The 44,517-nt window shown below is 68.9% G+C and carries 32 protein-coding genes; 16 read left to right on the top strand and 16 right to left on the bottom strand.

What is annotated here, in order from left to right; genetic code table 11:
• The 5 genes from E8A74_RS46035 to E8A74_RS46015 all read right to left on the bottom strand — a co-directional run.
• On the bottom strand, positions 1-890 hold an 890-nt coding region (locus tag E8A74_RS46035), incomplete at its 3' end, for a PAAR domain-containing protein (protein ID WP_211365613.1).
• A 16-nt stretch (positions 891-906) separates the two neighbouring features.
• Positions 907-1,338: a DcrB-related protein gene (locus E8A74_RS46030; RefSeq protein WP_136935533.1), complete on the bottom strand. Its 432-nt coding sequence runs from the start codon at positions 1,336-1,338 to the stop codon at positions 907-909.
• Positions 1,339-1,356: 18 nt separating this feature from the next.
• Positions 1,357-1,785, bottom strand: coding sequence for a DcrB-related protein (locus E8A74_RS46025; protein ID WP_136935532.1), 429 nt, complete (start codon positions 1,783-1,785; stop codon positions 1,357-1,359).
• Positions 1,786-1,789: 4 nt separating this feature from the next.
• Complete coding sequence (locus tag E8A74_RS46020) at positions 1,790-2,746, bottom strand: OLD family protein (protein WP_136935531.1); 957 nt, start codon at positions 2,744-2,746, stop codon at positions 1,790-1,792.
• A complete protein-coding gene (locus E8A74_RS46015; protein WP_136935530.1) occupies positions 2,743-4,713 on the bottom strand; it encodes a type VI secretion system Vgr family protein in 1,971 nt (656 codons plus the stop codon). The genes E8A74_RS46020 and E8A74_RS46015 overlap by 4 nt, the downstream gene beginning before the upstream one ends.
• Positions 4,714-4,837: 124 nt before the next feature.
• Between E8A74_RS46015 and E8A74_RS46010 the strand changes: the two genes are divergently transcribed.
• Positions 4,838-6,187: an NAD-dependent malic enzyme gene (locus E8A74_RS46010; protein ID WP_136935529.1), complete on the top strand. Its 1,350-nt coding sequence runs from the start codon at positions 4,838-4,840 to the stop codon at positions 6,185-6,187.
• A gap of 1 nt (position 6,188) precedes the next feature.
• Here E8A74_RS46010 and E8A74_RS46005 read toward each other — a convergent pair whose 3' ends face one another.
• On the bottom strand, positions 6,189-6,680 hold the full coding sequence (locus E8A74_RS46005) for a type II toxin-antitoxin system RelE family toxin (protein ID WP_136935528.1): 492 nt from the start codon (positions 6,678-6,680) through the stop codon (positions 6,189-6,191).
• A gap of 56 nt (positions 6,681-6,736) precedes the next feature.
• Here E8A74_RS46005 and E8A74_RS46000 point away from each other — a divergent pair, with 56 nt between their 5' ends.
• The 3 genes from E8A74_RS46000 to E8A74_RS45990 all read left to right on the top strand — a co-directional run bounded on the left by E8A74_RS46000 (position 6,737) and on the right by E8A74_RS45990 (position 10,275).
• Positions 6,737-7,507, top strand: coding sequence for an alpha/beta hydrolase (locus E8A74_RS46000; RefSeq protein ID WP_136935527.1), 771 nt, complete (start codon positions 6,737-6,739; stop codon positions 7,505-7,507).
• A 76-nt stretch (positions 7,508-7,583) separates the two neighbouring features.
• On the top strand, positions 7,584-8,870 hold the full coding sequence (locus E8A74_RS45995; protein WP_136935526.1) for a monooxygenase: 1,287 nt from the start codon (positions 7,584-7,586) through the stop codon (positions 8,868-8,870).
• A 112-nt stretch (positions 8,871-8,982) separates the two neighbouring features.
• Positions 8,983-10,275 carry a hypothetical protein gene (locus E8A74_RS45990; protein ID WP_136935525.1) on the top strand — a complete coding sequence of 431 codons (1,293 nt, stop codon included), beginning with the start codon at positions 8,983-8,985 and terminating at the stop codon, positions 10,273-10,275.
• Positions 10,276-10,332: 57 nt separating this feature from the next.
• On the opposite strand, the gene E8A74_RS45985 is transcribed toward E8A74_RS45990, so the two are convergent.
• Genes E8A74_RS45985 through E8A74_RS45975 form a run of 3 tightly spaced genes read right to left on the bottom strand, consistent with a single transcriptional unit; the run spans position 10,333 to position 13,387 of the window.
• Positions 10,333-11,928: a hypothetical protein gene (locus E8A74_RS45985; RefSeq protein WP_136935524.1), complete on the bottom strand. Its 1,596-nt coding sequence runs from the start codon at positions 11,926-11,928 to the stop codon at positions 10,333-10,335.
• Entirely contained in the window at positions 11,928-12,575 is a 648-nt protein-coding gene (locus E8A74_RS45980) for a hypothetical protein (RefSeq protein WP_136935523.1), read from the bottom strand. Before E8A74_RS45980 ends, E8A74_RS45985 begins: the two co-directional genes overlap by 1 nt.
• Positions 12,572-13,387, bottom strand: coding sequence for a metal-dependent hydrolase (locus E8A74_RS45975; RefSeq protein WP_136935522.1), 816 nt, complete (start codon positions 13,385-13,387; stop codon positions 12,572-12,574). The genes E8A74_RS45980 and E8A74_RS45975 overlap by 4 nt, the downstream gene beginning before the upstream one ends.
• Positions 13,388-13,550: 163 nt before the next feature.
• Between E8A74_RS45975 and E8A74_RS45970 the strand changes: the two genes are divergently transcribed.
• From E8A74_RS45970 to E8A74_RS45960, 3 genes are all read left to right on the top strand, one after another.
• Positions 13,551-15,068, top strand: a complete 1,518-nt coding sequence (locus E8A74_RS45970; protein ID WP_136935521.1) for a M20/M25/M40 family metallo-hydrolase — start codon at positions 13,551-13,553, stop codon at positions 15,066-15,068.
• A gap of 45 nt (positions 15,069-15,113) precedes the next feature.
• Positions 15,114-15,731, top strand: coding sequence for a hypothetical protein (locus E8A74_RS45965; protein WP_136935520.1), 618 nt, complete (start codon positions 15,114-15,116; stop codon positions 15,729-15,731).
• Positions 15,732-15,973: 242 nt separating this feature from the next.
• Positions 15,974-16,975: a hypothetical protein gene (locus E8A74_RS45960; RefSeq protein WP_136935519.1), complete on the top strand. Its 1,002-nt coding sequence runs from the start codon at positions 15,974-15,976 to the stop codon at positions 16,973-16,975.
• Positions 16,976-17,034: 59 nt separating this feature from the next.
• Here E8A74_RS45960 and E8A74_RS45955 read toward each other — a convergent pair whose 3' ends face one another.
• Positions 17,035-18,963: a hypothetical protein gene (locus tag E8A74_RS45955; RefSeq protein ID WP_136935518.1), complete on the bottom strand. Its 1,929-nt coding sequence runs from the start codon at positions 18,961-18,963 to the stop codon at positions 17,035-17,037.
• Positions 18,964-18,968: 5 nt separating this feature from the next.
• Entirely contained in the window at positions 18,969-19,721 is a 753-nt protein-coding gene (locus E8A74_RS53480) for a hypothetical protein (protein WP_170229885.1), read from the bottom strand.
• Positions 19,722-20,030: 309 nt separating this feature from the next.
• On the opposite strand from E8A74_RS53480, the gene E8A74_RS45945 reads away from it, so the two are divergent.
• Entirely contained in the window at positions 20,031-21,080 is a 1,050-nt protein-coding gene (locus tag E8A74_RS45945; RefSeq protein ID WP_136935517.1) for a tetratricopeptide repeat protein, read from the top strand.
• On the top strand, positions 21,074-27,523 hold the full coding sequence (locus E8A74_RS45940; RefSeq protein ID WP_136935516.1) for a MopE-related protein: 6,450 nt from the start codon (positions 21,074-21,076) through the stop codon (positions 27,521-27,523). Before E8A74_RS45945 ends, E8A74_RS45940 begins: the two co-directional genes overlap by 7 nt.
• 70 nt (positions 27,524-27,593) lie before the next feature.
• On the opposite strand, the gene E8A74_RS53475 is transcribed toward E8A74_RS45940, so the two are convergent.
• Complete coding sequence (locus tag E8A74_RS53475; RefSeq protein ID WP_170229884.1) at positions 27,594-28,700, bottom strand: hypothetical protein; 1,107 nt, start codon at positions 28,698-28,700, stop codon at positions 27,594-27,596.
• 108 nt (positions 28,701-28,808) lie between these two features.
• Here E8A74_RS53475 and E8A74_RS45925 point away from each other — a divergent pair, with 108 nt between their 5' ends.
• From E8A74_RS45925 to E8A74_RS45915, 3 genes are read left to right on the top strand one after another with little or no spacing between them, the layout of a single operon-like run.
• Entirely contained in the window at positions 28,809-30,350 is a 1,542-nt protein-coding gene (locus E8A74_RS45925) for a methyltransferase regulatory domain-containing protein (protein WP_170229883.1), read from the top strand.
• A 41-nt stretch (positions 30,351-30,391) separates the two neighbouring features.
• Positions 30,392-35,542, top strand: a complete 5,151-nt coding sequence (locus E8A74_RS45920; protein ID WP_136935512.1) for a pesticin C-terminus-like muramidase — start codon at positions 30,392-30,394, stop codon at positions 35,540-35,542.
• A gap of 4 nt (positions 35,543-35,546) precedes the next feature.
• Positions 35,547-36,329, top strand: a complete 783-nt coding sequence (locus E8A74_RS45915; protein WP_136935511.1) for a hypothetical protein — start codon at positions 35,547-35,549, stop codon at positions 36,327-36,329.
• Between the two features lie 14 nt (positions 36,330-36,343).
• Here the strand turns inward: E8A74_RS45915 and E8A74_RS45910 are convergent, their stop codons facing one another.
• Entirely contained in the window at positions 36,344-37,192 is an 849-nt protein-coding gene (locus E8A74_RS45910; RefSeq protein ID WP_136935510.1) for a hypothetical protein, read from the bottom strand.
• Positions 37,189-38,055 (bottom strand): hypothetical protein, encoded by an 867-nt coding sequence (locus E8A74_RS45905; RefSeq protein WP_136935509.1) that lies wholly within the window; start codon positions 38,053-38,055, stop codon positions 37,189-37,191. The genes E8A74_RS45910 and E8A74_RS45905 overlap by 4 nt, the downstream gene beginning before the upstream one ends.
• 115 nt (positions 38,056-38,170) lie before the next feature.
• On the opposite strand from E8A74_RS45905, the gene E8A74_RS45900 reads away from it, so the two are divergent.
• Genes E8A74_RS45900 through E8A74_RS45890 form a run of 3 tightly spaced genes read left to right on the top strand, consistent with a single transcriptional unit; the run spans position 38,171 to position 41,327 of the window.
• Complete coding sequence (locus tag E8A74_RS45900) at positions 38,171-40,171, top strand: type VI secretion system Vgr family protein (protein WP_136935508.1); 2,001 nt, start codon at positions 38,171-38,173, stop codon at positions 40,169-40,171.
• A gap of 11 nt (positions 40,172-40,182) precedes the next feature.
• A complete protein-coding gene (locus tag E8A74_RS45895; protein WP_136935507.1) occupies positions 40,183-40,935 on the top strand; it encodes a toxin-antitoxin system YwqK family antitoxin in 753 nt (250 codons plus the stop codon).
• A 2-nt stretch (positions 40,936-40,937) separates the two neighbouring features.
• Positions 40,938-41,327 (top strand): DUF4280 domain-containing protein, encoded by a 390-nt coding sequence (locus E8A74_RS45890; protein ID WP_136935506.1) that lies wholly within the window; start codon positions 40,938-40,940, stop codon positions 41,325-41,327.
• 163 nt (positions 41,328-41,490) lie between these two features.
• Here E8A74_RS45890 and E8A74_RS45885 read toward each other — a convergent pair whose 3' ends face one another.
• The gene (locus E8A74_RS45885) at positions 41,491-42,399 is read right to left on the bottom strand and encodes an AraC family transcriptional regulator (RefSeq protein WP_136935505.1); all 909 of its coding nucleotides are present in this window, start codon (positions 42,397-42,399) and stop codon (positions 41,491-41,493) included.
• Positions 42,400-42,509: 110 nt separating this feature from the next.
• Between E8A74_RS45885 and E8A74_RS45880 the strand changes: the two genes are divergently transcribed.
• Entirely contained in the window at positions 42,510-43,397 is an 888-nt protein-coding gene (locus E8A74_RS45880) for an SDR family oxidoreductase (protein WP_136935504.1), read from the top strand.
• A 46-nt stretch (positions 43,398-43,443) separates the two neighbouring features.
• Here the strand turns inward: E8A74_RS45880 and E8A74_RS45875 are convergent, their stop codons facing one another.
• Positions 43,444-43,851, bottom strand: coding sequence for a hypothetical protein (locus tag E8A74_RS45875; RefSeq protein WP_136935503.1), 408 nt, complete (start codon positions 43,849-43,851; stop codon positions 43,444-43,446).
• Between the last annotated feature and the right edge of the window lie 666 nt (positions 43,852-44,517).

Below are 44,517 nucleotides of genomic sequence, written 5' to 3'. Positions count from 1 at the left end.
GGCCCCGGAGGAGGAGGCGGCGGCGGCCCCGGAGGAGGAGGCGGCGGTGGCCCCGGAGGAGGCGGCGGCGGCCCCGGAGGAGGCGGTGGCGGCGGCCCCGGAGGAGGAGGTCCCGGAGGAGGAGGAGGTCCCCCCCGCGCCCTTCGGAGATCCCGCGCCACGCCGACGCCGCCGAACGCGGTCGTACCCCAGACGTACGCCGGGTGATCGGTAACGCGCGTGATCACGTCCGCGACCTCTTGGTACCCGAGCCCCTGAGCAATCGCTGCCGTGTACCCGGCCGCCTTGTCGGCGAACGTGAGCCCGCGCGAGACGCGATCGTACAGCCTCCACCATTTCGAGGGGTCCGCCGCGCCCGTCGGCGCGAGGATCGTGACCCAATCGACGACCTCGCGGCCAACGTAGAACCACTCCGGCAGCTCGCCCGAAAACCGCTTGGCCAAGACCCGCGCGGACGGGCCGCCATAAAACACCGTCTCGCAGCCCGTCTTCAGCTTGCCGTCACAGACGGTCTCCTCCTTCACCCGCGCCGCGAGCTCCTGGTTGATGGAGATCGTCGCGCACCCGGTGGCGATCTGGAGGTCGTGACAACGCACCTTGTCGCGCGCACGCGCTGCGTTTCTTCCTGGCTCCCCGACGAATACGTTCGGGGACCCCTCCGCCACGTCCCCCGCTTCGTGCTTCAGGTTCTTGAACGCCTTCTCACCAGCGTTCGAGAAGTAGACGGCGACCCCCGCGGCGGCGAGCCACCCGAGCGGGCCCGTACCAAACACGAGCAGGCCAAGCGCGAGCCCGCCGAGGGCGCCCAGGACCGCGCCGAGGAACGCGAGCGAATGTTCGACCGCGTCGTCGATCCGAACCGCTTGCTCGAGCGGCGTCGCTTCGCTCATGCCCCTACCCCTCCCTTCAGGCCCCGCTCGGCCGCGCCCGCAACGAGAGCGTGGACGCCGCGCGCTCGAAAATGGCGTCCGCCTCCGCCTGCTGCGAAAGCGTCGCCGTGACGCCCAGCGAGACGAATCGCCCCCCGATCACGAACCCCAGCGTCCGCTGGTATATCTTCTGCTTGGAATCCTCGTAGGTCACCTTCACGTCGATCGCCGGAAGGCCCGCGCAAAGGCGCTCCGACCGCCCGAGGAGCTCGAAGAACGGGAGCTTGCGCCGCTGCTCCACGTGCCGCTCCTCCACGCACGCGGCGAGGTCCTTCCCGCCGCGCTCGCTGCGCGACACGCCCACCCGGATCGTGCCCTCGGGGCGCGCATACTCGAGGAGGTTGACGGTCCCATCGACCCAGTTCGCGGGCAACTCGAAGCCCGCCTCGTGCGTGATGTAAAGGCTCAAAGAAAGCTCCTCCTCGCCCTATCGCTTCTTCAATCGCAAGCTCGTGAGCAGCCGCTCGACGACGGCGTCGCACTGCGTGCTCTGCGCCCGCGCCGAGGTCGCGATCACCGAGATGAAGGTGCCATAATGGCCGACGAAATAATACCGCTGGTAGACCGGGTGTCCCTGCTGCGTCGCGTGCGCCCGCGCCTCCCGGCCCGGGAGCGCGCCGAGGGGCCGATCGCGCTGCGCGATGATCTTGAGGCCGGGGACCTTGGTCGAGAATACCTTCAGGAGCTTCGCCGCCTGCTGCACGACCGTCTCCTCCGTGCGCGGCTCCCGCGTGATCACGAGGTTTTGCGTTCTCACCCGCGTCATGGCCTCCCGCGGGAAGAACAGGTTCATGCTGCGATCGACGTACCCGTCGGGCACCTCGAACGAAAACTCGTCCACCTCGTAGATCGCCATGCCCTCACCCGAGCCGGATCACTTGATCCGCCTGCACGCTCGACACGAGCGCCGCCGATTGCGTCGCCACGATGAGCTGGTTGTTCGTGCCGAGCGTCGCGAGCGTCTTCACGAAGTCGCGCGCCTCCGCGTCGCCGAGGTGCTTCTCCGGCGTATCGATGAGCACGATCGATTGCCCGACGCCCGCCCGCACGAACGTCGTCGCGAAGAGCAGCGCGTCGAGCTCGCTGTCCGAGAGCTGCGCCAGGCTGTAGGCCCTGCGCTGGCCGTCGAGGAAGACCGGCAGCATCGCGTCGTTCGCACGATAAAGCCCCCCGAGCTGCTTCGTCGGGCAGAGCGCCTCGAAGGCCTTCTTGATGCGCCCCGGGGGCTTCGGTTTGCCCTCGGCGTCGACGTCGAGCCCGAGCCCCGCCTCCACGATGAAGCGCACGAGCCCGCTGTACTTCATGTCGTCGCGGCCGAGCCGCACCATCCGATCGAGGCTGTCGCCGGCCGACCGCGAGAGATCGATCGCCGACGCGAACGGGAGCCGTCGCGAGGCGTGGAAATACTCGACCTTGCCGAACGCCGGATCCGGGATGTACTCCGCGAGCAGCGCCGCGAGCGCCGGATCCGGCTCCGGCGGCTCGAGCACGAGGTCGCCGAAGATCGACTCGCTCACGAGGGCGCGCGCGCCGGTGCCATACCGATCCCGCTCCCCGTTCGAGAGCTCCCATTCGACGCGCACCTTCGCCGTGGTGACGCCGGGCCGCAGGAAGCTCGACGACGGCGCGGCGGGGCCATAGGGCCCGACTTGCTCCTTCGCCGCGAGGATCGCCTCGAGGAAGCTCGTCTTGCCGCTCGCGCGTGTGCCCGTGACGACCACGAGCTCGTGGGCGCCGTCCGTGCGCGCGTTGATCAGGGAAAACTCCTGATCAGGCAAACCCCGGAATCCGTCGACCCGTACCTTGCGAACTCTCATGGCGCTCCGATGTATCCCGTGACGGCCGTCGCGTCCTCGATCGCCGCGGGCTGCGGCGGATTCGGGACCCGGAGCATGCCCGGGTTGATCTGCACGATCGGCGATTGAATCGTGATCCCGCTTTGCGAGATCACGATGAACGAGTCCGGCGAGGTGGAGAGGATGATCATCTCGCTGAAGAGCCGGATGGCCTGCTTCGACAGGTGCGTCGACACGCCGTTCACCGACTGCACGAGGATGTTCTCGCCGACCTGGTGCTGCTGGTCGAGCTTGACGCGCACGGTGCGTTTCTTCGCGACCTTCACGGTCTGCTCGCCGACGACCGACTCCGCGTCGTTGTTGCCGACGTTGTGCGTGCGGTCGTTCTGGATGTTCATCCGGAGGTCGTGCTTCACGAGGCCCGTGAAGTCTTTCTCGGCCTGGAGCCGCATGAGCTCGCGGCCCGCGGCGTCCTCGAACATCAGCTCGTTGTAGCCGCCCGTCGCGGGCGAGGAGGCCGAGCGGAGCCCGCTCTGCGTCTTGTTCGCCGGCAGCGGGTACGGCACCTTTTGCAGGTTCGTGAAGACACGCCCCACGATGATGGGCCGATCCGGATCCCCGCCGAGGAAATCGACGATCACCTCCTGGCCGATGCGCGGGAGCTGCACGCCGCCGTAGCCCGCGCCGCCCCACGATTGGCTCACGTGGATCCAGCACGAGCTGTCCTGGTTCATCTGGCTCTCGCGATCCCAGTGGAAATGGACGCGCACGCGGCCGAACTCGTCGGTATGGATCTCCTCGCCCGCGGGGCCGACGACGGTCGCGCTCTCGACGCCGCTCACCTTCGGCTTCGGCGTGACGAGCGGCGGACGGTACGGGATCTCGGCGCTGCGCGTCTCCAGCCTGTGGACCCACTCGCCATACGACGTGCCCTCGTAGGTCGAATGCACCACGAGCAGCCGGTTCGAAAGCTCGCGCCGCGGATGATCAACGACGCGCATGACGGTCCCGGGCCGCAGCTCGACGAGGTTCGTGCGGAACGTGGCCTTGCGGGCCTCGGCGCGCTTCGCCTCCAGGCGGATCTTCGCGATTCGCTTGGCCTCGCCCTCGTCGTGCCGCGCCGCGCCCTTGTCGTCGGCGCTCGGCGTGGGCTCGCGCCCGTCGGTGCGGAAGAGGGAGGCGCCGGGCACGTAATGGAAGCGCTCCATCTGCTGCTCGAACGCCTCGCCCTCGGCGTGCGTGCCCATCAGCTTGTAGTTCGCGGGGCGCCGGTAGTCGTGGTCGAAGATCGTGTACTTGCCGGGCCGCGTGCGCTGTCCGACGCGCACCTCGGTGACGAACTCGAGATCCTTGTCCACCATCGGTTTGTCGACGAACCGGACGGAGGGCTCGCGGGTCGGATTGTCCTGCGGGGCGTCGTGGAGGACGAGCACGGTGGTCTCGCCTTGCTGGTCGAAGTAAAACGTGATGCCTGCGTCTTCGAGCAGACGGCAGAGGAACGCGTAATCGCTCTCGCCGTACTGCACGCGATATTTGCGTTTCTTGTAGGTGGCCGCGTCGACCTTCTGCACGGGCTCGATGCCCCACTCGCGGAGGAGCTGGAGCACGACGTCGAGGTCCGAGAGCTGCTGGAACATGCGGTGGTTGCGGCGCTGCGTCAAAAACCAGAGCTTCGGCACGATCACGAGCTCGTACGTGGAGAGCCCCGCCTCCTCCGTCTCGACCTGCTGGATGTGATGGCAGATCCCGCCCCACGTGCGGTACGCGGTGGCGAGGAGCTGGTTGCGGGAGAGCGTGAACGTCGCCTCCCGGCCGAGCACCGCGTCAAAGTCGATCTCGGGGTTCGGCGAGAGCGCCACGAGGCGGACCTCGAAGAGATCCGACACGCGCTCCGTGACCTGGAACTTGCGCACGTCGAGCGTGTCCCCGGACGCGACCTCGAGCTGCAAGTTGGGGCGCGAGGCCTCGGCGGGCGCGAACATCACCATGGTTGTCTCTCTCCTCGGGCGACTCTACGCGCGGATGATAAGGGAAGATCCTACGAGACGGAAATGTCCTCCTTGCCCCAACTTGCTCCCATGCGGCCGGCTTCGTGGTATGGTCCGCGCCCCCATGAGGAAGACCACCCTCGACACCGTACTTCGCGTCAAATGCAAACACCGCGTGGGCCAACTTGCACGCCTCGCGACGGCGATCGCCGAGCAAGGTGGTTTGCTGGGTGACCTCACCACCTTGCGCAGCATGGAGGGCGATACCCTGCGTGAGGTCACGGTCGAGACGCTGGACGAGGAGCAACGCGACCGCGTCATCGAGGCCGTGCGCGCCGTCGACGGCGTCGAGATTCTCGACACGATCGACCGCGTCTTCGACCTGCACAAGGGCGGCAAGCTCCACATGACGAGCCGGATCGAGCTCCGGCATCAGCGCGATTTGCGTTACATCTACACGCCCGGCGTGGCGCGCGTCGCGCGTGCGATCGAGCGGGAGCCCGAGCGCGCGAGGCACCTCACGGGGATCGGCAACTCGGTCGGTATCTTCACGAACGGCACGCGTGTGCTCGGCCTCGGCCACGTCGGGCCGCTCGCCTCGCTGCCGGTCATGGAAGGAAAGGCCGTCCTCTACGACAAGTTCGTCGGGATCAGCGCCTCGCCGATCCTCGTCGACACCCTCGATCCGCGGGAGTTCGTGGACACGGTCATGCGCCTCTCGCTCACGTTCGGAGGCATTCACCTCGAAGACATCCGCATCCCGGATTGTTACAAGATCGAGGAGGAGCTGATTGAGCGCCTCGACAAACCCGTCATGCACGACGACCAGCACGGCACGGCGACGGTCGCGCTCGCCGCGGTGCTCAATGCCTGCAAGATGACGGGGGTGGCGCTGGAGAAGGCGCGCGTCGGGCAGATCGGGCTCGGCGCGGCGGGCAGCGCGATCGCGCGGCTCATGATGGCGCACGGGGCGCGCGACGTGCTCGTGACGGACCGGTCCGAGGAGGCCATGAACTGGCTGAAAGGCATGGGCGCGCACCCGGTCGATCTGCCCACGCTCATGCGCGAGGCCGATATCGTGATCGCGGCGACGGGCAGGCCCGGCCTCATCGATCCGAAATGGATCCGGCCGGGGCAGGTGATTTTCCCGCTCTCGAACCCGGACCCGGAGATCGAGCCGACGGACGCGATCGCGGCGGGCGCGGCGTTTTGCAGCGACGGGCGCAGCATCAACAATGCGCTCGCGTTCCCGGGCCTGTTCCGCGGCGCGCTCGCCGTGGAGAGCCGCGCCATCACGCCGGAGATGCGTATCGCCGCGGCGCGCGCGATCGCGTCGTGCGCCGAAAAGGGCGAGGTCGTGCCCTCGCCGCTCTTGCCGCACGTGCACGAGGCCGTGTGTGAGGCCGTCGTCGAGGCCGCGCGCGCGCAGGGGCTCGAAGGCACTGCGCGCCTGACACCTCGCAAGCGTTCCTGAATCAGCCCGCCTCGCTGGTGATCGCCACGACGGTCACCAGCATCCCCTGCACCTTGTAAAGCAATCGCCGCGCGCCCATGCGGCTTTGCAGGTGTCCGTCTTTCCGACCGTGGAACGCCATCACCCCGCGCGGCACCGGATCAAAGGCGAGCGCGTCGATCTCCAGCGAAATGTCCTCCCGCTCGGCCGGCGCGAGCGCTTCGAGGTCGCGCACCGCGCGCGTGAGCAGCTCGATGTCGCGCACGTCCCTCCCCCGCCCGCGCCGGCTCGAGCGCGCCGCGCTTCCTCGCCACGACACCGGCTCCTCGTGCCCTTGCTCGGCCCAGGCCGCGCCAATCGCCTCGTCGTCGATGCGGAGCGCGAGCTCCTCGGCGAGCTTGGCCACGAACTCCGCGGGGAGCAGCGTGTCCCCCTTCGAAAGCCGCCCCGCGAGCGCCGAAAGCACCTGCGCTTGGGCGGCCCGTACATCTTCGTCACCGCGCATCTCATCCATGGGGAGCACAATACACGAACGTGCCCGGCACGCGCGAGCCGTGGTAGGGTCGGCCCATGCGCCCGGCGGCCTTCGCGTTCGTCTTCGCCCTCCTCGCGGCGGGCCCACGTCCGGCGTCGGCCGAGGCCCCGGCGGCGGAGGTCGACACGCGCCGCTGGTGCGCGGCCGAACTCAAGGCGCTGGCGAACGAGGTGTGCGTGTTCGTCCCCGAGAAGCCCGCGCCCGGGCCTCGGACGCTCATCATCCACCTCCACGGCGTCATCCAGCCCGATACGCACGATCAATGGAACTCGCAGCGCAACGCGGCGCGGGTGGGCGCGACGTACGGGCATACCGTGATCATGCCGCGGGGCCGGCGCGGGATCGGGCCGAAGACGATGGAGAGCTGGTGGGCGTGGCCGACGGGCATGGACGCGCGCCGGATCCACGAGGACGCGCTCATCGCCGAATGGACGGCCGCGCGCAATGCGCTGGAGCAAGCCGCGGGCACACCGTTCGAGCGCGTTTATGTGTTTGGGTTCTCGAACGGCGCGTATTATGCGACCTCGCTCGCGATGCGCGGCCGGCTCGACGTCGCGGGGTATGCGCTCTTCGCGGGCGGCTCGGGCGCGCCGTACCACGAGATGGAGGCCAAGGGGACGAAGAAACGCGCGCCGATCGTGGTCGCGTGGGGCGCGGGCGATCCCACGCACGACAAGCAGCAGGCGCTCGCGAAGATGCTGAAGCGGATGCGCTGGCCGCACCTGGAGATCGGGCGTCCGCGCGCAGGCCACGCGATGACGGACGAGCAGGTCGAAAAAGCGCTCGCCTTCCTCGGCAAGCCCTGATTTCTCCTTTTACGAAGCGCGCCCGGCCGGTGTCTCTGGCGGCATGCGCACATCCATCCTCGCGATTCCTCTTTCCATGGGTCTCTTCGCCGTCCTCGCGGCCGCGTGCGGCGGCGGCGACGGGAGCACCGGCAGCTCGGGGACGACGCCTCCTCCGGACACCCCCGTGACCGTCCTCGACCCCACGTGCGGCGTCGAGGCCACCGTCCCGAAGACGCCCACGTATGCCGAGGATGTCGCGCCGATCCTGATGAAGAACTGCGCGACGTGCCACACGAACGGCGGCATCGCGCCCTTCCCGCTCCTCGATTACGAGCAGACGAAGCCGCTCGCGGGCCTCCTCGCGGAGCGCACGACGGCGCGCGAGATGCCGCCCTTCAATCCGAACAACTGCGGCCATTGCAACACGTTCCAGGACGCCCGGTGGCTCACGTCCGAGGAGATCGCCACGATCTCCGCGTGGGCCGAGGCCGGCGCGCCCGCGGGCGACCTCACGAAGGCCCCCGCAAAACCCGAGCCGCCCGCGGGCCTCGCGGATGCGAACCTCACGATCGACATGGGCGTCGCCTACACGCCCGATGGATCGAAGGTCGACGATTACCGCTGCTTCATCGTCGATCCGGGCATCACGGCCGACAAGTTCCTCACCGCGTACGAGGTCGTCCCGGGGGATCCGCGCGTCGTCCACCACGTGATCGCATTCGCGCTCGACACGGCGGCGGCCGAGGCCGAGGCCGAATCCCTCGACGCTGCCGAGGCGGGCCCGGGATACACGTGTTTCGGCGGTCCGGGCGTCGGGGCCTCGCGGTTCGTCGTGGGCTGGGCCCCGGGCGGCGGGCCCACGCGTTTCCCCGCGGGCACGGGCCTAAGGCTCGAAGGTGGGCGCAAGATGGTCGTGCAGGTCCATTACAACCTCGCGGGCGGCGCGTTCCCCGATCAGACCCGCATCGCGGCCGTCGTGCAGGACTCGGTCGAAAAAGAGGCGACCATTTCGCGGATCGCGGCGCAGGGGATCAACCTGCCGCCGCAGCAGCCGATGACGACCGTGACGAACGACGAGCCCGTCCCGGCGGGAGCGGGCGCCGTGACCTTGTGGGGCGTGGCGCCGCACATGCACGGGACGGGGAAGACGCTGCACGTGGAGGCCGAGCACGAGGGGCAGAAGCAATGCTTGCTCGACGTGGGGAACTGGGATTTCCACTGGCAATCGTTCTCGATGTACGAGACGCCCCCGAAGGTGCAGGGCGGCGATACGATCCGGATCACCTGCGGCTACGACACGACGGGCCGGGACACCGTGACGCAGCAGGGCGAAGGGACCGAAGACGAGATGTGCATCGCGTTTTTCTATGTGACGCGTTGAGGGGCACCACGAATCTTTCCCGCCGCGACGAGCCTCGGCATGGGCGCGCCCGTGACCCGCCCCGTCACGCGCCGAGGTGCAAGCGCGCCGGGGAATGTGCTAGCCTCCGCGCGTGGTGAAGGAACGGGGGCGCGAGCTAGGGGCGGGCGCGATCGCGCTCCTCGCGCACGTGCTTTTCCTGTCCGTCGCCCCGCGCGCACCGGCGCCGGGTGCCGAGCCGTTGCCGCCGCGGGTCGAGCCTTCCGCGGATACGACGGTCGATATCGAGGAGGAAAACCCGCCCGGCGTGGTGACCCGCGCGCCGGCGCCCGAACAAGCGCCCACGCCCGAAGCGGCCCGCGTGGCCGTGCGTGCACCTGCGCCCGTGCCGGCGCCCGCGCCCGAATCCGCTCCCGCGCCCGCGCCCGAATCCGCGCCCGCTCCCGCTCCCGCTCCCGAATCCGCTCCCGCTCCCGCTCCCGAACCCGCTCCCGCGCCCACGCCCGCCGCGCCGAGCCCTCCCGTCGACGAATACGGCGGCGCGCCCGCGCCGGCCCCCGTCGTCGGCGCGCTTCCCGGTCTCGGTTCGCCCGTATGGGCCGTCCCGGGCGTCGTGCCCGGCGCGCCGGCAGCGCGGCCCGCGCCCACGACCATCGAGGCGCCGCGCCCCGTCGATTCCGACATCGCGAGCCGCGTCATTGCGGGCACCCTTCACAACAAGGACAAATCCACCGGCATCGACGTCCCCGCGGCCGGCGTCGTCGCCTCCACCATTGCCTCCGCCGTGCGCGGCTCGGCGGTCAAGGACGCCCGCGCCACGTTCGAGGTCAAGCTCGACGCGCAAGGCAAGGTCGAGGGCGTCCGCCTCGTCAGCACCACGGACGCGAATGCGAACCACTGGACCGGCGTCGTGGAGGCCGTGAAGAGCGGGCTCTCTGCGCGGTCCTTGCAAATGGGCCCGGACAAACAAGGCGTCACGGTCGTCGTCAAGATCGAGTCGAAGGTCCAGTATCCGGCCGGAAGCGTGGTGAAGGGCGAGATCAGGCCCCTCTGCGCGAACGAGGTCATCGAGCAGATCGCGCAGGCGGTCCAGGACGGGATGTCGGCGGGCGGCGGTGGCTACACGCGCGGCGTCCGCGACGATACGGGCCGGTTCATTCCGTACAGCGACCTCGACGAGGAGCGCAAGCGCCGCTTCTGCATTCCGATCGGCATCGTCGGCGGGGGCGACCTCTCGAATTTCGGCGGCGCCCACATGTACAACGTCGTGAGCTCGTCGTTTACGATCAAGCGCGCCGGAGAGCAAGCGTTGCCCGCGGATACGCCCCTGCCCGTGGATCGGAGCGCTCCGTGGACCCCCGCCGCGCCGGGCAAGACGCGGCCGCCGCCGCCGCCGAAAAAAAAGAAGAAAAAGAAGCGGACGTGAGGGCGGGCGGGGGCATGCAGGCGATGCCGTCGTGGCAGCGCCGCATGGGGCCTGTACTCAGGGCGCGGCCGGCGGCGCGGCGCGTTTCTTCGATGCGATCGCTTTTTGCGTTTCGAGCGCCTGGATCTGCACATCGAGCGTTTGCTTCTGCCTGCGCAGCCGCTCGAGCCGCACGAGGGTGTCGACCGTGGAGAGCGTTTCCTCTGTCGCAGCGCTGTCCACGATACTGGCGAACCCGAGCGCGCCGCTCGCGCTGGCGAGGCCGTCCGCGACCGCGCCGGTCGCGCTGGGGAAGGTCGAGGCGCTGCTCTGCTCCAGCCGGACGAGGCGACCTTTCGTGTCGAACCCGAGCGCGAGCCTGCGCTTGGCGAACGCGGCCGGATCAAAGGAGATCGTCGCCGCCGGCTCGCGGGGATCCATCACGTCGATGATCCTGGCGTCGACGATTCGAATCCCCTCATACGACTCCCCGATGCGCGCTTCCTCCGGATCCGCGACTTTCCCTTGCGAGAGCAGCCGCAGCGTGGCCGCGCGCGACGGACGATAAAACACGCGCCCTTCCGCCTCTTCCTCGGCCGGCGCCGCGCCCTTCGGGTTTTTCGGCGGCGCGCCGCGATCGGGGGTCAATGCGATCGCGATCCGGGTCGCGTTCCAGAGCTCCCGCATGGCCGGGTGCTGCGCGAGCTTCGCCGGCACGTCGGCCGATTTCGTGCCCTCGGGCAGCGTGGCCTCCTCGGGGATCTCCGCGACGTCGAAGACGCGCACGACGTCCCGCGTGATCGACGCCGGCGCGAACCGTTGCTCCTCGGCGAAGGCCTGGAGCCGGGCCTCGAACGCGGCGCGCACCTCCTTGTGCTCGTCGAGGGCCGCGCGGAGCGAGGCGTCGAGCATGGCGCGCTTCGATTCGAGCGCGGCGAGCTCTTTCGCGTCCGCGGCGCCGATCCGATCCTCGACCTCCTTCTTCGTTTTCCTGCGCTCGCTCGCGACCGCGTCGAGCTCGTGGCCGCGCAAGAAGAGCTTGCGCCCCTCCGCGCTCGCCGCGAGGAAATACAAGGTCTGCATCGGCAACCCTTCGAGGTCCTCGCAGGGGAATTTCGCCGCGGAGGGATCGGCGCGGAGTTTTCCGCAGACGCTCGTCCGCGCGGCCTCGGTCCCGCGGTCCGCGAGCCCCACGAGAAATCCCGCGATCGTGGCCGCCGCTTCGAGCGTATCGGTGACGACCTGCCCTTCACGCCCCGCGCTCTCCATGTTGATGGACTTGAGCAAGCCATTGCCATACGTCTCGACGGCCAGCGAATCGTCGGACGTGCGGCCCGGTTCGAGGTGGAGCGCATAAAACGCACGCGTGTCCGGCACGTGCAAGACCGTGACCGTCGCCGCGCTCTCTTCGACGTCGAAGGGCAGGCTCTTCACCTTGAACTCGTAGAGCCCCGCGTCGTTTTTCTCGTACGAGACGCTCCGCCGCGACGTGAGCGTGGTCCGGACGCTGACCTCGATCAGCGTCTTCGGCAGGTGATACCGGATGCCCTCGGGCGCGGCGTCCCCGTACGCGTGCGGGCCGCTCCCGATCATCCGCGTGCCCCCGCAGCCGGACAGCGGCAGCACGAGCGCCGCCGCGGCGAGGAACCATCGTGCAGCGTGTTTGATTCGCATCAGAGAATCACCATCGTCCCGAGCGTCTGCCGCATGTCCCGGAGGTCCTGCGCGTACCCCGGCGGCGCCGTCACGAGCCACGCCTCGACGAGGCCGAGCCAGCGCACGCGAATCTCGTCCACCGCCTTCGGATCGAGCGTGTCAATCACCGCGCGCACGGTCTCGGCGTCGAACTCGCGCCACCGCTGCCGGCCCTCCGGCGAATGCCAGCGCGGTTTGCCCTCGAACCCGACGACGAGGCGCGCGCCGAGCCCCGCGAGCCGCGCGAGGAGCGGGCCCGCGCCCGTGTCGCAGCACATGAAATGCAACGCGCGGTTCTCCGCCCAGAGCCGCAGCTCGTCCTCGGGAAAGTCGTCGGCGAGGAGCAGGCCCTTGGGCGAATTCGTGTCGAGGACGCGGCTCGGCTCGCCGTGCGAGGTCACGAGGATCGCCGCATAAGGTCGCGCCTCCTCCGCGGCGACGCGGAGGGCCGCGAGGACAGTGCTGCGCTCGGTGAGCGTGCGCCCGAAGCGCACGACGCGGCCGCCGAGGCCCGCATACAGCGAATCCCGCATCCGCTGGACCTCGACGGTGTCCTCGTCGTACGCGCTGTCGATCGAGAGGACGCGGCGCTCGATCCGCGAGCCGATCTCGACGGGCAACGTCATGCCATGCCCTTCGCTTCGAGCCATTGACGCGCGAGGCCGTCGATCTCGGCCTCGAGCGGATGAAAATCGCGCCGGAGATACGACTTGATGCCCCGCACGAAGACCCGCTGGCCAATCGGATGCTCGCGGAGCTTTCGAAGCTCGGCCCGGAGGTCGACATCCCCGCGGCGGCGGTCCTGATCGAGGAGCACGAGCGTCCCGGCGATCCAGAACGCCGCGAGCGTGGAGGCAGCGAGGGCCATGCCGGCGACGCGCAGGGCATAACTCGGCGCGACCTTCCCGAGCACGTCGAAGGCGACGGCGCGGTGCTCGATCTCCTCGGCGGCGTGCCAGAACAAGAGGTCGCGCAGCGCCGGGTGGGCTCGATCGAGGAACCGCTCGCGGAGCGCATTCTCGGCCATGATGGCAGTGAAATGCTCGGCCGCGGCGGTGACGGAGAGGCGGAAGGCCGGGGGGAACGCAGGTTCGAGGACGCCGTACGCGATCTTCTCGTAGACGCGGAGGAAGGGCTGGATCTCGTAGCCTTGCTCCTCCAGGCGCTCGAAGAAGCGCTCGTGCGTCCGGGCGTGGCGGCCCTCCTGGGCGAAGAAGCCCTTCACCTGGGCGCGGAGCTCGGGGTCGTCGAGTTTGTCGAGGTAATGGTGGACGCTGCGCACGAAGAAACGCTCGCCCGCCGGGAACAGCAGATTGACACCGTTCGCGATGTGCGTGGCGAGCGCGTTGCCCCCGAACCAGTGGCGCGGGACGGTCTCGTCGAAGTCGAGGCCGGGATCACGAGGCTTGAGGGCGGGGCGTTCGTGGGAGGTCTGCATGGCCGACTCCAGGGACGATTCGAGGGTACCCTCACGCCCTTGCCCGGTCAACGCGATGCTCCGGACAATCACGGCAAGCCGGATGCTCCGAGGAAGAGGCTTCCGCCGAGCGTGATCCAGCCATTTTCATCTCCCGCGACTTGCGCCAAACTCGCGCCCCGCGATGTCTGCCCGAAGCGCCCTCCTCCTCGCCACGCTCTCGCTCACGGCCTGCTCGGCCGCGGAAATCCCGACACCCGAGCGCGCCGCTCCACCCGCTGCCGTTCCCGCGCCAGCGACCACGACCGCCTCCGCCGCCGCGCCTGCGACCGCCTCCGCCTCTGCGTCCGCCGCCGCCCCCGCGGTCGTTCCCCGTGATCCGAACGTCGACAAACTCCAGAGCGCCGCGCAGACCGACTCGCGCGCGTACGACATGGTTCGTTCGCTCGTCGACGAGGTCGGGCCGAGGCTCGCGGGGTCGCTCGGGGACAAGGCCGCCGTCGCCTGGGCCCTCCGGACCCTGAAGGACAAGGGGCTCGAGAATGTGCGCGCCGAAAAGGTCATGGTCCCGCATTGGGAGCGTGGCCAGGAGAGCGGCCGGCTCGTCGCGCCGTACGCGCACACGCTCGCGATCACCGCGCTCGGTGGGAGCGTCGGGACGCCGCCGAAAGGGCTCGAAGGCGAGATCGTCATGGTCGAGTCGCTCGACGCGATGGCGGCGATGGACGAGGCCAAGGTCAAAGGCAAGATCGTCTTTTTCTCCGCCCCCATGACCCGCACGAGCGACGGCTCGGGCTACGGCAAGGTCGCCGGCATCCGTCACCGCGGCGCCGTCGCCGCCGCCAAAAAAGGCGCGATCGGCGTGCTCCTCCGCTCGATCGGCACCGATCACGATCGGCTCCCCCACACGGGCGCCATGGGCTACGAGAAAGACGTCCCCAAGATCCCGGCCGCTGCACTCGCCGTACCCGATGCGGAGCTGCTTGCACGGCTGGTCGGTCAGGGCAAACCCGTGCGCGTGAGCTTCTCGCTCGGGGCGAAGCTCCTGCCCGACGCCGAGAGCGCGAACGTGATCGGCGAGGTGAAGGGGCGCGAGAAGCCCGACGAGATCGTCCTCCTCGGCGCGCACCTCGACGCGTGGGACCTCGGGCAAGGCGCGATCGACGACGGCGCCGGGTGCGCGGCGGTCGTCGAGGCCGCGCGGCTCGTGCTCGGCCTCGGCACGCGGCCGCGACGCACGATCCGCGTGGTGCTCTTCGCCAACGAGGAGAACGGCCTGCGCGGCGCGGTCGCGTACGCGAAGGACCACGCGGCCGAGCTCGACAAGCACCAGCTCGCCCTGGAGATCGATCTCGGCTCCGGCCGCGTGCACACGACGCGCTTCCTCGTCGCCGACGCCTCGCGGCCCGTGGCCGAGCGGATCGCGAGCCTGGTTTCGCCGCTCGGGATCCAGTACGACAAGGCCCCGGCGCGCGGCGGCGCCGACCTCATCCCGCTGCACGCCGCGGCCGTGCCGATCGTGGATCTGCACCAGGACGCGACGAACTACTTCGACGTCCACCACACGGCGAACGACACGCTCGACAAGGTCACGAAGGAGGACCTCGATCAGGTCGTCGGGGCTGTGGCCACGGTCGCATGGGCGGCTGCCGAAGCCCCCGAGACGTTTGCCCGCGTGCCAGAAGAGCTCCGGAAGCGCTGAGCAACACGCTTTTCCGGGAAGCCCGCGCCGGCCTATAGTCGCTCGATGCGGATCGGAATTGTCTGGACAATCCTCGTCTTCGGGACCTCGCTGGGGCTTTTCGCGTGCGGCGCGGAGGAGCCCCCTCCCTCTTCGACGACGACGAGCGGCTCGGGCGGCAGCGGCGGCGGCGAGCCGAAGTTGCCCCCGGCGAGGTGCGGCGAGCTTTGCGACCACGTCTCGCAGATCAAATGCTTCGTGTGGCCGAGCTGCGCGAAAGATTGCGCGGACTACCTCCGCGCGGACGAGGCGTGCGAAAGCGCGTTCGAAACGCTGCTCGGCTGCTGGGCCGATCAGAAAGCCGATTTCACGTGTCTGCCGACGCAGGTCGTGCCGCCGGCCGGCTGCAAGGCCGAGGAGGACGCGTTCCGGGCCTGCGCGCAGGGACAAACGCGGAGTGATACGGCCGCGTGCACGGGGCAAAGTGGCACGAACGCGTCCGACGCGTGTACGAGCTCGACGTTCTGCGCAGGGGTCGGCGAGCTGCGCACGTCGTGCACGCGCCTCGGCGACGGGACGTGGCAGTGCACCTGCCGCTCGGATGTGTCGCTGCTCGGGACGTGCACGGAGCCGACGGGCAAATGCGACAATCTCGAGGGATGCTGCTCGGCATTTTTCTTCTGACGGTCGGGACCACGCCCGGGAAAACCTCCTCGGCGCGGCGCGCGTTTCGGGGCCATCGATGGCGGGTACGTCATGGCCGCCCTCGGAGCAACGCGTCCCCCGCGCCCCGCAGCGAGGCCTCGGGGATTTCCGTAGACGCGCGGGACACGCGTGACAGCGCCCGCTGAACGGAGGGCACGGGGGACGAAAAACCCGTCATCGACCCTCGACGCGGGCCCGCCTCCGCGTTAGAGGGGCGAGCCATGAAAACCACGGTATCGTTTGTCGGGATGCTCTCCCTCGTCGTGAGCGCTTTCGCGTGCGGCGGCGCGGAGACCGAGGTGAAGGAACCGTCGCAGGACGAGGCGAAGCCGGCGGAGACGACGGCCACGAAGACGCCCGAGCCCGCGGCCACGACGGCCGCGACGACGACGGCCACGACCACGACGACCGAGGCGAAGCCCGCGCCGCCGCCGCCCGTCGTCGAGGACATGAAGCCGAGCGAGGACCCGAACCCGCTGCCGAGCGTGAAGATCACGGCGCCGAAGAACGACGCGTCGGTCGGGGACCTGGCCAAGGCGAAGGACTTCGAGATCAAGCTCGACGTGAAGGACTGGGCCACGGTCGAGAAGGGGCCGCACGTCCACCTGATCCTCGACGACCTCCCGTACAAGGCGATTTACGACACGAAGAAGCCCGTGAAGGTCTCCGAGCTGCTGCCCGCGGGCACCGAGCTCAAGGAGGGCGAGCACACGCTCGTCGCGTTCGCGAGCCGCGCGACGCACGAGTCGGTCAAGGGCAAGGGCGCGCAGCAGCTCGTGACGTTCTGGGTCGGCAAGAAGGGCAAGAGCACGTTCGACCCGAAGAAGCCCCACGTCGTCTACAGCCGACCCAAGGGCGAAAACAAGGGCGCGATGGGCAAGGAGCTGCTCCTCGATTTCTATCTCTTCGGCACGGCGCTCGACAAAGGCGAGAAGGTCAAATACACGATCGCCGGTGCAGGCCTCGCCACGCCGCTCACGGGCGAGTTCACCACGTGGGCCCCGAAGGTCGCGAAGAACCTGCCGAAGGGCGACTACGAGGTGACGGTCGAGCTCGTCGACAAGGACGGCAAGCCCCTCGAAGGCCCGCTGACGAAGACGACCCGCAAGGGCATCTCGGTCGATCCCGAGGCCGCCGCGAGCGACCCGCACGCCGGCCACGGCGCCGAGCCCGCTGCGCCCGCCGCCGCGCCCGCGCCCGCCCCCGCGCCCGCCAAGAAGTAACGCGCCCAGCGATTCGTTGGACGACCAACCGTTCGTGAAGAAGCGCGGGGGGCCGTCGCTCAAGGATCAAGCGCGAGCCGACCCATCCACAAAGCACCGTCGTTGCGAGGAAGGAGCCCGTCCTTCCCCTCGGAATACCCGAGGACCGCACTCACGAGCGACACCTCGCCCGCCCCCACATCGAGGGCGGCGAACCGCCCCCCGTTGCACGAGAGCACCCGATGGCCAAGCGGCGCGCCCGCGGGGTCGAGGACCAACGCAAACAGCGCGCTCCCGAGGCCCCCACCAAACGTCGAGGTGCCGCCCGGGAGCGGCTGCCCGCCGACGCTGAAGCTCGACGTCGCGCGGCCCGCGAGCACGACACGCCCGTCCTCGGCGACAGCCACGTCGGCGAGCGTGAACGCCTCCACGACCGAGTTCGGCGGGTGATCGAAGTGCTGCCCCCAGATCGGGCTGCCGGTCGCGTCGAGCGCCACGACGAACCCATCGTTGCCCGGGCCCGTGCTCACGAGCGGCTCCATTCCGACGTCGATCACGCCGGTAAAAGCCCCCGCCACCACGACCCCGCCCCCGGGCCGCACGGCGAGCCGCACCTGGTCGTCCGTACGGAGCAGGACCTGCCCGAGGTCCCGCGCGAGGATCGGCGTGCCTTGGGGATCAAACGCCGCGACGAAGAGCCTTGTCTCCGGCGGCGAGACGATCCACGGCCCCACGATCGGCGGCAGGCCATGGCCAAAATCGAGCACGCCCACGGAGCCCCCCACGAGCCAGGTGGTGCCCTCGTCGTCGACCGCGACGTCGAGGGCTTGTTGCGCGTACCCGTCGCCGAAGCGGCTCGCATAGAGCAGCGCGCCCTCGGCATCGTACGCACCGACGAGCAGGTCCGGGCCGCAGTCGCCCACGGGCGGCGTCACCTCGATCGGGCCGCTGGCGAACGAGATCGTTCCGTGGAGGCTCTTCACGAAGCTCACGCCGCCGTCCGGGCGGGCCGCGATGCGCGGGTAGGGCAAGGTGCAAATGGCGAGCGGAGGAGCCACGTCCTCGATGAACCCGGTGCTCCACACGGTCGTGCCCGCCTCCGACATGCGCGCGACGAACGAGCCGTATCCGCTGGTCGGGTTCTGGAGCACGCCGGCCCCGAGATCGATCGTGTAGTCGTAATGCCCTCCCACGAAGAGATCCGCACCGTCGCGCTGCGAAAGGGAGGAGATCCCTTCCATGCCAATGTTGCTGAACTTGTGATCCCACAGGACGTTTCCCTGCGCGTCGAAACGGACGAGCACGGCGTCGCCCGCGCCGTCTGCGGAGATCTGCCGATCCCCGAGGTTCAGGCTCGAGAAGAGCGAGCCGCCGAGGACGAACCCGCCCCACGCGTGCTCGACGTCGAGCTCGGTGAGGTCGCCCAAGCCCTGCGGGAAGCTCGACGCGAAGCGCGGCGGGAGCGGCCGGGAGGCGGAGTCCTTGCGAGAGAACATGATCTCGTGCATCGGCCCCTGGAGCTGCGACGCCGCGTCGTAAAACGACTGGAAGGCGCCGGTCTCGGCGTCGTACACGGTGCCCTGGAGCTCCATGGGCCGGCCGATCGAGCAGAGCCATGCGAGTTCGTCGCCCGGCATCTCCAGGCTCGTGCCCGTGAAGGGGACGCGGACTGTGCTGTAGCTGTACTCCCCGACCGCGAGCGGGAACAAAGACGCGCCCTCGGGCACGCGGATCTCTCCCACGACCGGCGCGTGCGTCGCGTCCGGCGTCGTCACGTCGAGTTTGTCGAGCCAGATCTCGGCCTCGGTCTCGTCGCTCCACGTGGAGAGGGTGGCCGTGAAGTCGAACGCGCCGTCGAGGTGAACACGGCCGTCCACACCCGTGGAAAGCTCGACTTCGGGGTGCAGGAAGTCGACGTGCACGCTGTCTCCGTCGCCGCGGCAAGCGATGAGCACGAGCGCGGAAAGGGACGCGGCGAGGAGGGGCGCGGCGGACGAGCGGGGGGCCATGGCAGTCAGTAGCGTACCGTGAACTGCGCCGAGGTCGGCCCCACGCGCAAAGAAGCGGCGGTGGGGCTCGACGCGTCACGCCCGCCGTAAATCCAGAAGCCGAGCCCCGCAGCGGTGCTCGCGAGCGCGAACGCGAGGGCCCGGGGGATGAACGGGGCCGCGAGGCCGTCGACATTCTCGTTATGGGCCGTGGCGGCCGCGAGGCTCACGCCGGCGAGGCCCGCGCCGAGGGCCGTCGCGAAGATGCCGAGCTCCGTGAAATGGTCGCTCCGGCGGGGGACGGGCTTTCGGTCGGACGCGAGCCCCACCGCTGCCGCCGTGCCGGCGGCGAGGCTCATGCCGATGCCGCCGGCGAGCACGAGCTGGCCGACGAACTCGAGCTTCGGATCGAGCACGCCATAACAACCCGCGACCCCGCAGCGCTCGACGTGCGTGTCGGCGACCCCCATGAGGACGCCGCCGGTCACGACGAGCGCCGCGCCGAGGCCGAGCAGGCCGAGGCTATACGGCACCGTGGGCGTGCGCGCCGGTGGCAGCTCCTTCGGCGCGGGCGCGGGCGTAGGCGGCGTCGGCCGCAGGGCCGGGCGCGGCGGCGCGGAGGGTTTGTCCTCAATGCTGATTGTCGTGTCCTCGCGCGCGGGCGTGGACGACGGCGCGGGCGGCGCGGGTTCGTCCGGGCGCGCCGCGGCCGGCGTGGTCAGGACCAAGAGCGCGCCCGCGAGCGCGGTGGAGAGGAGACGGTGGCCGGTCCGCAGCACGGGAGCCTCAGGAGGACGCCGCGGCTGCGCAGCCCACGGACGCGTGCTCCGCGCAGCGGAAGCCGGTGATGTGACGGACCCTCTCCATACCTTCGTGCTCCCCTTTCGGACGCGCGGATGGCGTGTTCGTTCGCGCCCTTGGCGCGCATCCACGTTCTCAAAGTTTCGCGCCGCGGACAAGCCGGCGACACGTTCGCCTCGGGCTGGATCGCGTACGAAGCCACACGAAAAAGACAACCACCTCGAACAGCCTTCGATCGCCGCAATGTTCTTGATCCGCTGCAGGATCGCCCTGTAACATCCCACACGATGCGGTGTGTATTGTGGTTTCTCGCGGGCCTCGCGGTGTTTCACGCCGGAACCGAACGAGCGTGGGCGCAGGATGCGAGCGGGGATGCGCCTGCACAGGCGAAAAACGCGCTCGACAAGGCGCAGGAAGATCTCGACGCGGGTCGTTACGCCGAGGCGTGCAAAGCGCTCAGGCAGATGTACCGCGAGGATCCGCGCCCCGCGACCCTCTACCGCATCGCGCAGTGTTACGACAAGTGGGGGCGCATCGCCACGGCGGCGGTGCACTACGACGACTACCTCGCCACGTTCGGCCAGCTCTCCGACACCGAGCAGAAGGCAGAACGCGACAACGAGGAGGCGGCCTCGGCGCGCCGCGAGGCGCTCGAAAAACGTATCCCCAAGGTCGTGCTCCGGGTCCCGCGCGAGGCGCCCGGCACGACACGCGTCCTGCGCAAACCCCTCGACGAGGGTCCGCTCGTGCAGGTCGCGATCGGCGTGCCGCTGCTCATCGATCCGGGCGAGCACGTGCTCATGACCGAGGTCCCCGGCCGCGCCACGACGTTCACCAAGTTCACGCTGCGGGAGGGGGAAAACCGCATCGTCGACGTGACGATTCCCACCGAGGGGACCACGACGGGCTCGCCCACGAAGACGGCCAAACCCCTCCAGCCCGTGCCTTCCCTCATGCCCGCGCTCGATCCCGGGATCTCGGGGCGGCGGGTCGCGGCCTACACGCTCGGCGGCATCGGCGCCGTGGCGATCCTCGGCGGCGCGGTGACGGGCGCCATCACCTGGGCGCAAATGGAGCCCGCCGAGACGAATTGCCGCGAAACGACAGACGGCACCGTCTGCAACACGACGGGCCGGGGAGCGAAGGACACCGGCGCCGCCACGGGGCTCATCAGCACCGTGCTTTTCCCGGTCGGTTTCGCGGCGCTCGGAGCGGGCGCCCTCCTTTATTTCACCGAGCCCCCGCCATCCAAGTTCGAGAGCGGGGCGCCGAAGGTTCGTGTCGGAGCGACCATGGGCCCGAACGCGGGTGCCGTGGAGGTTGATGTAAAATGGTGAGCACCAAGCACTTCGCTTCCTGGCTCGTGCTGCTTTTTGGCCTCGGCGTGGTCACGAGCTGTACGAACCTCCTCAACTTCGATACCGACTACGTCTCGAACCCGTGCGACGAGGAGAACCTCCCGCCGCTGAGCTGCGGCGACGGCGCCTGCCGGGTCTCCGTGCCCGCCTGCGTGAACGGGCTGCCGAACCAATGCGTGCCCAAGCAGACGCAGGCCGAGGAGATCTGCGACGGCATCGACAACAACTGCGACGGCCAGATCGACGAGGGCTGTCAGTGCAGCGGGATGCAGTCGTGTTACAGCGGCGATCCGCTGACGCGCAACGTCGGTCTCTGCACGGACGGCCTCCAGAGCTGTGAAAACGGCATCTGGTCCGATTGCTTGGGCGACGTCATGCCCGAGATCGAGATCTGCGACCAGCGCGACAACGATTGCGACGGCCAGGTCGACGAGGGCTGCGAGTGCAGCGGCACCCAGGAGCAGGAGTGTTACAGCGGCTCCAAGGACTCGTTCCTGACGGGCACCTGCAAGCCCGGCAAGCAGAAGTGCGAGAATGGCACGTGGGGCGACTGCAAAGGCGACGTGCTCCCGACGTTCGAGGATTGCGACGGCTTCGACGACAACTGCAACGGCGTCATCGACGACGCGAACCCCGTCTGTAGCTGCATCGGCAACGAAGAAGAGGCGTGCTACTCGGGCGACCCGACCGACATCGGCAAGGGCGCGTGCAAGGCCGGCAAGCGGCAATGCATGAACGGCATGTGGGGCCCGTGCGTCGGTGAGGTGACGAAGCAGCCCGAGATCTGCAACACGATCGACGACGATTGCAACAACTCCGTCGACGATGGCGTGCAGGGGCTCGGCCTGCCTTGCGTGAACGGCATGCAATCGGGCCCGTGCGCCGAGGGCACGACGATCTGCACGTCCGAGGGCCTCTTCTGCAAGCCGAACGTCTCGTCCTCGCCGGAGGTCTGCGACGGGATCGACAACAACTGCGACAGCACGATCGACAACGGCGATTTCTGCTGCCCCGATGGCTTGAAGAGCGGCTCGGAGCCGGACGTCGACTGCGGCGCGGCCTGCCCGCTCAAGTGCCCGGTCAACAAGAAGTGCTCCACGAGCGGCGACTGCGAGACGGGCGTCTGCCAGGGCGGCGTCTGCCAGGGCGCGAACTGCGCGGACAACGTGCAGAACGGCTCGGAGAGCGACGTCGACTGCGGCGGCACGAGCTGCCCGCCCTGCGTCACGGGCTTCACCTGCAAGCAGCCGAACGACTGCGAGAGCTCGATCTGCATCGCGACCAAGTGCGGCGCGGGCACCTGCAATGACGGCGTGAAGAACGGGCTCGAGACGGACACGGATTGCGGCGGCCCGGCCTGCGCGGATTGCCCGATCGGCAAGGGCTGCACCGTCGGCGCCGACTGCCTGAGCGGCGTCTGCGTGAGCACGACGTGCGCCACGCCGGAGTGCAACGACAACGTCAAGAACGGGACCGAGACGGACACGGACTGCGGCGGCCCGAGCTGCCCCGACTGCTCGGACCTCAAGAAGTGCCTGACGGACGGCGATTGCACGAGCAGCGTCTGCACGGGCAGCTTCTGCCAGACGCCGACGTGCGGCGACAGCAAGCAGAACGCCTCCGAGACCGACGTCGATTGCGGCGGCCCTGCCTGCTCGAAGTGCGGGACGGCCAAGAAGTGCGCTGCAAGCACGGATTGCTCGAGCGGCGTCTGCACGGGCGGCTTCTGCCAGGCGTCGACGTGCAGCGACAGCGTCAAGAACAGCTCGGAGTCCGACGTCGACTGCGGCGGCGGCACGTGCCCCAAGTGCCCGCTCGGCAAGCTCTGCAAGCTCGACGCCGACTGCCAGGCGAACTTCTGCAAGGACGGCTCCTGCCAGGCAGCGCAGTGCAACGACGGCATCAAGAACGGCTCGGAGACGGACGTCGACTGCGGCGGCCCGGCCTGCGCCGGCTGCGGGGCCGGCAAGGGGTGCACGGGCACCACGGATTGCCAGAGCAGCGTCTGCACGGGCAACCTCTGCCAGGCGCCGAAGTGCGGCGACGGCGTCAAGAACGGCAACGAGTCGGACATCGACTGCGGCGGGACGTGCAACGACTGCTCGGTCGGCAAGATCTGCACGACGGACGGTGATTGCCAGAGCGGCGTGTGCAGCCTCGGCACCTGTCAGGCGCCGAAGTGCAACGACAGCGTGCAGAACGGCAGCGAGACCGACATCGATTGCGGCGGCGCCGTGTGCCCCAAGTGCCCGAACGGCGACACCTGCGCCCAGCAGTCGGATTGCCAGAGCAACGTCTGCGCCGGCACACTCTGCCAGTCCGCGACGTGCAACGACGGCGTCAAGAACGGCACCGAGACCGACGTCGATTGTGGTGGAGCGGGCTGCGCCAAGTGCCCGCCCTCGAAGGCGTGCGGCATCGCCGGGGACTGCACGAGCGGCGTGTGCCAGGCGAGCGTCTGCGCGAGCCCTGTCTGCAACGACGGCGTCAAGAACGGCAGCGAGACGGACGTCGACTGCGGCGGCCCGACCTGCGTCGATTGCCAGAACGGCAAGTCGTGCGGCGCCGGCTCGGATTGCCTGAGCGGCGTGTGCATCGGCCTCGTCTGCCAGGCCGGCGCGTGCAACGACACGGTCAAGAACGGCAGCGAGACCGACGTCGATTGCGGCGGCCCGGACTGCGCCGACTGCGCGACGGGCAAGGCTTGCGTGGCGGACGGCGACTGCCTGAGCAGCGTCTGCAACGGGAGCGTCTGCCAGGCGCCGACCTGCGGTGACAACCGCAAGAACGGCAGCGAAACCGACGTCGACTGCGGCGGGCCCGCGTGCGCCGATTGCGCCGTCAGCAAGCTGTGCAGCTCCGGGAGCGATTGCATCACGGGCGTGTGCCAGAACGGCTCCTGCCAGGCCGCGCTCTGCAACGACGGCGTCAAGAACGGCAACGAGACCGACGTCGACTGCGGCGGTTCGACCTGCGTCGACTGCGGCGTCGGCAAGAGCTGCGCGACGGGGAGCGATTGCACGACCAACTCGTGCGTGGGCAACGTGTGCCAGTCGCCGACGTGCACCGACAACGTCAAGAACGGCACCGAGACCGACGTCGACTGCGGCGGCTCCTGCGCGAACAAGTGCGCCAATGGCAAGCTCTGCACGATGGGCGGGGACTGCCAGAGCAACGCATGCGCCGGCGGCACCTGCCAGGCGCCGCTCTGCAACGATGGCATCAAGAACGGCACCGAGACCGACGTCGACTGCGGCGGCCTCGCTTGCCCCGACTGCACCGCGGGCAAGACGTGCGGGATCGACGGCGACTGCATCAGCCTCGTCTGCATCATGGCGAAGTGCATGTCGCCGACGTGCACCGACCAGGTCAAGAACGGCACCGAGACCGACGTCGACTGCGGCGGCCCCTCGTGCAGCAAGTGCGCGGTCCTGAAGGTCTGCTCGTCCGGCACGGATTGCGTGACGAACGTCTGCACGGGTGGCCACTGCCAGAACGCGGCGTGCAACGACCTGAACAAAAACGGCAACGAGACCGACGTCGATTGCGGCGGCGGGATCTGCACGGGTTGCTCCCCGGGCAAGTCCTGCAACCTGCCGAGTGATTGCTTGAGCACCGTGTGCACGAGCAACGTTTGTCAGGCTCCGACGTGCATGGACGGCGTGCACAACGGCAGCGAGACGGACGTCGACTGCGGCGGCCCGACCTGCGTCGACTGCGCGAACGGCCTGAAGTGCGGGGCGCCCAGCGACTGCCTGAGCAACGTTTGCACCGGCGGCATCTGCCAGACGCCCACCTGCAACGACGTCGTCAAGAACGGCAGCGAGACCGACGTCGATTGCGGCGGCCCCGTTTGCCCCGACTGCGCATCGGGCAAGATCTGCGGCGGGGCTGGTGACTGCTTGAGCGGCGTGTGCACCGGCAACACCTGCCAGGCGCCCACCTGCCTCGACACGGTCAAGAACGGCAGCGAGACCGACGTCGATTGCGGCGGCCCCGTTTGCCCCGACTGCGTGGCCGGCAAGGCGTGCAGCGGCCCCGGCGACTGCGTGAGCGTCGTCTGCACCGGCAACATCTGCCAGACGGCGACCTGCAGCGACGTCGTCAAGAACGGCAGCGAGACCGACGTCGATTGCGGCGGTCCCGTTTGCCCCGACTGCGTGGCCGGCAAGGCGTGCACCGGCGCCGGCGACTGCGTGAGCGCCGTCTGCACCGGCAACGTCTGCCAGGGCGCGACGTGCGCCGACCTGGTGAAGAACGGCAACGAGACCGACGTCGACTGCGGCGGTCCGACCTGCCTCGATTGCGCGAACGGCAAGATCTGCTCGATTCCCGGGGATTGCCTGAGCAGCGTCTGCACCGCGAACCTCTGCCAGGTGCCGCTCTGCAACGACGGCGTCAAGAACGGCACCGAGACCGACGTCGACTGCGGCGGCCCGACCTGCGTCGATTGCGCGAACGGCAAGGCATGCTCGGTCCCTGGTGATTGCGTGAGCAGCGTCTGCACCGGAAGCCTCTGCCAGGTGCCGACCTGCAACGACGGCGCGCAAAACGGGACCGAGACCGACGTCGATTGCGGCGGCACCTGCCCCCTCGATTGCGCGAACGGCAAGGTATGCACCGGGCCTGCTGACTGCCAGAGCGGCGTCTGCATGGGCAACGTTTGCCTCACGCCGACGTGCGCCGACCTGGTGAAGAACGGCGGCGAAACGGACGTCGACTGCGGCGGCCCGACCTGCACCGACTGCATCGATGGCAAGGCGTGCAGCGTGGCCGGCGACTGCCTGAGCGGCGTTTGCACCGGCAACCTCTGCATGGCGCCGGCGTGCAACGACCTGGTGAAGAACGGCGATGAGACCGACACCGACTGCGGCGGCACCTGCCCGAACGATTGCGCGAACGGCAAGGTGTGCAGCGTTCCCGGCGACTGCCAGAGCAGCGTGTGCACGACCAACATCTGCCAGGTGCCCACGTGCTCCGACGGCGTGAAGAACGGCACCGAGACCGACATGGATTGCGGCGGCACGTGCGTCGCCGATTGCGCGAACGGCAAGGCGTGCAGCGTTCCCGGTGATTGCGTGAGCGGCGTGTGCACGGGCAACATTTGCCAGGTGCCCACGTGCTCCGACGGCGTGAAGAACGGCGCGGAGACCGACGCCGACTGCGGCGGTTTGTCCTGCGTGGGGCAAGGCAAGACGTGCGCGGACACGAAGGGCTGCGGCGACGGCGACGACTGCACGAGCCGCGTGTGCGGCGGGAGCAGCACGTGCTCGGCGCCCACTTGTTACGACGGCGTGCAGAACGACCGCGCGCCGCAGAACGAGACCGCGCTCGACTGCGGCGGGGCGTGCGGCCCCTGCCGGTTGTTGTTCGCGGCGAGCAACGCGACGGACATGCTCCTCGCCGAGTTCAACGCGGACAGCGCGACGCCGACCTGGACGACGACGACGAAGGCCGGCTCGTTCACGGCCGTCCCGCCCGACATCGCGCTCACGACGACGGGGGTCGGCCTGGCCGCGATCCGCGACGACGGCGTGGGGTACAAGCCGCGCGCCGTGCGCTGGACCCAGGCCGGTGGCTGGGCGAGCTTCGCGGACATCAACGCCGTGGCCATCGAGTCGACGCCGATGCTCGTCCCCGTCGGCACGACGGCCACGATCCTCGCGACCTGGCGGAGAGGCGCGGTCGCGCCGGGCGTCGTCGAGTTTGCCCAGTACGATGCGGCGACGAGCGCGTGGAACCCGACCAACGAATCGGTCTTCACGCTGCTGACGACGACCCCGACGACGGTGGCGCCGGACATCACGTACGTCGCCACGAATACGCCCCTCGTCGCTTACATGGACCGCCCCGGCGGAGGGAGCGGACAGCACAACATCTACTTCCGGACGAAGTCGGGCGGGAACTGGAACACCACCAACACCATCGACAGCAACGTCAACACGGCAGAACCCGTGCTCGCCCGCCTCAAGGACGGCACGGCGCTCCTGGTGTTCAAGGACAGCGACAATACCTGGAGGTCGCGCCTCCGGGGTGCCGGTGGCTCTGGAACGTGGGGAGCTGTCTCGTCGACCGACCTCGGTAGCTGGACGAAACGGCCCTCCTTGACGGCGCTTGCGGATGGCAAGGCCATGCTGGCCTACATCGACGGCAACGACGACGTGCAAGCGAGGATCTTCGATCCGGCGGGCCCCTCGTGGACGAACGCCACGAACGTCTCCGGCGCGGCGAACAACGTGCTCGGCAACATCTCCGTGACCCGCGGCCTCAACACGGCCACCGCCGAGATCCTCTACATCCTCGACAACACGGACGATGACGTGATGCACGCGCGGCTCGTCGGGGGCTCCTGGACCTCGACGGCGGTCCCGACCGTCACGAACCGCCCGCACCTCGCGATCACATCCCCGCCCCTGCCCTGACGCCCGCCTCCTGCCCCTCCCCCTCTCCCGCCCCGGGAGAGGGGGGCCGTGGGGTGAGGTAAAACCTCCCCTACCGCTTCCCCGCCGCCGCAGCCGCCGCCTTCTTCTTCGCCAGCTCGGCCTCTTCCACGAGGCAACGATGCGGCTTCGTCCCGGCGCTCCCTTCCCCGCAGATCAAACAAAAGAACGCCGTCACCGGCTCCGGCGGTGGCGCCTGCTTCCCCGGCCGACGCGACGGCGCCGCGGAAAGCGGCTTCCCCTCGGCCGCCGCCGCCGCAGCCGCAGCCTGCTCCGCCGCCTTCTTCCGCCGCTCCAGCTCATCCCGCAGCGCCCGCACCTCCACCGCGAACGCGTCCTTCTGCACCGACAGCGACTCCGCGTCCTGCTCGGCTTGCCTCAGGGCGCGGGACAGCTCCTCGATGCGCCGCGCCGCCGCGGAAAGGTCCCCCGCCCGGCCGTCGCCCTTGTCCCGGACCGCGGCAAGCTCGCGTTCCCTCGTCGCGAGCGCTTCCTCGGCCGCGGAGAGGGCCCGCTCGCGCGCTTCGAGCGCCTCCCGAAGCTCGGAAAGCTCCCGGTCACGTTTTGAAAGCGTTTCTCGAAGTTGGAAGACCTCCCGCTCGCGTTTCGGAAGCTCCTCCCGAAGTTCGGAACGCTCGCGTTCGCCTTCCGCCAGCGTTCCCTGAAGCTGGAACCGCTCCTGCTCGCGTTTTCCAAGCTCTTCCCGAACCTCGGAAAGCTCCCGGTCGCGTTTTGCGAGCGTTTCTCGAAGCTGGAACAGCTCACGCTCGCGGCTCGCAAGCTCTTCCCGAAACGCGGAAAGCTCTCGGTCGCGTTTCTCCAGGTCTTCCCGCGCCGCGGAGAGCTCTCGCGACCGCTTTTCCGCCGCCGCGCGCGCCTCCGCAGCCGCCTCCGCTGCCGCGCGCGCCTCCGCAGCCGCTTCCGCAACCGCTTCCGCTGCCGCTTCCGCCGCCGCTTCCGCTTCCGCTTCCGCCGCCGCTTCCGCCTCCGCCGCCGGCAGCGCCTTCTTCGCTTCCTCGGCCGCCTTCGACAGCGCCCGCGCTTCCTCCCGCGCGGCCTGAAGCTCCCGCGCGAGCGCCCCGCGCGACCGCAAGAGCACCCCGATCACCAGCGCGAGCGCGGAGACCACGGCGACCAGAATCAACGACAGCCCATCCATACGCGCGACCGGCGAGCGCGCAGCATGCGGCCTCTCGGCCCTTCAAGGCAAACACTTGCGCCCGCTCCCCGATCCCGCCAAGGTGGCCCGCCCTTCCGGAGGACGCGCGTGGCCGTCGCGAACGAGGATTATTTCTACGAGGCCCTGCCCTTCGCCGAGACACACCCCGATCACCTCGGCGCGATCGGCGTCCTCTTTGGCCTCCGGCCCGCCCCGCCCGCTCGCTGCCGCGTCCTCGAGATCGGCACCGCCACCGGCGGCAACGTCCTGCCCATGGCCGCCGCCTTCCCCGAGAGCCGCTTCGTCGCCCTCGACCGCGCCGAAGACTCCCTCGCCGTCGCCCGAAAACACGCCGAAGGCGCCCGCCTCCGCAACGTCGCCCTCCACCTCGCCGACATCCGCGAATTCGAGGACGAACCCGCATCCTTCGATTACATCGTCTGCCACGGCGTCTACTCGTGGGTCCCCGACGACGCACGTGAGGCCATTCGACGCGTCGTCCGGCGCCACCTCGCGCCCCACGGCCTCGCGTACATCAGCTTCAATACCCTCCCCGGCTGGCACCTGCGCGGCGCGATCCGCGACATGCTCCGCCGCGAGGTCCCCGCCGAGGGCTCGGCCGCCGAGCGCGTGGAAACAGCGCGCGCTTTTTTGCGCTTCCTCGGCACGGAGACGCTCCGCTCCGATCCCACGCGCGCCTGGCTCGCGAGCGAGCTCGAGACGATCGCCGAGCTTTCGGATCATTACCTGCTCGGCGAGCACCTCGTCGCGTGCAACCACGCCGAGTACTTCGCCGACTTCGCCCGCGACATGAAAGACGCCGGGCTCGCCTTCGTCACCGACGCCCAGGTGCCGCTCGTCTTCCCCGAGCGCCTCGGGCCCGCCGCCGCCGAGGCCGTCCGCGCGCGGGCAGGAAACGATCTCGTCGCCGTCCAGCAGCAGCTCGACCTCCTCGAACTCCGGTGTTTTCGACGCGCCATCCTCTGCCGCGACGACGCGCCGCTCTCGCCGCGCGTCGCGGCCGATCGCCTCGCGTCGCTCGTGCTCGCCTCGCCACTCTCGCCGGGGGCCATGGCGCCGGACCTCGCCGAGGGCGTCGAGGAGACGTTCGTCGGGCCAGGCGGCGCGATCGGCACGGACCAGGCGACGCTCAAGGCCGCGCTCGTCACGCTCGCCGCGTACGCGCCGGGCGGGCTCTCGTTCGACGCGCTCGCCTGGGAGACCGGCGAGAAGCTCGGGCTCGCCGCATTCGAGGGCGAGGCGCGGGCGCGGCTCGCGCGAAACCTCCTCGGCCTCTACACGAAGGGCGCGATCCGGCTCTGGGCCTCGGCAAAGCCCGCGGCGCGGGCGCCCGACGAAAGGCCACGCGCCTTCCCGTTTGCACGTTATCAGGCGAGCATCGGCAGCCCGTTTTGCACCACGCTCCTGCACGAGGGCGTGCAGGTCGATTCGTTTGATCGGGTGGTCCTCGCGCGCATGAACGGCACGCGCGACGCCGCCGCGCTCACGGAGGCGGCGCTCGACGAAGCGCGGCGAGGCGTGGTGTCGGTGGAGATGAACGGCGCGCCTTGCGTGGACGGAGAGGTCTTCGCCGAGATCACGGAACAGAAGCTCCTGCGCTTCGCGCGCATGGGTTTTTTGATGGAGTGATCGAGCGGGGCGGCGTGTATCATCCTGGGTCCGGTGGCATCATGAGCGGCACCCACGTTTTCCCCCATTTCTCCGAGCTCACGTTCGCCGTCGAGGGGGGCAACACCAAAAAAGTCCTGGAGGTGCACTGGCCCGATTCGGCGGCGTCCGGCGTGACGATCGGGGCGGGCTACGACATGGGCAACCGCAGCAAGGCCGAGGTGAAGGCCGACCTCGTGGCCGCGGGCGTGCCTTTGGCGGACGCGGAGAAGCTCAGCGCCGGCGCGGGGAAGAAGGGGGACACGGCCAAGAAGTGGGTCGCCGACAATGTCGCGACCCTCCCGACGATCTCGAAAGAGGTCGCCAAGACGCTGTACCAGAAGATTTACCCCGACTACGTCGAGCGCGCGCGGACGCAGGTCGGCAAGCACGACGGGGACTGGGAGGCGTACCCCACGCCGATGAAGGAGGTCCTCGTCGACCTCGCGTATCGTGGGGACCTCACCACGAAGCACCCGCGGCTCATCGCGTGCATCAAGAGCAACGATTACTCGGGGTTCTGCACGCTCATCCACGACCTCGAGTACTGGCAGAGCAACACCAACCTCCAGAAGCAGAAGCCGAAGAACAGCGACGGCTCGTTCGCGAAGGAGCAGCGCGGCGGGTACAACTGGCGCATCCTCGACCGCTCGGACTTCCTGACGAAGGCCGGCGACGCGGCGGACGACGACGGCGACGACGAGCCGCAGCCGACGGTGGTGTATCGCGAGCCGACGATCCAGTTCGATCTCGCCAGCATGTCGGAGGAGGCGCTCTACGACCACCTGCGCGACGCATGGGAGCGGGCGCAGAAGCGCTTCGGCAACGCGGGCAAGGCCGAGTACGAGTTCCAGGACGAAAATGGCCGCGTGAACCTCCTCGGGGCGCGCGGCTTCGACGCCGAGAAGCGGGTGCCGGTCCCGAGCACGAACACGAAGTACGACGATTGCATGTTCGTCGTCTACAAGACGAAGGAGGGCGCGAAGAAGGTCGAGCTCTTCCATTGCTCGACGGAGTGGACGCGTTTCCCGAGCAAGAAGAACCCGGACAAAGCGGACGCGGTGATCCTGCTCGGGCAACACAAGTACCAGCTCGCCAATCACGGCACGTCGCGGTACGCGACCCACGTCAGCCTGAAGGACATCCACGCGGGAGGCGACTTCAGCAAGAAGAACTATCGCGCGCTGCGGCCGGATCCGACGGTGAAGATCACGCGGCAGGGCAACGCCGAGAAGGTCGGCGCCGTGGGCGATACCGCGAGCTACACCGAGGACAACGGCACGATCAACATCCATTACGGCGGCGAGCACATCGTGGTCCCGAACGGCGGGACGGGCGGCTGGTCCGACGGATGCCAGGTCCTCGCGAAGTACGACCGATTCAAGAAGTTCATCGAGCTCATCGAGAGCGACCCTTCGATCAAGGGCACGATCCACAACGAGCTCGCTTCGAAGCCCACGAAGGACGGCACGCGCTCCTTGATCTACACCCTCGTGGAGGGGGATTTCCTGTCGCCGACGAGCGGAGGCGCGAACATCTGCTTCCCGATCGTCGGCAAGGACGCCGCGGCCCATTATTCGCTGAACGAGGGGGGCGAAGGCGGGTTCTTCCCCATCGGCGCGAACAATTTCTGGCACGGGGGCGTGCACCTCGACGCGGGGACGGACGCGGTCCAGGCCATCGCCGACGGCGACATCGTGGCGTACCGCGTGAACAAGAAGGCGCTCGAGGTGAAGCTCGGCGACGAGGCGATGAAGTACTCGAATGGCTTCGTCCTCGTCCGGCACGAGCGGTACACGCCGAAGGGCGCGAAGCTCGAGCTCTTCTCGCTCGCAGTGCACCTCCTGCCCTTCGACGAATACACGGACGCGCAGAAGAAGAACCCGCCCGTGATGTTCAAGAAGCACAAGTTCACGATCGCCACGACCGAGGACGCGGGCGGGCTCAACGTGCGCGAGACGGGCAAGGGCAGCAAGGTCCTGCGCGTGGCCAAGCTCGGCGAGGAGGTGACGTTCAAGAACCCGAACGCCGTCGCGCCCGGGGGCAAGGTCGGGACTGGCTGGCACGAGCTCGCGACCGGCGGCTGGGTCTACGTGGGGGGCGAGGGCGACCCCAACGTGAAGTACGAGTTCCAGCTCGAGCCCGCGAAGCTCGATCAGGTGGTCTCTTGCAAGATCCCGGTCGGCGCGGGGGCGATCCTCGGCTACCCCGGCGTGTTCTTCACGCGGCCTTCGACGGTGCATTTCGAGGTCCTGACCGGCGACGTGGAGTTCATGAAGAACCCCAAGGGCGACACGGGCGGCCAGGGGCTCTTGCACGTCCCCGCGGGGACCAAGCTCAAGAAACGCAAGACCGTCACGCCGCCCGAGGTGAAGGTGGACATGCCCGCGGGCGCGCGCCTCACCTTGATCGAGCAGCCGCCCGGCGATCTGCGCAAGGTGGCGTGCGCCGAGGTGATCGGCTGGACGAAACGCAGCGCCCTCGGGCCTTATGACAAGGCCACCGGGACGTACGCCCTCGAAGCCCCACTCGCGACGCTCACGGCGCAGGCCGGCGGCGGCGCGGCGATCCCGATCGACGCGAAGAAGGGCGACAAGGTCCATTACGTCGCGGAGAAGGGCGACACGGATCGGCAGGTGCGGTTCGTGCTGCCGGCGGCGGAAGTGGCGAAACGCACGGGCTGGGCGAAGCGCGACGCGCTCGGGGACTGGAATGCGACCTCGAAGCGCTACACGTTGAAGGCGCCGCTCGTGGTCCTGTACAAGGACAAACCCGACGACGCGGTGACGTTCGAGGAGGGCGCGGGCACGACGGCGGAGGACGTCTTCACCGACGTCTTGCCGGCCTCGGACGCGCGGGTCTACAAGGACCAACAGGGCAAGACCTGGCAAGAGGTCGATGGCGGCGGGAGCAAGGGCTGGGCCGAGCTTGAGAAAGACGGAAAGGTCCTCTGCCCGTACGACTGGCCGCGCTGGCAGCGTATCGAGGAGAGCTCGAAGTTCAGCCAGGATGGGCTCTGCGACGCGCCGGGCCTCCTCGCGCTCGTCGACGAGAACAAGGACGGGAACGTGACGGCGGCGGAGATCAAGGCCGCGCTCGGAGATCCCGTCCTCGCGCAGAAGCTCCGGCGCGTGGCGTGCCTGCATCCGACGGAGTGGGCCGGCGAGGTCCCGGGGCTCGATCGTTTGTTGGGGCCGCCCTGGAACCTCGACGCCGCCTCGCTCGCGGCCACGCGTGATTACATCAAGAAGCTCGGCTTCTGGGGGGACGCGTCGAGCGCGGGCCTGCCCTCGAAGGACAAGGTCTGGCACCTGCACCCGATCGGCCTCATCGAGCACTGGCGCACGCTCACGCTCCTGCAAGCGGCGCCCGCGGAGACCAAGGCGACGACGGGGCAAACCTCGTCGGGGCAGACGACGTCAGGGCAAACCTCGTCGGGGCAAACGACGACGGGGCCGAAGCCGACGGAGACGGGCAGCGAGCTCGTCGTGTTCTGCGAGCACGAGCTCGGCAGCCGGCAGGGCCGCGTGAAGAACGTGGACCGCTACGAGGTGGTCCAGGACGTGAAGGCCGGCAAGGACCAGGTGACGCTGCTCCACAAGGACAGCGCCAAACCCTCGCCGGCAGCGCTCACGGTGACGTGCCGCGGCGAGAAGACCCAGGTGAAGGGCGAGGCGCAGGCCCAGGGCTACACGCAATACGACATCGACGCGCCCTTCAAGGGCGCCCAGATCAAGAACATCCTGGAAGGCACGTTCTGGAGGAATTTCACCCAGGCGACCGAGTACAAGGTCGAGGGCCTCGCCAAGCCGGTCACCATCGCGAGCTACCGGCCGAACACGTGGAAGCTCTCGATCAAGCTGCCCCCGATGCGCGGCTACAAGGTGGGCGCGAAGCTCGAGAAGGAGACCCAGGTCGTCGTCGGCCCCAAGGGCGTCGCCGCCGCGCAACGAAAGACCGCGACGATCGAAAAGGAGGTCACCGGCTGGAAGAACACCACGACCAAGACGACCACGGTGACGCAGACGACCGCGGTGGCGATGAACGCCACGCAGCTCATCGCCGCGCAAAAGACCGAGGCCGAGACGAGCCCCCTCGAGGTGAAGGCCACGAAGCGCGTGCAGCCCATCGAGCTCACGTGCGACGGCAAGCTCGTCCCCGACGAGCTCGCGACGTTCAATACGCTGCTCGGCATCGTGGGGATCGCGAACCAGGTGCTCGGGATCCTCATCGCCATTCAGGACGTGGTGCCCAAGGTCGGATGGTACGCCGAGGCGAGCGTCCAGATCCTGCAGGGCTCGTTCAACCTCGAATGGGGGATGAAGGAGTACAAGGATCACCGCACCTACTTCGGGCTCAAGGCGAGCATCGACCTCGTGCTCTTCGCGATCTCCCTCGAGGTCGGCGTGGGGGTAGAGTGCGGCTTCAAGGCGCAGGTCTTCGCCAAGATCGACGGCAGCCTGACGCTCAGCCTGAGCGCCGAGCGCGTCAACCCGGGGGCGGGTTTGGCGCTGCAGGTGCCGCTCGCGCTCACCATCACCGGCTCGGTGGGGGCGCGCTTCGAGGCGGGCAACTGGGTCAAGCTCGAAGGCTCGTTCGAGACGGCGCTCGAGCTCTCCGGCACGTTCGAGCTGCATGTGGAGAAGGGCGCGTCGGTCTCCGGGTCCTTGAAATGGACGGGGCTCAAAGGGAAGGTCACCGCCTCGGTGGGCAAGGGCGGCTCGCTCGGCTCGTACGCGAAGCAGCAGAACTTCGTCGACGCGGAGGACCTCGGCAGCTTCAAGTGGCCCGACAAACCCTACGTGGCGCCCCACATCACGAAGAGCCAGATCGAGGGGATCGTGCTCGGCAAGATCACCGAGGGGCTCAACGTGCGGGTCTTCACGGAGTCCGGGAGCGCGTTCACCCCGGACACGCAATGGTCCTCGCAGAAGATCGCGGCGACGATCGCGGCGAAGATCGACAGCCGCGCGGACATCCGCCGCGACTCGAAATCGATGGAGGGGCTCGCGCACGACATCCGGCAGCGGCTCGACGTGATCGGCACGAGGGACTGGGCGCGCGACTGGATCGACGACAAGACCTTCCTGAATTTCGTGAACAAGGAGCTCGATAAGATCATGACCACGAGCTACGTCGATCCGTGCAAGGAGCTCCTCGCCAGGTGCAAGTGAGATCATGCAGGCCAAACCCATCCATCACCTGAACCTCTCGCTGCGCGCCTGCCTCGCGCGGATCACGCTGAACGGCTTCCAGCTCGACGCGGTGGACGCGCGGGCGCCGATCAGCCTGGCGCCGCCGATCAATCAGCTCCTCGTCGGCAAGGGGAACGTGCTCGGGATCCAGGCATTGCCGACGATCACGCGCGAGGGGATGAGCTCGCCGCTCGACATCGATATCACGGGCTCGGTGTCGGCCTATCAGGAGGGCGACTTCGTGGCGCCGGACGCGCCCGGGGACGTCGTGCTCACGATCGACGTGAAGAGCGCCCTGGCCGGCCAGGTCCCGGCGATCCCGCTGCAGCTCTCCTTCGAATTCGATAACGACGGGCCGGCGTTCCCGGCACTCTTCCGGGAGGCAGCGCCGATCGAGGAGCCGGAGCCGCTGCTCGCGTACGCCGCGCACCTCCGGGATCTGTTCGCGGCGAAGGATGTGGCCGGCATCGTGAAGGAGTTCTCGCCGAAGCTCCGCGATTACGGGATCGCGTATGACGAGACGGAGGCGCGCATGCGCGACGAATTCGTGGAATTCGTGCAGAGCCGGCTCTTCCCGGGGCCGATGGATCTGAAGTTCGAGGCGTCGCACATCCTGCCCGTATCCATGTGTGAAGGGAGAATCTGGGAGCTCCAGCGAAAGCCGCTCCGCCCGCTGCTCCAGACGCTGCCGGACAAGGACGGCGGGCAATTCCAGATCCCCGTGTACGTGGCGCGGGTGGACGGCGCGCTCCGCGTCGTGCGCTGACGCCGAACCGCGATTCAGAGCGAGAAGATCCAGCGCTTCGGCGGATCCTTCGGCGCCTCGGGCGTGGCCTCGGGCGTGGCCTCGGGCGTGGCCTCGTCCTTCACCTCGTCGCTCTTCACCGGCCCGGCCCCGACGGGATTGTCGAAGCGGCGCTTCGTGTCGACGCGCGTGAGGGGCCACATCAAATCGATGAGGCCCTTGGCGGCGGGATGCGGCCCGGCGGCGATCTCGGCCGCGGCCGCGACGTACGCATCCTTGACCTGCGGTTCGGGGACAATGACGCTGCCCTGGGGATGAAGCTGAAGCGTCAGGTCGAGATCGACCTTCGTGTTCGCCGTCTTCACGCCGCGCGCCTCGTCGGCCGCAAGGAGCACGAGCTCCTTCGCGAGCGTCGAGGGGCGTTTTTGCAGGCCAAACGAGCCGAAGAGCAGATCGGTGAGCTTCGCGATGAGCTTCAGCGTGGAGTCGATCACCTGATCGGACTCGACACGCGCGAGCACCGGATACTCGGGCGGGACCTCGGGCGCGGGGCGCAGATCACCGGCCTCGTTTTTCGGACCCGTGAGGGGCGTCGCGTCCGCGCCCTCCACCATGAAGCCTTCGAGCTCGACGTCGTGCGGGCGCACGAGCACGAGCGAGAGCGAGCCGCGCAGGTATCGCTCCGCGAGCTGCTCGATCACGACCTCGTCGCGGAGGTGATGAATCGAGGAGCGATGCAGCTCCTCGGCGAGCATACGTCGGAGCTCCAGCATGCCGCGACGATCGAGCGCGACGTTCCGCAAGAACGCGAGGATGCCGTGCCGATCGAGGCGCCGCGGGCGGCCCAGCAAGACGTTCCCGAAGCCTGTCGTCTCGGCGCTCATTCGACAGGACTCGCGTTACGCGGACGCACGAAGGGAGTTGGGCGGAAGAGGTCGGCGAAGCTCTTGCCGAGCGAGTCGACAGCGCCCTTCGTCGTCTGCGCGGTGCCGCTCGCGACGTTGACGAAGGCGTCCGGCACCGCGGGCGCGGGGCGGCTCGACGTCGGGGGCGACGCCGGGCCGAGCGAGGCGGAGAGCTTATCGATCGCGAAGCGCGCGCTCTCGCCGGTGCTCTTCGCGGCGCTCTTGTATTCGACCGGCACCGAGGGCTTCGGCCGACCGAGGCCACCGCCGGGCCACCGCGCCGTGTCGAGCGCGATATCGACCGTGCTGCGCGCGCCCTGGATCCGCGTGCCCTCCTCGCCCGCGACGAGCACGTACGTGCGTGCGATCGTCGATTCGCGTTTCTCCCGGGCGAACCTGCCGAAGAGCAGCGCCGCGAGATCCGCGACGAGCTTCGCCGTGGATTCGATGACCTGATCGCTCTCGACGCGCGCGAGCACCGGATACTCGGGCGGGACCTCGGGCGCGGGGCGCAGATCACCGGCCTTGTTTTCCGGGCCCATCACGGCGCCCGTCGCGTCGCCCTCGACGAAGAAGCCCGGCGCGCGGGTGTCGCGCGGGCGCAAGAGCACGAACGTGATGCGCCCGGTCGTGATGCGCTCGGTGAGCGAAACCAAGACCTCGTCGTCGGGCATCGCCTCGACGAGGGTCTTGGGGACGTCGTCGGCGAGCACGCCTCGCAGATACCGCGCGCCGCCCGGCTTTTCGGCGATTTGCGCGAGGGTCTCTGCGGCCTCGTCGCGGCTCGGGAGCCTGGGGCGGCCGAGCTGGAAGAGCCCCATGCCCGTTCGGAAGAACGTCATCGGCTGGTCTCTCCCCAGAAGCGCACCACGGTCGGGTGATCTTCGATGAGCGCGCGCCGGAGATCAAGCCTCTTGCCGAAAGCCCGAGAAGCCCGGTACGCTCTTTCCGAGATCCATGCCTTATCCGCAGGGCAGCCTCGGCATCGCCATCTCGACGCCTTTCGGCGCGGACGCGGTTCTGCTCGTCGATCTGCACGGTGAAGAGCGGATCTCGGGGCTCTTCCGCTTCGAGCTCGAGCTCGTGTCGCCAGAAAAAGCGCTCGACTTCAAGGCCATCGTCGGCAAGGGCGTGACCTTGACGATCCGGGGCATGGCGAAGGAGAAGCCGCGCTTCATCCACGGGATCTGCACGCGGTTCGTCCAGGCAGGTCGTGTCGGCAAGCAGACGCGTTACCGCGCGGAGCTGCACCCGTGGTTGTGGCTCCTCGGCAAGACCAGCGATTGCCGCATCTTCCAGGAGAAGAGCGTCCCCGACATCCTGAAGGCGCTCTTCCAGGAGCTCGGCTTCTCGTCGGGCGAGCACTTCAAGGATTCGCTGAAGGGCTCGTACTCGCCGCGCCCCTACTGCGTGCAGTACCAGGAGACCGCGCTCGATTTCGTGTCGCGTCTCATGGAGGACGAGGGGATCCACTATTATTTCACGCACGAGGACGGCAAGCACGTGATGGTGCTCTCGGACGACAGCGCGTCGGCCGTGCCGTGTCCGAACCTCGACAAGGCGCGGTTCGTCGAGCAGTTCTCGTCGTCGACGGACGAGGACGCGGTCGTCGAGTGCACGCTCGAAGAGGAGATCGTCGCGGGGAAGTACGCGTCGACGGATTACAACTTCGAGATGCCGAGCACGTCGCTGCTCGCGGAGGTCTCGGGCGAATCGGGCAAACTCGAGCTCTTCGAGTACCCGGGCGGGCACATCGAGAAGAGCCCGGGCGACGCGCGCGCGAAGCTCCGCATCGAGGCGGAGGAGGCGCGGGCCGTGCGTTTGTCCGGCTCGTCCAATTGTCGCGCCTTCACCGCGGGCCACGCGTTCAAGCTCGACGAGCACGATCGGGACGACGCGAACACCGACTGGGTCCTCGGCGGCGTCGTGCATCGGGCGAGCCAAGAGGGGTACACGAATACCTTCGAGGGCTTCCCGAAGAAGACGCCGTACCGCCCGCCGCGCATCACGCCGAAGCCCGCGATCCCCGGCACGCAGACGGCTGTCGTCGTGGGCAAGAGCGGCGAGGAGCAGTGGACGGACGAATACGGGCGCATCAAGGTCCAGTTCCACTGGGATCGCAAGGGCGCGAAGGACGACAAGAGCTCGTGTTTCGTGCGCGTCGCGCAGCCCTGGGCGGGCAAGAGCTGGGGCGCGTGGTTCTTGCCGCGCATGGGGCAAGAGGTCGTCGTGAGCTTCATCGACGGCGATCCGGATCGGCCGCTCGTGACGGGCTCGGTGTACAACGCGGAGCAGACGGTGCCTTATGGGCTGCCGGGCGCGCAGACGAAGAGCACGATCCTGAGCCGCTCGACGAAGGAGGGCGACGCGGGGAACGAATTGCGCTTCGAGGACAAGAAGGACAGCGAGGAGTTCTACGCGCACGCCCAGAAGGACATGCTCTTCGAGGTGGAGAACGACTGGACGGTCAAGGTCCTCCACGATTACACGAAGAACGTCAAGAACGAGCGGAAGGTGACGATCGAAGAGGGCAACGAGTCGCTCACGGTCACCAAGGGCAACCGCACGATCAAGGTCGACAAGGGCGACGAGACGCACAGCGTGAAGGGCAAACGCACGCTGGAGATCACCAAGGACGAGGCGCACACGAACAAGGCGAACCTCGATTACAAGGTGACGAAGAACTACACGATCAAGGTCGACGGCGACCTCGTGATCGAGGCGAAGAGCGTCACGATCAAGGCCAAGCAGGCGTTCACGATGAAGGCGGGCACGGACTTCAAGGCCGAGTCCGGGACGGGGATGACGCTGAAGGCCGGCACCGATTTCAAGGCCAAGGGCGGGACGAACATGACGCTCGAGGGCGCGATCGCGCTGAAGGCGAAGGGCGGCGCGCAGGCGGCGGTGGAGGGCGGCGGCATGCTGACGTTGAAGGGCGGCATGGTGAAGATCAACTGAGCGAGGGCCCGATGCCGACCGACCACGAAGAGCGCGACGAAAGCGGCAAGCTGATCTCCCGGTTCCAGATGGAAGAGGGCGTGCTGCACGGCGAGTTCGTCCAGTACGGGGAGACCGAAAAGCAGATCGCGCACCGGGCGAATTACGCGAACGGCAAGCTGCACGGGCTCTCGATCTCGTACGACCCGGAGGGGCGCGAGGTCGAGCGTTCGTCCTTCGAGAACGGCGTGCTGCACGGCGAGACGAAGCTCTTCGACGAGCACGGCAAGATCTCGCAGATCGTCACGTTCGTGAAGGGCGAGCAGCACGGGCCGACGCGTCTTTACGACGAGGGCCGGCTGCGGACGCTCATGCATTTCGAGAAGGGCAAGCAGAACGGCCCGTTCCTGTCGTTCGACGAGCAGGGCAACGAGGTCGTGCGCTCGTTCTACAAGAACGGCAAGCTCGAAGGCGAGTCCTTGTTCTTCGACAGCAAGGGCAACACGCTGCGAAAAGCGAACTACAAGGCGGACAAACTGCACGGGGAAGTGATCGAGTACTTCCCGAACGGCGAGGTCCGCGAGCGCGCCACGTACGACAACGGCAAGAAGCAGGGCGAGTCGTTCAGCTACGACGTGCAAGGCAAGTTGAAGGCGAAGGCGACGTACAAGGACGGCGAGAAGCGCGGCGAAACCGAGTACGACGACAAGGGCATTCCGAAGTCGAAGGAGGAGAAGGAGACGTCCTTCTTCGACAAGATCGTGAACAAGCTCGCGGGAGGCTGACGATGGGCCAGCACGTATGCATGGGCGGGATGATGCAATGTAGCTTCGGCGTGGCGCCGAGCACGCTCACGGTGCTGCCCGCGAACCGCACGCTGAACAGCGCGGGACCGCTGGCAAACATCATGGATGGCAAGCCGATGCTGAACGTGCTGCCGTTCGGGATGTGTCAAAGCCTGGCGAACCCGATGGTGGCCGCGGCGACGGCGGCGGCGATGGGCGTGCTCACGCCGATGCCGTGCATTCCGAACACGCCGGCGCCGTGGATCGTTGGTGCCCCCACGGTGCTCCTGGCGAACATGCCCGCGCTGAACAACAGCTCGAAGCTGATGTGCATGTGGGGCGGCGTGATTCAGATCTCGTTCCCCGGGCAGGTTACGGTTCAGGTTCCGTGATCGCGGCATCCGGCGTCGCGGCGAGACGTGGTCGGACTAGAAGTGGTCTCATAAACCGTTGGGAGCGCCCCGAAGCTAGGGAGGGCGAAGCGAGGAATCCTACGCGGATTTCGAGCGAGGCCGACCGACGATTCGGGGCGCGAGTAGGTTTATGAGACCACTTCTACATATCCTGGACGACCGCGGCCGTCTGCTTCAGCGCGCGGGTGTCGCGTAGCGGCGCGTCGCCGAACATGCGCGAATACTCGCGGCTGAACTGCGAGGCGCTCGTGTAGCCGACGCGGAACGCCGAGACCTCGGCGCCCGCGCCCTCTTCGACCATCAGGCGGCGCGCCTCCAGCAGGCGCAGGCGCTTCTGGTACTGCAGCGGGCTCATCGCGGTGGCCTCCTTGAACCGCTTGAAGAACACCGCCCGGCTCATCCCTGCGGTGCGCGCGAGCGAGGCGATATCGACGTCCTCGGCGAGCGATGCCTGCAGGTGATGGACCGCCTCGGCGATGCGGTGCGCCTGGCTGCCCGCGCGCACGAGCTGACGAATCGCCGGGCCGTCGGGGCCTTTCAGCAGGTGAAAGATCAGCTCCTTCCTCACGAGCGGCGCGAGCACGGTCGCATCGTCGGGCGTCGCGAACAGCGCGCCCAGCCGGCTCGCGGCGTCGAGCATGCGGTCGCTCGCCTTGCCGATGAAGATCGCGCGCCCCGTGTGCTCGACGTCGTCCGGCCGCGCGCGGTCGAGCTGCGCCGCGACCTCGCGCAGCGCGACCGCATCGAAGTCCATCTTCAGGCCCAAGAGCGGCCGCGCCGACGACACACCCGCGACCCGGCTCGTCACGGGCAGGTCGATCGGGCTGACGATGTAGTGCGGTTCGCGCTCGCGATAGACCTGCCCCTCGAGCAGGATCTCCTTCGTGCCCTGCACGGCGATGCAGAACGACGCGCGCCAGTGCCGCTTCGCGCGTTGCTGCGGGCGCGAGACTTTGATGCAAGAAATTCCGGGCACGGGCGAGGCGTGCACGCCGTCGCTGGGGCACCACCAAGTGATGAGGTCCTTCAACGTGTCGCGCCCGGGGATCACGGTGGAAGCCTAGCCCCCGCGTAGACGATCGGGCAAGAACGGGAGACGGCCGTGTATTTCGCGAGCGCCGCGGCGGTGCCATCGTGGATCGCGAACCAAGGAGGTTCCCTATGCGTATCTTCCTCACGGGAGCCAGCGGCTTCATCGGCTCCGCCATCGTCCCCGAGCTCGTCCGCGCCGGCCACCGCGTGCTCGGTCTCGCGCGCTCGGATGCGTCCGCCGAGAGGCTCGTCGCCGCGGGCGTCGACGTGCACCGCGGCTCGCTCACGGATCTCGATGGCCTGCGCCGCGGCGCCGCCGCCTGCGACGGGGTGATCCACTGCGCGTTCTCTCATGACGACTTCAACGACTACGCCGGAAACTGCGAGAAGGACCGCGGCGCGATCGAGGCGCTCGGCAGCGCGCTCGTCGGTTCCGATCGCCCGCTCGTCATTGCCTCCGGCCTCGCGCGCTTCACGCGGGGCCACGTCGCCACCGACGACGAGACGCCCGACACGTCGACCGGCGGCCTGCGGACCGCCTCCGAGCGGCTCGCCTTCTCGTTCGCGAGCCGCGGCGTGCGCGTCTCCTCGCTGCGGCTGCCGCCGTCGGTTCACGGGGATGGCGACCACGGGTTCGTCCCGATGCTGATCGAGATCGCGCGCAAGACCGGGCGCTCGGGGTACGTCGGAGAGGGCGAAAACAGGTGGCCCGCGGTGCATCGGATCGACGCCGCGCGGCTGTTCGTCCTCGCGCTCGAGAAGGCGCCGGCCGGCGCGCGGCTCCACGCGGTCGGCGACGAGGGTATCCCGACCCGCGACATCGCCGACGTGATCGGTCGCAAGCTCGGCCTGCCTGTCGAGTCGGTCCCCGCCCCCCACTTCGGCTGGCTCGGCGCGTTCTTCGCGCTCGACACCCCTGCGTCGAGCGCGCTCACGCAGGAGCGGTTCGGCTGGAAGCCCGAGCAGGCGGGCCTGCTCGCCGACCTCGAGCACGGCACGTACTTCGCGCGCGCATAGCTACCGTTTTTACCCGGACGCGCGGAGCTAGGACGGTTCGACGCTCTCAGGCATTCGGTTTGCCGCTGCCGGGCCATTTGGTGCCGGGCGCGGCGGGCGTGGCGGGCTTGGCGCCGGGAGATACGGGCGCGCCGGGAGATGCGGGCGCGGACGGAGGCACGGGGGCGCCGGGCGTGGGTTTGGCGCCGGCAGGGACCACGGGGGCGCCGGGTGCAGCAGGCGCGGGTTTGGCGCCGACGGGGATCCCGGGCGCCGCGGGCTTGGCAGCAGGGGCCGCGGGGACGCCGGGCGCAGCAGGCGCGGCGGGTGCAGCGGCTCCCGCGGGCACGACGGGTTTGTCGCCGGCCTTCGGCGCTGCGGGGGCACCGGGGATGGCGGGTGCAGCAGGCGCGGCAGGAGGCGCGGCGCCCGCGGGCACGGCGGGTTTGTCGCCGACCTTCGGGGCCGCGGGCACGGCCGCGCCGCCCGGGATGGCAGGCTTTTCACCGGGCTTCGGCGCTGCGGCGGCGGCCGCCTCCGCGCCTGGAACCGCCGCAGGGGCGCCTGGAACTCCCGCAGGGGCGCCTGGAACCGCCGCAGGGGCGCCTGGAACTCCCGCAGGGGCGCCTGGAACTCCCGCAGGGGCGCCTGGAACCGCCGCAGGGGCGCCCGGAACCGCCGCAGGGGCGCCTGGAACTCCCGCAGGGGCGCCTGGAACCGCCGCAGGGGCGCCCGGAACCGCCGCAGGGGCGCCTGGAACCGCCGCAGGGGCGCCTGGAACTCCCGCAGGGGCGCCCGGAACTCCCGCAGGGGCGCCCGGAACCGCCGCAGGGGCGCCTGGAACCGCCGCAGGGGCGCCTGGAACCGCCGCAGGGGCGCCTGGAACCGCCGCAGGGGCGCCCGGAACTCCCGCAGGGGCGCCTGGAACCGCCGCAGGGGCGCCCGGAACCGCCGCAGGGGCGCCCGGAACTCCCGCAGGGGCGCCCGGAACTCCCGCAGGGGCGCCCGGAATCGCTGCCTTCGCGTCCGGAGCCGCCGCAGGGGCGCCCGGAATCGCTGCCTTCGCGTCCGGAGCCGCTGCCTTCGCATCCGGAGCCGCTGCCTTCGCGTCCGGAACCGCCGCAGGGGCGCCCGGAATCGC

Source organism: Polyangium fumosum, from assembly GCF_005144585.1.
Taxonomy (GTDB): Bacteria; Myxococcota_A; Polyangia; order Polyangiales; family Polyangiaceae; genus Polyangium; species Polyangium fumosum.
This window is presented reverse-complemented; position numbering and strand designations above follow the sequence as displayed.

Coding starts and splice junctions, on each gene's coding strand:
- E8A74_RS46025 (WP_136935532.1), bottom strand. CDS start 1,785: ATGGCGATCTACGAGGTGGACGAGTTTTCGTTCGAGGTGCCCGACGGG.
- E8A74_RS46020 (WP_136935531.1), bottom strand. CDS start 2,746: ATGAGAGTTCGCAAGGTACGGGTCGACGGATTCCGGGGTTTGCCTGAT.
- E8A74_RS46015 (WP_136935530.1), bottom strand. CDS start 4,713: ATGGTGATGTTCGCGCCCGCCGAGGCCTCGCGCCCCAACTTGCAGCTC.
- E8A74_RS46010 (WP_136935529.1), top strand. CDS start 4,838: ATGAGGAAGACCACCCTCGACACCGTACTTCGCGTCAAATGCAAACAC.
- E8A74_RS46005 (WP_136935528.1), bottom strand. CDS start 6,680: ATGGATGAGATGCGCGGTGACGAAGATGTACGGGCCGCCCAAGCGCAG.
- E8A74_RS46000 (WP_136935527.1), top strand. CDS start 6,737: ATGCGCCCGGCGGCCTTCGCGTTCGTCTTCGCCCTCCTCGCGGCGGGC.
- E8A74_RS45995 (WP_136935526.1), top strand. CDS start 7,584: ATGGGTCTCTTCGCCGTCCTCGCGGCCGCGTGCGGCGGCGGCGACGGG.
- E8A74_RS45985 (WP_136935524.1), bottom strand. CDS start 11,928: ATGCGAATCAAACACGCTGCACGATGGTTCCTCGCCGCGGCGGCGCTC.
- E8A74_RS45980 (WP_136935523.1), bottom strand. CDS start 12,575: ATGACGTTGCCCGTCGAGATCGGCTCGCGGATCGAGCGCCGCGTCCTC.
- E8A74_RS45975 (WP_136935522.1), bottom strand. CDS start 13,387: ATGCAGACCTCCCACGAACGCCCCGCCCTCAAGCCTCGTGATCCCGGC.
- E8A74_RS45970 (WP_136935521.1), top strand. CDS start 13,551: ATGTCTGCCCGAAGCGCCCTCCTCCTCGCCACGCTCTCGCTCACGGCC.
- E8A74_RS45965 (WP_136935520.1), top strand. CDS start 15,114: ATGCGGATCGGAATTGTCTGGACAATCCTCGTCTTCGGGACCTCGCTG.
- E8A74_RS45960 (WP_136935519.1), top strand. CDS start 15,974: ATGAAAACCACGGTATCGTTTGTCGGGATGCTCTCCCTCGTCGTGAGC.
- E8A74_RS45955 (WP_136935518.1), bottom strand. CDS start 18,963: ATGGCCCCCCGCTCGTCCGCCGCGCCCCTCCTCGCCGCGTCCCTTTCC.
- E8A74_RS45945 (WP_136935517.1), top strand. CDS start 20,031: ATGCGGTGTGTATTGTGGTTTCTCGCGGGCCTCGCGGTGTTTCACGCC.
- E8A74_RS45940 (WP_136935516.1), top strand. CDS start 21,074: ATGGTGAGCACCAAGCACTTCGCTTCCTGGCTCGTGCTGCTTTTTGGC.
- E8A74_RS53475 (WP_170229884.1), bottom strand. CDS start 28,700: ATGGATGGGCTGTCGTTGATTCTGGTCGCCGTGGTCTCCGCGCTCGCG.
- E8A74_RS45920 (WP_136935512.1), top strand. CDS start 30,392: ATGAGCGGCACCCACGTTTTCCCCCATTTCTCCGAGCTCACGTTCGCC.
- E8A74_RS45915 (WP_136935511.1), top strand. CDS start 35,547: ATGCAGGCCAAACCCATCCATCACCTGAACCTCTCGCTGCGCGCCTGC.
- E8A74_RS45910 (WP_136935510.1), bottom strand. CDS start 37,192: ATGAGCGCCGAGACGACAGGCTTCGGGAACGTCTTGCTGGGCCGCCCG.
- E8A74_RS45905 (WP_136935509.1), bottom strand. CDS start 38,055: ATGACGTTCTTCCGAACGGGCATGGGGCTCTTCCAGCTCGGCCGCCCC.
- E8A74_RS45900 (WP_136935508.1), top strand. CDS start 38,171: ATGCCTTATCCGCAGGGCAGCCTCGGCATCGCCATCTCGACGCCTTTC.
- E8A74_RS45895 (WP_136935507.1), top strand. CDS start 40,183: ATGCCGACCGACCACGAAGAGCGCGACGAAAGCGGCAAGCTGATCTCC.
- E8A74_RS45890 (WP_136935506.1), top strand. CDS start 40,938: ATGGGCCAGCACGTATGCATGGGCGGGATGATGCAATGTAGCTTCGGC.
- E8A74_RS45880 (WP_136935504.1), top strand. CDS start 42,510: ATGCGTATCTTCCTCACGGGAGCCAGCGGCTTCATCGGCTCCGCCATC.